Origin of the sequence: Staphylococcus sp. HMSC14C01 (assembly GCF_001808085.1) — a bacterium.
In the GTDB taxonomy this organism is placed as follows: Bacteria; Bacillota; Bacilli; order Staphylococcales; family Staphylococcaceae; genus Staphylococcus; species Staphylococcus hominis.
The window spans coordinates 1-42746 of sequence record NZ_KV792010.1; the positions used below are offsets into that span (position 1 = coordinate 1).

Sequence of the window (42746 nt, forward strand, 5' to 3'; positions counted from 1 at the left end):
TCACTTATCTAGATACTTTATGTCCCGGACTCGAAATATAATATAAGTGTCATTATTTAAGTTATTCAATATATTTAAAAGTCTAAAAGTTTCTTTTTAAGCGCATATTCTACAAGCTCTGGTTTAGATTTTAAATTTAATTTAGTCATAATATACGTTTTATGTGCCTCAACTGTTTTAACGGATACAAACAATTTTTCAGCAATTTCTTTATTTCCATATCCCTTTGCAATTAATGGTAATATTTCTAATTCTCTTTTAGAAAGTATTTTGAAAGGATCATTGGTTGCTTTTTCATCTTGATTAGAAACATTTACAAATTCATTTACTAATGACGTCGTTAGTTTCATATCAATATACGTTTCACCTTTATACACTGTTCGTACTGCTAAAATCAGTTGTTCATCTGGTGAATTTTTTAAAATATATCCTTTAGCACCATTTCTTAAAACATGAAATAGATATTCTTCATCATCATACATTGTTAAAATTAATATTTTTGTTTCAGGAAAACTTTCAGAAATTTTGCTAGTAGCAATTAAGCCAGACTCACCAGGTGGCATACTTAAATCCATAATTAATACATCCGGTTTGTATTCCATCACTTTTTGATATGCTTCTACTCCATCAGCAGCCGTAGCTACAACTTCCATATCTTCTTGAAAGTTTAATATCATAGAAAAACCTGTTCTTACTACTGCATGATCATCTGCAATTACTATTTTCAATTATAAGTCAGTCCCTTTACATTCTCTAGAGTGGTACTTCTAAAGTGATAATAGTTCCTTTTCCTAAATGTGTTTCTACATTCACTTTTCCGTTTACAAGCTCTGCTCTTTCATTCATACCATACAATCCTAGTCCTGTACCTTGTGGTTGAGAATTCGGATCAAAACCTTGACCATGATCAATCACTTCAGCTATTAATAAACGTCCAACCTCCTGGACAAAGACATCTACCGAACTTACGCCTGCATATTTTAATGCATTAAATACCGCTTCCTGTACCACACGGTAAACAACCGTTTCTACTTCACTATCATATCTTTTATCTTTAATGTTAGATTGATATACAATTTGCATACCATAATTATTTTCAAATTGTTTAAAATATGATTTAAAAGCCGCTTCCAAGCCTAAATCATCTAGAGATGAGGGTCTTAATTCAACTGATAAATGTCTTATATCATCAATCAATTTAGACATTAATCCCTCAATACGTTGCGATTGTTGGACAAGTTCTGAGGATTCTTTTTGATATTTCAGCAATCTGAGTTCAACATCAATATTTAGCATTTCTTGTACAACACTATCGTGTAGTTCTCTAGAAATACGTTTTCTTTCATTTTCTTGCGCGGAAATTGTTTTTCTCATCATCTGACGTTGATACATTTTTTCTTGTCTTTCAATTTGCGGCGAAATATCTTGAAGTGTAAATGCATATATCTCATTATCTTCATCAATCGCTTGATAAGAAGCTGTAAATGGTCGAACTTTATGATCTACTGTTTTCATAAACACTTGAAAATTGATATCGTTTGGTTTAGATGTGTCTAAATAACAATTTTTGCAACTTTGAAGTTCAAATTCATTTGAATACCCTTCACAACGATCACAAATCGCATTTGTCATCGCACTATAATTATTATCTTTTGAAATAATTTCTTCAGCGGCGTCATTCATTGCAATGATTTTTCCTTCTTTGTTTACAAAAACAATTTTTTCATTTGTAGTTTCATAATATTTTTTTAGTAAGTCTTCCATTTGCAGATTATATAACTCTAACACATATATCACCTAGATTTCTTCATTAAATTCCCACAAACGGCCTTTAATATTTAATTGATTAATCACTTTAGGCAATGTTTTACTACCTCTTTGTCCTAATAATAACACGCCTGCAACATGCTGTTCATGCCATAATGGTATAGCAACGAGCGCGTTTAAGTTTTCACTCATCAAAATAGGGTACTTAATTTTTTCTTCTGGTGTTATTGTTTTGGAAACATTTTCTATAACCATTCGCTTTCCTGTTTTCATGACTGTCCCAGCTAAGCCTCTGCCTTTTCTCAAAACAATCAATTTATAACGACTGTTTAAATTACCTGAAACATATTGCCATTTAATAGGTCCAGAAGGTTCGTGGTTTTCATATAGTGCAACAGCAGCAAAATCACAGTTTACTTTTTTTCTAAGTGTGTCAAGTTCCTGCTGAAAATGTACCGGTTCAAACAAAGGTTCCGGAATCATATATCGTACTCCTTTTATATTTAATGTGCACGAGGTGCTTTATGTTTTCTATATACAATATAACGTCTATTTGTATATGCTAATGGAATACTCCATACATGTACAAGACGTGTAAATGGCCAACAAGCTAATATTGTAAATCCTAATAAGATATGAATTTTAAATGATAATGGAACGCCTGTCATTAGTGCTGCATTGGGTGAGAATGTAAATAAGTGTCTAAACCATATAGAAATCGTTTGACGGTAATCAAAGTCAGTTACCATTGCATTAGTAACTAAAGTTGAGAAACATCCCATAAATATAATCAATATTAATAAGAAATTTACGAAAATATCAGAAGCTGAACTTAACTTTCTCACATTACTAATCGTTAAACGTCTTGCTGTTAAAAGTAACATTCCAATTAGAGTCATTATACCAAAAATACTACCAATATAAACAGCTCCAAAGTGATATGTACTTTCGCTTATGCCAAGTCCATCTATCCATTTTGCTGGAATAGCTAACCCCACCACATGACCAAAAAATACTGGAATAATTCCTAAGTGAAATAACAGACTGCCCCATTTAAGTTGTTTTTTTTCTAAAAACTCACTCGATTTTGCAGTCCATGAAAACTGATCATATTTATATCGAGCAATATGACCAACGATAAAAATTGCCACACATAAATATGGGTAAATAATCCAAAGAAATTGATTAAGCATGATGTGTCACCTCTTTTGGAATGTCTAAACAAGCTTTTAATGTTTCTCGTAATGCACGAATCACATAAGCGTAAGGATTATTCTCCTTAGCTAATTGATTTGCCATTTCATATGTACCATCTTCAATAATCATAATCACTAACTCAATATTGCCTTCTGCACGAGGATCATTATGCCAACTTGCTACATGTAAAAACTGCAACATCAATGGTAGATAATCTGATAATTCATTATCTACCATTTTTAATCCAAACATTTCATAAAGTACTTTTAGTTTTGCGAGCATTTGACCTCTTTCTTTTTGAGTATCAAATTTATTGTAAGTCATATAAAGTGGTGATGTTTTATTGAAATCAAATGTATCCGTATAAATTGCTTTAATTTCAGATAAAGTAAATTGGTACATAATTTCACGATATTTCATTAAATCTGCATATCCTGGATGCGAAGGATGAATCGTTTCTTCAAATGTATTAGGATGAAATGTTAATTTTTCTGGAAAATTAAGTTGTTGTGCAAGATATCCAAAACTTTCTTGATAGTATTTAAATTGTGTTAGATTAATCACGGAAAATACCTCCATAGAAATTCTCATTATAAATCTCTTGACCAGATTTTCCTGACGTTGAACCTACTGGAACACCGCAGCCTTCACAATTATCTCCGAAATATTCACCGCCATATCCTTGGCTACCTTGAGCGTGATACGTATCTAAATAGGTTTCTTTATGTGAAGATGGTACAACAAATCGATCTTCATATTTAGCTAAACCTAATAGACGATACATTTCTTTTGTTTGAATTTCTGATAAACCTAAACGTTCTAATCTAGAAGTATCAAATGGTTTGTTTGTGACTTGAGCACGCATATAACTTCTCATCATTGCCATTTTTTGTAACGCTTCTTTTACTGGCTCTACTTTACCTGCTGTAAATAAGTTTGCTAAATATTCAATAGGTAAACGCATTTCTTCGATGGCCGGGAAAATCATATCTGGATTTTGACCTGAATTTTTACCTTCAAAATAACTCATAATTGGACTTAAAGGCGGGCAGTACCATACCATTGGCATTGTTCTAAATTCAGGATGTAATGGAAATGCCAATTTATATTCAATCGCTAATTTATACACAGGTGAATTTTGAGCAGCTTGGATCCATTCATAACTGATACCATCTTTTTCTGCTTGTTCAATCACTTCTTCATCAAATGGGTTTAAGAAGATATCAAGTTGTTTTTCATATAAATCTTGTTCATTTTCAGCTGAAGCCGCTTCGTGTACACGATCAGCGTCATATAATAAAACGCCTAAATATCTCATTCTTCCTGTACATGTTTCTGAACATACAGTTGGCATTCCTGCTTCAATTCTTGGGAAGCAGAATGTACATTTTTCAGCTTTATTTGTTTTCCAGTTGAAATATACTTTTTTGTAAGGACAACCTGTCATACAGTAGCGCCACCCACGACATGCATCCTGATCGACTAAAACAATACCATCTTCATCTCTTTTATACATAGCCCCTGAAGGACATGAAGCAACACAACTAGGATTTAAGCAATGCTCGCATAGACGAGGTAAATACATCATAAATGTTTCATCAAATTGGAATTTGATATCTTCTTCAATTCTTTGAATATTTGGATCTTCTGGTCCTGTTACATGTCCGCCAGCTAAATCATCTTCCCAGTTTGGTCCCCATTCAAGATTTAGTCTATCTCCTGAAATCAATGAATGTGCTTTTGCCACTGGTGAATGTTTACCTTCTTTAGCTGTGGTTAAATGTTCATAATTATAAGTCCATGGTTCATAATAATCTTTGATTAACGGCATATCTGGATTATAGAAGATTTTACCTAAGGCAATTTTAGACCACTTACTACCTGATTTAAGCTCAAGTTTACCTTTTTTATTTAATACCCAACCACCTTTATAGTGCTCTTGATCTTCCCAACGTTTTGGATAACCTACACCTGGTTTGGTTTCTACATTATTAAACCACATGTATTCTGCACCCGGTCTATTTGTCCAAGTATTTTTACATGTCACACTACATGTATGACACCCAATACATTTATCTAAATTCAATACCATTGCAACTTGCGCTTTAATCTTCAAGCCAATTTACCTCCTTCATTTTTCTAACTGCGACGTACACATCACGTTGGTTTCCAATTGGTCCATAGTAATTGAAGTGATAACTAATTTGTGCATATCCTCCAACTAATTGCGTAGGTTTTAGGTGAATTCTTGTAGGTGCATTATGTGATCCCCCACGAGTATCAGTAATCTCAGAACCTGGTGTTTCAATGTGCTTATCTTGAGCGTGATACATAAACATTGTACCTTTCGGCATGCGGTGTGACGTTACCGCTCTTGCAGTTACAACACCATTTCTGTTATAAACTTCAAGCCAATCATTATCATTGATACCATGTTGCTCAGCATCTTCATTAGATAGCCAAACCACTGGACCTCCTCTGAATAGAGTCAACATACGTTCATTATCTTGATATGTTGAATGAATATTCCATTTTCCATGAGGTGTTAAATAACGTAGAACAAGTGCATCTTGTCCACCTTTTATCTTTTTATCTCTTGCGCCAAATACCATTGGTGGAAGTGTTGGTTTATATACTGGTAAGCTTTCACCAAATTGCTGGAATACTTCGTGATCGATATAGTAACTTTGTCTTCCAGTGAGCGTTCTAAAAGGTACAAGTCTTTCAATATTTGTTGTAAATGGAGAATAACGACGATTATTTTTATTAGAGCCTGGGAATACTGCTGTTGGGATAACTTCTCTTGGTTGAGCTGTAATATTTAAGAACGAAATTTTTTCAGATGCACGTTCTTTTGAAATATCCTTCAATTCCATTCCAGTTTGATTTTCTAAATCTTCATATGATTTTTGAGATAATTTACCATTCGTTGCCGAAGAGATATTTAAAATTGCATCAGCTACTTTACGTGCAGTATCAATACGTGGTCTATCGTTTCTAACAGAATGTTCATCGTCATCATTCCACGTACCAATCATACTTTTTAGCTCTTCGTATTCTTCTTTAACGCTAAAACTAACGCCGTGTGCCCCTACTTTACCTTTCTCAAGTAAAGGTCCTAATGTAACGTATTTATCATAAATTTTAGTATAGTCACGTTCTACAATAGAGAAGTTAGGCATAGTTTTACCTGGAATACCTTCTACTTCACCTTTAGACCAATCTTTAACGATACCGTATTCAGAACCTAGTTCTTGTTTAGAGTCATGTGCAAGTGGTGTAGTTACCACATCTTTAAATGTACCTGGTAAATAATCTTTAGCCATTTCTGAAATTGCTTTACTCAATGTTTTGTAAATGTCCCAGTCAGAACGTGACTCCCATAATGGATCAATTGCTGGATTAAATGGATGAATAAATGGATGCATGTCGGTTGAAGATAAGTCATGTTTTTCATACCAAGTTGCTGCTGGCAGCACAATATCAGAATATAAAGGCGTTGCAGTCATTCTAAAATCTAATGATACAAGTAAATCTAATTTACCTACTGTATCTTCTCTCCATTTAATTTCCTCTGGTTTATCATCTTCATTCGGTTCAGCCATTAATCCTGAACGTGTACCAAGTAAATGTTTCATAAAGTACTCTTGACCTTTAGCTGAACTTGAAATTAAGTTAGATCTCCAAACAAATAATGTTTTAGGATGATTTTTTCTTAAATCTGGGTCTTCAATAGCAAATTCTGTTTCTTTATTTTTCACTGATTCAATCGCACGTTTTAAAATAGCTTCATTTGAATCATCGCCCGCATCTTTTGCCTCTTCACCAAATAACAAACTGTTTTTATTAAATTGTGGATATGAAGGTAACCAACCTAAACGTGCTGCTGTCACATTATAATCTGCTGGATGCTGATGTTTAATGTTGTTAGCAAGTGGTGATTTCAATTTATCTACATTAGATTCTTCATATTTCCATTGATCAGTTGCAAAATAGAACCAACTTGTACCATTTTGTAAACGTGGTGGACCTTGCCAATCTTTAGCGAAAGCTACAGTATTCCATCCTTCAATTGGACGACATTTTTCTTGCCCAACATAGTGAGCCCAACCTCCACCATTAACACCTTGGCATCCACATAATAGAACTAAATTCAATACAGCACGGTAAATGGTGTCAGAGTTGAACCAGTGGTTAATCCCCGCACCCATAATAATCATCGAACGTCCTTTAGTATCAATAGCATTTTGTGCAAATTCTCTTGCTACTTGTGTCACTAATTCTTGTTTAATACCTGTGACGTTTTCTTGCCATGCAGGTGTATATTTAGATTCACTATCTTCATAAGATTTAGCTTCTAACTCATGACCAAATCGTTTAATACCATATTGACTAGCCATTAAATCATATACTGTAGCAATACGTACTTCTTTACCATCTGCTAATTTAACTTTTTTAGTTGGGATAGGTCGTTCGAAAATACCGTCTCCTTGACTATCAAAGTAAGGGAATTGAATGGTTTGTAACTCATATTCTTCTTCTGCAACAGATAAAGCTGGATCAATTTTACTTCCATCTTCTGTTTCAAGTTTTAAATTCCATTGTTTGCCTTCTTCCCAACGTTGACCCATTGTACCGTTTGGAACCACAAGTTTGTGGCTAATCGCATCGTGAATAACTGGTTTCCACTCACCATTTTCACTTTTTATACCTAAATCGCTTGCACGTAAAAATCGTCCTGCCTTATAACCATTCTCATCTTCATCCAGCATCAATACAAATGGCATATCTGTATATTGCTTTGCATAATTAACAAACATATCACTTGGTTTATCTTCATAAAATTCTTGTAAGATGACATGTGTCATAGCTTGAGCAACTGCGGCATCTGTTCCTGGATTAGGTGCTAACCAATTATCAGCAAATTTAACATTTTCTGCATAATCTGGTGCTACAGAAACCACTTTTGCACCTTTATAACGTACTTCAGTCATAAAATGGGCATCAGGCGTACGAGTAAGTGGAACGTTAGAGCCCCACATAATGATGTAAGAAGCATTGTACCAATCACTTGATTCAGGTACATCAGTTTGTTCACCCCAAATTTGAGGAGATGCAGGTGGTAAATCAGCATACCAATCATAAAAACTTAACATTTCCCCGCCTAATAAATTAATAAAACGCGCACCAGATGCATAACTAATCATCGACATTGCTGGAATAGGTGTAAAACCAGCGATTCTATCCGGACCATCTTTTTTAATGGTATAAAGAATTTGTGCTGCGATAATATCTGTTACATCTTTCCAACTTGCACGTACATGTCCACCTTTACCACGTGCTTCTTTATATAATTTAGCTTTCTTTTCATCTTCAACGATAGATGCCCATGCGGCGATACGATTTCCATTATTGTCTTCAAGTGCTTCTGTCCATAGATCTAATAGTTTACCTCTAATGTAAGGGTATTTTACACGAAGTGGGCTGTATTCATACCATGAAAATGACGCGCCACGTGGACATCCACGAGGTTCAAATTCAGGCATATCTGGACCACAACTTGGATAGTCAATTTGTTGATTCTCCCACGTAATCACACCATTTTTAACGAAAACTTTCCACGAACATGATCCTGTACAGTTTACGCCATGTGTGGTTCTTACTACTTTATCGTGACTCCATCTTTCACGATACATTTTTTCCCATTCTCTACTTTTACTTTCTAAAACTGACCAATTTCCATTAAACGTTTCAGTTGTTTTGAAAAAGTTTAATCCGAATTTTCCCATTTATATAAATCCTCCTACCTGCAAAGGTAATACGTTACTTATGTCCAATGTTATTTAAAGAAATTTCATTTAAATTGTACATTTTTTCACATGGTTTTTATATTAGGGAATTACCTATTTCATATAAAAGAATCCCTAAAAAAAGTGAGATAACACACGTTTTAAATATCGTGTTATCTCACTTATGACATTCGAAGCGTAAAGAACTACACTTCAATATATTTAATATTTTGGTGCTGCGTTATGATCGATTCATATAAATACTTTTGTGAAGAATGATAAGTTTCATCATATTGAATTAAGCATTTTAAATACTGTTGAGATAAGTCTTCTGCTTTTGAAAGGGCTAAGTCTTTATTCCCTTTAATAACGTACAATGTTTCATCTATTGTTTGTTTTGAGTGTATAATCTTTTCGTCATCCATATAGTTAATGATATGGCCTAATATACAAATTCCTGGATCATGTTTCATATTAAGCTTAGATAATTGATATTCAATAGTGCTTAGTTTACCAACCACTATGGTTTCGTTATAACACGTAGCATTAAAAATGATAGCAATATCATAATCTTCTTTAGTATATCTTCTAATTTGATTAATAATATCATTTAATCGTTTAATTCCCATATAAATTGCCAAAGTCCCACCATTAGCTAAATTACGTATATCCATGTCTTGATCAATATCATCTTTAAAATGACCTGTAGAAAATGTAACACTTGGTGCTACTGAACGCATCGTTAAACCTAAGTCTAATGAAGCTACCGCTGCACTCGCAGAAGTTACCCCAGGTACAATATCGTAGGCAATCTGATGTTCTTTTAAAATGTCTATTTCTTCAGTTACTCGGCCAAATACTGCTGGGTCTCCACCTTTTAAACGTACAACAACTTTATACTTTTTCGCTGCTGCTACTATTTTTAAATTAATATCTTCTTGTTGAATATGTTTAGTATAAGGTTTTTTTCCAACATCTATGATTTCAGCAGTTGGCTTTGCATATTGTAATATCAATGGATTGACAAGACGATCATATAAAATAACATCTGCTTGACGAATTAATCGTTCTGCTTGTTTAGTTAGCAAATTAGGATTGCCAGGACCAGCCCCAATTAAATATACTTTTCCAAATTCACTTTTAGTGACTAGAGACATATAAATACGTCTCCATCTTCAATTTCAACTTGATATGTTTCAACACAACCTGTATCAGGTTCTTGCACTTTACCCGTATTCAAATCAATTTTTTGATCGTGGAGTGGACAATAAACATATTCTCCACTTACAGTACCTTCAGATAACGGTCCTTCTTTATGTGGACACACATTATTAATAGCATGCACTTGTCCATTTTCTGTTAAAAATATACCGATTTGTTTATCTTTAACGATAACCTTTTTACCAATTAATGGTGTTAATTCATCCATAGTTGTTACTTTAACTTTTTCCATTACACTCATCCTCACACTTTCTCGACTTCAAATATTTTTTGTGCTTCTTTATTTTCAACAATAGCTTCCCAAGGTTCTTCTTCAAGTGCTTGTTTTGCATCCATAATTCTATCAAAAAGTTCTTTTTGACGTTGTTCATCTAAAAGCACTTCTTTAACATGATCAAATCCTAGTCGTTTAAGCCATGGTGCTGTTCGTTCAGCATATATTCCAGTCTCTCTGTAATATTGCATAAGCGCACCACAAAGTTGTACCACTTGATCTTCTGTTTCAACAGTAGTAAGTAATTGACCTACAGTGACCTCTGTGCCACCGTTACCGCCAATATAAATTTGATAGCCATTTTCTACTGAAATGACACCAAAGTCTTTAACGCCTGATTCTACACAGCTTCTTGGACAACCAGAAACACCCATTTTAAATTTATGAGGTGTGTCTATGTATTCAAATGTTTTTTCTAATCGAATACCTAAACGTGTAGTATATTGTGTACCAAATCGACAGAATTCTTTACCAACACAACTTTTCACAGAACGCGTTTTCTTACCATATGCAGAGGCAGAGCGCATACCTAAATCTTCCCAAACTTTTGGTAACTCATCTTTTTTAAGACCATATAACCCTACACGCTGAGACCCTGTTACTTTAACAAGAGGCACGTTATATTTTTTCGCTACTTCACCTAAACGAATTAATTGGTCAGCATCTGTGACACCACCACGCATTTGTGGAATCACTGAGAAAGTACCATCATTTTGAATATTTGCATGATAACGTTCGTTCGCAAATCTTGATGCTTTTTCATCTTGGTGTTCATGAGGATATACCATATTTAGATAGTAGTTAATAGCTGGGCGACATTTTGGACAACCATTTTTATCTTTAAAATCAAGTACATGACGAACTTCTTTTGATGTTTTTAAACCTTTAGCTCTAATTTGGGTAACAATTTCATCACGTGTTAAATCAGTACATGCACAAATACCCGTTGGTTTAGCAGCTACAAATTCATCACCTAATGTACATTTTAGTATTTCTCCAATTTGTCCTTTACATTTACCACAAGAATTTCCTGCTTTGGTTGTTTTTGTAACCTCATCTACAGTAGTCAACCCATTTGTTGTAATTGCATTGACAATCGTACCTTTATCTACACCATTACAACCACAAATTGTTTCATCATCAGGCATATCTGCTATTGAAGTTCCACTTTCTTCTCCGCCTTTATGTAGAAGTGACACTAGTGTGTAGTCCTCTAGTGATTCATGTTTTTTCATCATATTATAAAATCTTGAACCATCATCTGTATCGCCATATAAAACGGCACCTACCACTCGACCATCACTTAGGTAGACTTTTTTGTAAATATTATCTACACTGTTAAAGATTTCGATACCGTGTACAGTTTCATCTTCAACGATTTGTCCTGCACTATATAAATCACAACCTGATACTTTTAAAGACGTAAATGTTGTAGAACCTTTATATCCTTCAGTCTCTTTACCTGTTAAATAATCAGCAAGCACTTTACCTTGTTCATAAAGAGGTGCAACTAAACCATATACTTTACCGTTGTGTTCCGCGCATTCACCCACGGCATAGATATGTTCATCAGATGTTTGCAAGTAATCATTAACAACGATACCTCGATTCACTTCTAATCCCGCTTCACGAGCTACTTCGGTAAATGGACGTATACCAACAGCCATAACGACTAAATCCGTTTCTATTACTCTACCATCAGCTAGCTTAATAGCTTCTACATCATCTGTTCCTATAATTTCTTTAGAATTTGCTTGTAGTTCAATATGCATGCCTTGACGTTCTAAATCAGCTTTTAACATATCTCCAGCTTTACGGTCTAATTGCATTTCCATCAACCATTCTGCTAAGTGAAGAACTGTTACATCCATACCTTGATCCATTAATCCTCTTGCACATTCTAATCCAAGAAGACCTCCACCAATAACAATGGCACGTTTTTTTGTTTTAGCAATTTCAATCATACGCTCAGTATCTTCAATTGTGCGCCAACCGATGACACTTGGTAATTCTGATCCAGGTATAGGTAAAACAAATGCCTTTGAACCCGTCGCAAAGATACAGATATCATAAGCTACAGTGATACCTTTAGATGTAGTGACAGTTTTGGATTGTCTATCTACTTTTTCAACTGGATCATCTACAATTAGTTCAATATGATGTTCTTTATACCAGTCATAATCGTTCATAATCGTTTCTTCAACTGTCATTTTCTTTTGTAAAATGTTGGATAACATGATTCGATTATAATTAGGATAAGGTTCTTTACCAATAATTGTAATGTCAAATTGAGAATCTGAACGTTCTAAAATTTCTTCAATTGTTCTTAAACCAGCCATACCATTACCAATCATTACGAGTTTTTGTTTAGCCATATCAATGCCCCTTTTATTACATTTAATTATGATTAACTTCAAATATTTTTGAACTCACTATTCTTTACAAGGCTATTTTATACCATATTCTTTTAAAAATGTGATTATTTTCACATTTAAATGTAAAATCGGGGATTTCCCTAATAAAAAACACCTTCCATTACATGAGTAAGGATTTAGCACTCATATAATGAAAGATGTATGTAGTTACTATACTGTTAATTCTTTTAATCGCTCTCGAATAATCGATTTTAAAATAGGGTCAAAATTAATAGACGGAGTCATGTGCAATTCATTAGCAATATCCATCTCTGATATAAGACCCTTTACTTTATTAACTAAACGTCCATCATATAAAAACATTGGAACCACAATAAGATGACGATATTGTCTTGAAAGTTGATCTAAATCATTTTTAAACGTAATATCTCCATATAACGTACGGCAATATATAGGTTTGTCTTGCTTTAACTTAGTACTAAATTCTTTTAGTTCATCATGTGCTTTAGTATAAGAAAAGCTACCATGTGCAATCAATACAACTGCCACATCTGACTCTTTATTCATATCCACATCATTAATACGTTGTTCTACTAAATCCACCATATATGGATGCGTACCAAGAGGCGCACTAATTTCATATATTATATTTGGATGTGCTTGTTTAATGTTTCTTAACATCTCTGGAATGTCTACAATGTAATGCATGGCTGAAAATATAAGTAAAGGTACAACTTTAAATTGCGTTTCCCCTTTTTCTATTAAATTAGTAATCGTATTTTCAACGCTTTTTTCTTCACTTTCAATAAAAGCAAGCTCATAAGCGTAAGTTTCATCTTGTAATAAACTATCTATAAATTCACCGAGTGCTTTATTTTGATCTCCTTTTCTCATGCCATGAGCTACTAGAATATTCGCAACCAAATGGTTTCCCCCTTATTATTTTAATGTTGATTAAAATAATAAGATTTTCTGAATATTAAGTCAATATGTTGGGGATTAAAAGAGCGGAAATGTCTCTCGATATTTCCGCTCTTTGATCGTCTTACTATGCTTTTATACTGTCTCTTTTTCCGTTTAAATAGGCATAAACAAGCCCTACAAAAATACCTCCACCAATATAGTTACCTACAAAAGCAAATACGATATTTTTTAGCACATCTATCCATGATAATGCATCACTATTATAAAAAATCATTCCTGCATATAATCCAGCATTAAATACAACGTGTTCATATCCCATAAATACAAATACTATCACACCAACAGCAATGAAAAATGCGCGCGCTAAACCTTCTTTAAAAAGCATTGAAACATAAATACCAATATTAATAAAGAAGTTACAGAATATCCCTTTGATAAGAATATTTAACCAAGTTGATTCTACCGTTTTTAAATGTACTGTTTTACTTAGACTTGCAACCATTTCAGGTGTCATCACATGTGTACCCTTCATTAATAAGAATAAAATAAACCCACCTATAATATTTCCAATAAAACAAAATAAGAATATGTATAACATTTTTTTAACTGCAATGACTTTGTAGTACCATCCGACAGTTAAATACATAAAATTACTAGTAAGTAATTCTGAATTAGTTAGAACAATAAGAACTAAAGCTAAACTAAATGAGATTGCTCCTAATAAATTAACAAGTCCATCATTTGTTCCTGCAAACTGTGTTTTGATTGCTAACATAAATACTGTAACAATAGCTAATAAAAATCCTGACATCATTGACTTTAGTAAATATCGTCCAGGTGTTTGAGTTGCCATAACTTCTTTCATTTGTACCTGTCTTACAGCCGCTTTAATAAGATCTTTTGTAGTATATGTATCTTCAATTGTTGTATGGTTACTTGTCATATTCCCTCTCCTTAATTCATTTATAATTTTATATTATATATAGTGAAGTGCATTTTGAATAGAGAAGATTAAAAAAGAGCAACATATGGAGGTTTATTTTCCATATCTTGCTCTTGTCATGATATTAATGTGCTTTTTTTAATTTTGAAAAATAACGTAATCCTGAAGCAAAAATACCATAGCCTAATGCCGTTCTTAAAATATATTTTATGACGCCATTATTTAAACACTTTGAATTAATTAATAATGTTGGAATTAAAGTACTAATTGAAAATAATCCCAGCACTTTTAAATATCTTTCTTTCATACTATATCATCCTCTTTTCAATATTATTATAACTTAAAAGTTCAATTTAATTTTGACATCCTCGTGACGATTTATTCATTAAGTAAGACTTCTAGTTGATCTAATGTTGAATTCATACCTGCTTCTATTCCCATACCTACTGCTTGTTGAGCTGCTTCTTTAGTTGGAAACACTGACGTAGACGTAATAGTAGTCATTTGTTTATTATCTGAGTTAAAATTGATTGAAATATGCATACCAGGTAAACGCGTATCTTTTTTTCCCTCAGGTGTAGCAAAGTAATCAAAGTATTCAAGATACTTCGGACGATCCACTTTTCGATATTCTGTTAATGTATAGCTTGTCTGTTCTGAGGTTTCTATTGCAAAGAAGGCTTCCCCGCCTTCTTCAGTATTAAAACGATATACTTTTGTCTTAGCGCCTTGAGGATGAAACCATTGCTCAAATAACGATGGATTTGTATAGGCATCAAATACATCATTGATAGGAGCTTTAAATGTTCTTTTAAAAATTATTTTATTTTCTTTTACATCGATTGACATCGTTATCTCTCCTAATTTCTAAAATGGTGATTTCTATAATTTAACAACTATTATATTTTAAGACAATAAAAAAACAGGCAAAGTTAGAACTCTGCCTGTTTTTTAACTTTATTATTCTTCAATAGGAAATTCTAAATCGAATTCCACATTTAATGTTTTACCTAATAAGAAACCACCAGTTTCTAATGGTTGGTTAAATGTAACACCATATTTTTCACGATCAAGTTCGCCAGTAATAACTAAACCTGCTGTATTTTTATTATTAAGTGGGTTTAAGCTAATACCTTTATAATCTAAATCGAATGTTTCTTTTTGTGTTTGATCTTTAATTGTTACATTACCAGTAACTGAATGGTCATCAACACTAATAATTTCAAATTTAATTTCAGGATATTGTTCAACGTTTAAGAAATCTTCACTTTTAAGATGATTATCACGATCTTCTACTTTAGTATCAATAGAATTAGCTTGAACAGTAAAAGTGCCTTTTAAAGAACTTAAATCATGAAAGTCACCTGTAATATCTGCATCAAAATCGTTAAAACGTCCTTTTACATTACTAATTACAAGGTGTTGTATTGAGAAATTCACACCTGAATGAACTGGATCTAAATTAAAGTTAGCCATTTATTTTCCCTCCAATAGTGAAATGATAAAACTAATAGTATTCATTTTATCTATCTTCTACTTTAATATAATTATTATACTCAGTATATTAAATAAATCTAATGAAAATGACAAACTAAACGACTTAATTAAAGTAAATTAATTGTTCTAACTTTATTTCTTTTGTCTCTATTCCCTTTTTTTATAAAAATAATGATTTTAAATGTAAGATTTTTAAATATTTCATAAACTATATAAAAACATAATTAAAAGACCTAATTTAATATTTAAACAACACTAAGTTAGGTCTTTTGTATTATGCTATAAATATTTTTCCCATTCTTTAACTTTATAAGGGTCTTCTACTTTTTTACCATTGATAAAAACTGTTGGAACAGATTGAATATGATTTTCTTTTGTTAACTTTTTCTGTTTTTCTGCTTCCTTCCAAGCATCGCTATTTTTAGTTTTATATTCTTTTTTTATGCGATCTTTTTGTTTTTGAGAAATATTTAATTGGTCAATTTCTTTATCTAGTAATGTTTCAGTAATCCAATGTTTTTTTTCTTCTTGTTGATGAGCATATATATTTTTTTGGAATGTAAGATATTCTTTTGGTGCAATAGATTGAATAGCATTCCCTGCTCTAGAGCCCATTAATGAATCTTTTCCAAGAAAACTTGCATTAATAAATTGATATTCCACTCTATTTGTATCAATATAATCTTTTTTTATGATAGGCATGACGTTATCTTCAATTTTCTTGCAATAAGGACATTTATAGTCTCCATATTCTACAATTAAAATTTTTCCATTTTTCGTATGAGCTGGGATTGTTTCTTTTTTATTTCGAGAGCAAGCGACAACGATAATGATTAAACATATGATCCCAGCTCCAATAAAAATCAATTTTTTCATATATACTCCTTAAGATTGTTTCAATTAGTTAAGATTTTCTTCCTTATAATCCGAATCATGTGTACTAATATATTGTTTCGTATCAAAGTGCTCTAAATAGGTTGCCTTCTTGTCTTTAAATTGATATGTATAATAATGCATTTCATCGTTGTTGCTTAATGGTCTATATGCTAATACAACATACTTACCTTTTTCATACACATATATATTAGCGTCTTTTTTATCAAAGTGTTTTACCACATCGCCTTGTTCATTCCTAGCAAGTCGTTCTTGTTTTTTATCTTGTAGTTTTACAGCTTTATCTATTTTATTAGCATATTCATCATTACCGCAACCCGCTAGCAATATGACACATACACTTAATGATAAAATCAATCTTTTCAAATATGTTCACTCCTACTTTTTCTAATCTAACCTAATATAACTCTTACTATTATACTATGCTTATACTGATTATCATACAGTGGTTTTGCAATATAAACTAGACTATTAAAAAATATTATATTTTAAATTTTATAGTTATATATTTTAAAAAATAATTATTATCTAATACTAAAGCATGAGCAAATTAATTTACTAAATGTGTGTAATAATAGAACTAATTTGATAAAATAGTTTAGAATTCTTAAAAACACAGAGGAGTAGATAATCATGAAATTCGTAAGTTTAACACCTGAAGAATTTGAAAAATTCACATCCGAACATTTTTCTCACTATACACAATCTCGAATACACTTGGATAATAGAAATGAGATGAAACATGATGTACATGTTGTAGGTGTTAAAGATGATAGTGGAGATGTCATTGCAGCAACATTAATGACTGAAGCACGCGCATTAAAATTTTATAAATATTTTTACACACATCGTGGTCCAGTAATGGATTATAGCAATATCAAACTGGTTCACTTCTTTTTCAAATCACTAACAGAATATTTAAAAAAACAAAATTGTCTATTTGTTTTAGTAGATCCATATATTTTAGAAAACCTACGTAATGCAGATGGAGAAATTTTAAAAAGCTACGATAATCGTGCAGTGATTAAAACACTTGAAGACTTAGGATATAAACATCAAGGTTGGTCTGTAGGTTATAGTACAATGAGTCAAATTCGTTGGTTGTCTGTACTTGATCTTAAAGATAAAACTGAAGACCAATTATTAAAAGAAATGGACTATCAAACACGTCGTAATATTAAAAAGACGTATGAAATGGGCGTAAAAGTTAAAACATTACCTATGGAAGACACACATACTTTCTTCGAACTGTTCCAAATGGCTGAAGAAAAACATGGCTTTAAATTTAGAGATGAGCCTTATTTCTATGAAATGCAAAAAACATATAAAGATCATGCCATGCTAAAATTAGCTTATATCGATTTAAAAGATTATTTGTCTACTCTACAACATAAACATGAGGATTTAACAAAACAACTTACTGAAATTGAAGAAGTTTTAAAAGAAAGCCCTAACTCTAAAAAGAACAAAAATAAACGCAATCAACTTCAACAACAATTTGATAGCAATGAACGTAAAATAAACCAAACAAAAGATAAAATTGCAGCAGAAGGTGAAGTATTAAATCTAGCAGCTGCATTATATATCTACAATGAACATGAAGTATATTATTTATCTAGTGGTTCTAACCCAAAATATAATGAATATATGGGGGCCTATCGTTTACAGTGGGAAATGATTAAATTTGCTAAAGAGCATAACATTGACCGTTACAACTTCTATGGTATTACTGGAGACTTTAGTGAAAATGCTGAAGATTATGGTGTCCAACAGTTCAAAAAAGGCTTTAATGCTGGTGTTTATGAATATATTGGTGACTTCATTAAGCCAATTAAACCTGTTCTTTATCATACTCAACAATGGATCAAAAATAGAAGATAATCATTGCATTATAAGTATACTTTAAGGTAGGCATATAACTATGAAATACAGTATGTTTTCTATAGGAGATACATTCATTAGTAAACATTACAAAATAACTGAGAAAGAAATATTAGAGTTTGCTCATCAATTTGACCCTCAATATATGCATCTAGATAAGAAAAAAGCAGGTCAAGGAATGTATAAAGGGATTATAGCATCAGGTATGCATACCCTTTCTCTCTCCTTTAAACTTTGGATTGAAGAAAATAAATATGAAGAAGACATCATAGCAAGGACTCATTTAAATAATGTAACATTTATTAAACCTGTTTATCCAAATGATAACTTATATGTAAAAGTTAAAGTTTTAGATAAAAAATTAAAAAAACAATTTGGTAGTTTAACCGTTGAAGTTATGACATTTAATCAATATGAGAATAAAGTACTTCAATTTGAGCTTACTGTTTTACTATCAGTTTAAAATAATAAACATTTCTAAAGTCTATTTATGTGAAGAAAGAAAGCATTATTCAATAAAAAGAATCGTCGTTCAAGATGAAATATCTCAAACGACGATTCTTTTTTAATTTTTATTAATTACATTTAAAAAACGTCTTAATTCATCAGTTTTAGGATGATTAAATAATTCTTCAGGAGACCCTTCTTCACCAATTTCTCCGTCGTGAATAAATACAACTTTATTAGATACTTCTTTTGCAAAACGCATTGCATGAGTAACTATCACCATCGTCATGCCTTCATTTGCTAATTCTTTAATAACCTTCAACACATCATTCACAAGTTCAGGGTCAAGTGCTGATGTAGGTTCATCAAATAACATCACTTTAGGATTCATCGCTAACGCTCTCGCAATCGCCACACGTTGTTGCTGACCACCAGAGAGTGCATGAGGACGTTGATCTTTAACATGTGTTAAACCTACTTTTTCAAGTAAGCCTAATGCTCTATCTCTAGCTTCTGATTTACTCATTTTCTTTACAGTTACTAAACCTTCCATCACATTTTCTAAAGCTGTTTTATGTGGAAAAAGATTATAACTTTGGAATACCATACCTGATTGTTTCCGTACTTCAATTTGAGATTTCTTATCTTTAGCAGTATAAGTTTTATCATTCACAGTAACGTTGCCTTCAGTCGGAATCTCTAACGCATTAATCATACGCAATAATGTAGTCTTACCCGAACCGGAACGACCAATTAATGTGACAACTTCGCCTTTTTTTACATTCAAATCAATACCTTTAATTACTTCTTTATCATTAAAAGATTTATGAATATTGGATAACTCAATCATGCCTTATACCCTCTTTCAATATATGATTCATAGAAGCCTTGGATGACTGAAATAATAAAACAAACAACCCAATACATCACAGCTACGAGAATATAAATTGTAAAGTACTCGTATGTTGTAGAAGCAACTTCTTGCGCTTTACGGAACATTTCAGCTACTAAGATAAATCCTAATAATGAAGTGTCTTTAATTAATCCTAAGAATGTGTTACCTAAAGCTGGAACTGAAACACGAATCGCTTGAGGTAAAATAATACGTTGAATCGTTTGACGATAATTCATTCCAATAGAGTATGCCGCTTCTGTCTGGCCTTTTGGAATAGAAATAATACCGCCACGGATAATTTCAGATGCATATGCACCTACATTTAAAGACAATCCAATAATCGCTGAAACAACAGAAGACAATGTCCATTGTTCCTCCGCATTTCCAGTAATTAGACGTCCAAGTTCTGGAATACCATAAAAGATAATAAAGAGTTGTACAATCATTGGTGTCCCACGAATAATAGATACATATACACGTGCAATTCCTCTTAATACTTTACTAGACGAAATACGCATTAACGCCGTAAACAAAGCGATAATCAAACCTAAAATAAATGTCACAATTGTAATTGGAATAGAGTATTTTACTAAACCTTCCAACATGGGTCCAAATGCTTGAGTTGCTGCATCTAATGCGTGTTGTTGTTGACTATTTAGGCTCAGAAACATTTTCACCGAACCATTTCTCACCAATTTTTGCTAGTTCACCATTCTCTTTAAGTTTTTTCAAACCATCGTTGAAATCAGAAACAACTTTATCATCAACACTTTTAGAGAATGCAAATGCTGATTTATTTTGTTCTGCATCACCTTTGATTGCTTTAATTTTAGCATTAGGTTTTTGTTTTTTATAATCTAAATAAGATAAGCTATCATTAAAAGTACCATCCACACGTTTAGATAATAATAAATCAATAGACTGGTTGAAACCATCTACTTTAGTGATGTTAGCACCTTTATCTTTAGCAAGTTTTCCGTAGTTAGAAGTAAATGTTTGCGCTAATTTTTCACCTTTAACATCATCAAATGATTTAATATTCTTCTCATCATCACGAACAACTAAGACACCACTTGAATAAGTGTAAGGGTTAGAGAATTTATATTTTTCTTTTCTTTCTTTATTAATACCCACTTGGTTTGCAATGACATCAAAACGTTTTGCATCTAAACCAGCAAACATTGAATCCCAAGATGTTTCATTAAATTTAAGTTTATATCCTTCTTCTTTCGCAACAGCTTTAATTACATCAATATCATAACCAGTTAACTGATCTTTTTTGTTGTGAAAAGTAAAAGGTGCATAAGTCCCTTCAGTTCCTACACGTAATGTTTTTTTATCACTATTACTGCTACTTGATTTTGAATCACTATTTTTGTCAGATGAATCACTATTACCACATGCGGCTAATACAAAAATAAGTGTCAAAGCTACAAATAAAAGTCTTTTCATTAATAACTCCTCCATATTCCTATTAAATTAGTCAGAATAAATTAATTCTAATCTCATCACTATGAATAGTCAATAACTATTTAAACTATTAAATAAAATAGAATGTTTAGATATGAGGTTAATAACTTTCTTCATTTATATCTTTTTTTCGTTTAAGTAAAAAAGTTAATAATAAACTAACGACTGTGATAATCACTGCAAATAAAAAGCCAGAATGATAACCATGTATCATTGCGTCTGTTTGAATATGTTTCATCATCTCTGTTTTAGCCATTCCTTGATAATCACTTGGTGTCGGTTTAAAATGCTGACTTGCTACACTTAAAATTGTTACTAAACCAGCTGTACCAATAGAACCCGCTACTTGTTGAATCGTATTTGTCATTGAAGATCCATGAGCATTTAATTCTGGAGTGAGTTGGTTCATTGTATGCGTCATTACAGGCATTAACCCTAAAGCAATACCAATCATACGAATCGCATAAATAGTTGCTAAAACAATTGTTGACGTATGCTCATCCATCACTACAAAGTAGGACGTCGTAATCGTTACAATAATCATACCTATCATTGAAAGTACTCGTGCTCCAAACGTTTCATATAAACGCCCAGATATGATGGACATGATTGCCATTACAATTGCTCCGGGTAACAATATCAAACCAGAATCAACAGGCGTACGTTGCAACACATTTTGTACAAACATAGGTAAGACCGTTTCAGATCCAATCATTGAAATCATCGTTACAGCCATAATAGCAATACCCACTGCGAATTGACTATTTTTAAATACTTTAAAACTTAATAGAGGGGTTTCAAGTCGTTCTTGTCTCCAAATAAATAAAACTACAAAAATAATGCCTAAAATAATAGTGCTCAGAACGACTGGGTCATTCCAACCTTTCTGAGAAATAGAACTTACCCCATATAACATACCACCGAATCCGATAATAGATAAGATAATGGATAGCATGTCAATGGGCGCTTTTACTTTTACTCCAACGTTTTTAATAAAAATTAAAGCAAGTATAAAAGTCACTGCTGAAATTGGAGCTACAACATAAAACAATGCTCTCCAATTAATGTATTCAACCAAATATCCAGATAATGTAGGTCCAATCGCTGGTGCTAAACCAATCACTAATCCAAACATCCCCATATATTTTCCACGTTCGTGCGGTTCAAATATATCTAATATAGTCGTCATCATTAGTGGCATCATAATACCAGAACCTAATGCTTGGATAATTCTTGCAATTAATAAAGTAGTGAAATTAGGGCTAAATCCTCCTAGTAAAGTGCCTAGAAAGAATATAATAATTCCAGTTAAGAAGACCTGTCTTGTTGTATAACGTTGAATAATAAATGCAGATAATGGAATAACTACTCCATTTGTTAGTAAGAAGGCTGTTGTGAGCCATTGTACTTGAGAATATGCAATATGAAAATCTTTCATTATTCTCGGTAATGCTGTGGTCAACAAGGTTTCATTTAATAAACCAAAAAAACCACCTAATAGCATAGTGAAAATCATAATTAACTTTTTACTATGCGACATGGTATCATCTCCTTATTTTTATTTTATAAATCGTAATAATTACTATTTACATAAACCATCTTTTCCTTTATTCTTTATAAAAAGGAGGACTATTTATGAAACAAGATTTACAAACTGCACGTCGCAACTTAAAAAGTTCTAATATTAAAACACGCAAACGTGCATTAAAGATGATTAAGCAATATCGACGTTAGTTAAAACCGTTTAACTATTTTTACAAACAATCTTACTCCACTACATTAATAAAAGACTAAAGCACTTCTTTAATGCTTTAGCCTTTTATTGTATCTACTATATTACAATAAATAAAAATTCTTGCTCACACTTTTATAAATAATAATGATTAGTTACTTTTAAATCATCATCTAATTCATAAATTAACGGTGCGCCAGTTTTAATTTCATAGCCTATAATGTCTTCATCTGATACGTTTTCTAAATATTTAATTAATGCTCGAATAGAGTTACCATGTGCTGCTACAAGTACAGTATCCCCATCTAATAAATGTTGTGAAATATGATCAGTCCAAATTGGAATGACACGCTCTAATGTTGTTTTTAAACTTTCAGAGTAAGGCATCATACGATGATCTAAATGACGATAACGACGATCATTTAAATAAGATTGACGTTGTTCTTCAGTTTGTGCTGGCGGTAATACATCATAAGAACGTCTCCATTGATGAACTTGTTCTTCACCAAATTCCTTACGGGCATCATCTTTATTTAACCCTTGTAATTTTCCATAGTGTCGTTCGTTCAAGCGCCAACTTTTATGAACGGGAATCCATTCTTGGTCAGATTCAGCTAATAAATATTGAGTCGTTTCCAATGCTCTTGTTAATAAAGAAGTATAAGCAACATCAATTTCAATTTTGTTTTCTTTTAATTTTTTACCTGAAGTGATGGCTTCATTTCTCCCTTGTTCTGACAGTTGAACATCTTCCCAACCGGTAAATAAATTTTTCGCATTCCATTCACTTTGTCCATGGCGACATAAAATTAATTTTGGCATAATATAACACTCCTTAGGTTAATAGAAAGTTAATGAGTATAACGATTGAATTATAAATACTTTCCTCATTATTTAATTTAATATCTATTTATCTTTACACCATTATTATAGAACTATTTCACTTTTTTTCATAATAGGACTACTTATAATTTAATTCGGAATATATGATAAACGTTTGAGATATTTGTTACTTCGTGTTCATATTTGATAATGATTCTTGATATGACAGTAACCTATGTCATTAAATTAACTGTTATAGTGAACATACCGTAGTCAACATCTAGATTTATTGGGATGCAATGTTTTAATTCGAACATTAATATCCAAATCACAAAGGAGTTTTTTATCATGAAAAAATCAATTTTTGCATTAATGACCATGCTCTCATTAGGTGCCGCTGGATTAGAAAGTGGCCAGGCACACGCAGAAGAGGTATCAACATCCCCTTCTCAACAACATCAATACCAATATCATCAAAGTCATACATCTAATTTAAATATATCAAGTTCAAACGCGACAACTTCTAGTACTTCAAGTCGTACACAATCAGTATATCAACGTTTCTTAGCTGCTGGAGGCACAGAAGAAATGTGGGAGAAAATTGTACTTCCTGAATCCGGCGGTAACCCTAATGCATCAAATGGTCAATACCATGGATTAGGCCAAACTAACCAATCATGGGGGTATGGATCAGTGGAAACCCAAACTAAAGGCATGATTCAATATGCAAAAGAACGTTATGGATCAATTGGAGCAGCGATACGTTTTAGAGAATCAAATGGTTGGTGGTAAATTGAATCAAAAAAGAGCAGGAGTATACTCCCGCTCTTTTTTATTTCTCATTTAATGTATTTGGTTCTGGATGAACATATACAGACGATATACCATTATGTTCTAAATGTGTTTCTACTCTATCGCAAATATCATGCGCTTCTTGTAATGATAAATTTGCATCAACTACAATCGTTACATCTAAAAAAATGCTACTGCCGTGATAACGTCCTTTTACATTTTTTACTTCTCTTACATCTGTAACTTCTTGAACAAGACTTCGATATTCTTCTAAATCTTGTTCCTTAAATCCATCACTCAATGCAAAAATTGAATCTTTAAATATCCCAAACCCAGTATAAATAATTAAACATCCTAATACAGTAGCAAGTATCACATCAATAATAGGTAGACCAAATTGTGTAAATAATAATCCAATAGCAGTACCAATACTGACTAAACCGTCAGATAAATTATCTTTTGAGGCCGAGTCTAATGAGCTACTTTTAGTTTGTTTTGCAAGTCTATGATTAATAGCATAAACACCAATCATAATGACACCACTCATCATACTAATAATAATCGTAATAAAATTTGGAATATGGTGTTCATTTGTCAACATTCGAGGTGCATTTTCAATCACTACTTGGATACCTACAAACATAATAATGAATGATACGAAAAGCGTTGAAATATTTTCAGATTTCAAATGACCATAAGGATGATTTTTATCAGCTGGCTTAATTGAAATCTTTAACCCCACAATAACAGCGATAGATACAACAATATCAGTCATATTGTTCAATGCATCTGCTCTTACAGCTGCCGAATCGTACACATATCCAGTAATATATTTTGCAACAGATAAAACGATATAAACAACTAAACTTAAATAAGCGCCTCTTTGCGCCAATTTAAGATTTTCGTTTTGGGTCATATCTAGTTAACCACCTTAAACACTTAGTATTACTAGTATGTACTATCAAAATTTGAATTACAATATTTTTTTATTTCTATCATTTTTATAAAAATAAGCTAATTAATTTTTTAGTCAAACCTAATTTCCTATTTATAAAAAAAAGAGCTAGAAGTACACAATTCTAGCTCTTTTTTAAATTTTAGTCTTTTAAAATCCATTTAGATAATATAAAAGTAATCGGAATTGTAACGATAAGTCCTACAAACGGTGCAATTTCAGAAGGGAAATTAAACCATCTTACAAAGATATATAAAAACAAAGATTGCATTCCCATATTTACTACTTGTGTTAATGGAAAACTTAAAAATTTCTTAAGGGTTGGTTTAACTCTATAAACGAAATAACAATTTAAATAATAAGAAATAATAAAACTTACTATAAATCCAATAATATGACTCACCATATAGTGAATGTGTAATAATTTTAGTAAAATGAGATACACTAAATAATAATCAAGTGTATTAATCCCACCCACTATGACGAATTTAATTATTTCATAGTGCGTTTGTTTTAACTTCATAGTTAATCTCCTCTGTCTTCTATTACATTAATATCAAACGGCAATATTTTAAGTTGTTTATTATTTGAAATTTGATAGTACTCTTTGAAATTTTCCTTTTCGATTTCTTCAGTTGGAGTCATTTCATAGAAATATGTCTCAAATGGCAAATGTTTTACAATAATTTCATTTCTATGTTGTTGAATTTGAGTTTGAATATTATTTAATCTAGCTTCATATTTAAAATGCACAATCGTAAAAATAGCAATAAATACGAATAATAAACATCCTACACAAATTTTAAGAATATTATCATAGCTTTGTTTTAAAGTATGTAATTCAGTAACTAAAGTAATCAATATCACACACCACATTATATATACAATAAAGAACTGTTGAGACGTTACCTCTGAAATGAAAAAGATAGGTATAGCACTTAAAATAATAGAAATAAAAGCAACTATTAAAATAATACGATAGTAGCTATCTGTAACTATAATAAAACTAGCCATACTTATACTGACGAAAAAGCTAAAACATAATAAGAAATTAATTAGACCATAACTTGTAATCAAAGTTGTTTGATTAAAATTAAAGGGTTCAAAAATAAATATCTTGTATATAGGCAATACAAGTATACCAATCATTAATATCATTTGTCTGATTTTAGAAAACGTTTGAAAGCGAGTATTTTTTATAAGTAACCCAATTATAACAATCGCAATCATAGACACTATGATAATATGATTAAAAAACATATAACGTGGAAGGTCATTTAATATTGTAACTCTTAATTTATGAACATAACCTAAGCCATCAATGTGTGCTCTCATTGCTTGAATGTCACTTAGATAATTAATGTACGTCTGGTTAATCAACATGATTAATGTACCACATAATGATAATAGAAACCCTATTAATAAATTAAAGTTAATTTTACGTTTTAACACAAAATAAGCAATTAATGTCGTGAATAAAGCCAAATTAACGAAAAAAGTTAATGATTCAGCAAATAATTGCCCACTGAAACAACTGATCCAAAATAAAATGACATTGTACATTTTTAGTTCATCTTTTATAAATAAAATTTGACTTATAAAATACAAATTATAGAGAACACATATCATTCCAAAAGCATAACTAAAAAAGTAGCCAAAGCTTCCATAACTCTCTGAAAAAACTGAATTAGGTATAATAAGCAATAACATAGTTGCAAGCATGAGATGACGGATTGAAAATGTTTGGCGTATCAATTTGAGTATTAATAAAATAATGCTTACTGATATTATTGAATACATAATCATACGTAATATTACCGAACGCACTGCTACAAGTTCAATTAAATTACTAATATAACGTCCATTCAAATTATCAAAATGATGATAAAAGGTACTTATGCCTTGATGACTTCCAAAAAACCAATCGATTCCATGTAAAGGAATAATTAAACCTAAGTAACCGTAAAATAATAATAACCCTATGACCCAGATGTAAAATTCGTGTTGTTTAAAGTTAGACATTTACACTACTCCTCCACTACAATAATGTTACATTATAGTGTTTAATCAATTCTATTTAATTAAATACCATTATATACTTTTTTTATATTTTAAACATTAAATCATTTTAATTTAGTTTTTTATTTATAATTTTAATCAGAAGTGATCTCGTTGAACATAAACAAAATGGTTATTGCGCCAGATTCATTTAAAGAGAGTATGTCTGCTAAACAAGCTGGATTAGCTATAGAACAGGGTTTTAAAAATATATTCGGTGATGCGCTTAAAACAGAGGTTATCCCTATGGCAGATGGTGGCGAAGGTACAACCGAAGCTTTAATAGAAGCATTAGATGCGACAATTCATAGCATTAAAGTACATGATCCACTTTTTAGAGAAGTGACTGCATCTTATGCTCGTTCGAGAGATAATCATGTGGCTATTATTGAAATGGCAGCAGCTTCAGGATTAGATTTAATTCGTACAGATGAACGTAATCCTTTAATTACTACAACATTTGGCGTTGGCGAATTAATTAAAGATGCTCTAAACCATAATGTGACTAAAATTATATTAGGCATAGGGGGGAGTGCAACAAATGATGGTGGTAGTGGTATGCTGACCGCTCTTGGCGTAAAATTTCTAAACTCTGATAATGAAGAAATTGAACTTGGTGGTGGCGCTCTTGCTCATTTAACTCATATAGATGCGTCAAAATTAGATTATAGATTAAACGACGTTACCTTTGAAGTGGCATGTGATGTTACAAATCCTTTATTAGGTTCTAATGGTGCAACATATATTTACGGACCACAAAAGGGAGCAACTGAAAAGATGATACCAAAGTTGGATTCCGCACTCGCAAATTATCATGATATGATAGAGAAAGCATATCATATCAGTGTTAAAGATATACCTGGTGCTGGAGCTGCCGGTGGATTAGGAGCTGGTATTCTCACTTTCTTCAATGCGTCATTATCTAATGGCATCGATATTGTCTTAAAAGAAACGCAATTTCTTCAAAGCATTAAAGATGCCGATTTAGTTATTACAGGAGAAGGAAAAATAGATGTACAAACGATTTATGGTAAAACACCTATCGGAGTGGCAAAAGCAGCCAAACAATTCGACTTACCTGTTATTGGTATATGCGGTAGTTTAGGAAAAAATTATCAAGCCGTATATCAACATGGAATTGATACTGTGTTTAGCATTATAGAAACGCCATCAGAACTCCCCTATTTATTAGAAAATGGAGAACGATTCTTAACACAAACTGCTGAAAATATTGCTCGATTAATTAAGTTAAATGATTAAAAAGAGGTGAAATCTATGAAACGTACTGAAAAATACAAAGATTCATATCAATACGATGATCAATATCAACAACGTAATCAAAAAAGTCGCGAGTATCAACAACGTCAACAGAGACGTCAAAGTGAAGAAAATTACAGAAGAAATGAACCTCGTCAAGAGTATCATCATCAAAATCAGGGCGATTATGATGAAAATGCTAACCGTTACTATAACGATCGTGACTTTAGACGTGAACAATTACTAGAAGAAGAGAATGAAAAAAATAAAAAATCAAAACGTTGGTTAATCGCTATTATTGCAATTCTTCTTTTAATTATTGGCATTTTTGCGACTAAATCTTATATTGATCATAAAAAGGAATCGGACAATAAACAACATACGTATAATGCAACAAATGATGTATCTAAAAATTATCAACAAGAAGTTCAAAATCAAAGCGATAATATCAAGAAACAAGTTGAAGATGCAAAAAATGATATTAAAGATAAAATAGACACTGAATCACGTCTTAGACAAATACAATCTCAAATTGATAAATTAAAAAATAATGAGATTACTAAAGAAGACTCTAAATTAACTCAATTTTATCAAGACCAAGTTAATAAGTTAAAAGAAGCAAATAATGCACAACAAAACAACGCAAATGAAAACAAAGTGAATGCGCTATTAGATGATGTCAATAATAAAGTAGATGATATCAAGAAAAAACTAAACAGTATTCTTGGTAATAATAATTAATATTCTTATGTATTGTGACAAATTTCAGCTCTAAAAAGATTGATTAAATCAATCTTTTTAGAGTTTTTTATATTTGAAATTACATATTTTCTCAAAAACCTATATAATGTACATTGCAAATCTTTTCAAGGAGTACAATTATGCATAACTCAACACATACTAAATTGCCGATGCTATTACTCATTGTTCTAGGAACAATGACAGCATTTGGTCCAATGATTATAGATATGTATTTACCCGCTTTACCAGCAGTTCAGCAACAATTTAATACATCAACGTCAAGCATACAACTTACCCTATCCTTTGCAATGATTGGCCTAGCACTTGGACAGTTTATATTCGGACCTTTATCAGATGTATTCGGTCGAAAAAAAATTGCACTAATAATTCTTAGTGTATTCGTTTTAGCTTCATGTGGTGCGATATTTATTACAACATTTCCACTATTTTTATTGATACGTTTGGTACAAGGATTAACTGCCGGAGGTATTATTGTTATCGCTAAAGCTTTCGCAGGAGATTATTACCAAGGAAATACTCTAGCTAAATTTCTTGCTTCTCTTATGGTTGTAAATGGTATAGTAACTATTTTAATGCCATTACTTGGAGGTTTATCGCTTTCTCTTGGCTCATGGAGAATTATCTTTGTTATTTTAACAGCTATTAGCATAATCATGTTATGTGGCGTTACTTTCAATATGCCGACCACACATCATTCTGAGCATGTTACTGCCAATTTCAAACATATATTTTCTGACTTTGGACGTTTGCTTAAACGACCAAGATTTATTATTCCAATGTTTTTACAAGGATTAACTTATGTTATGTTATTTAGTTTTTCATCTGCTTCTCCGTTTATCACTCAGAAAATATACCATATGACGCCTCAACAATTTAGCGTAATGATTGCAATCAATGGCATTGGTTTAATTGTTGTGAGTCAAATCGTTGCTTTGCTTGTTGAACGTATACATCGTTTTAAAATCTTAATTTATTTGACTTTCATTCAACTTATTGGTGTACTTCTCGTTGTATTTACTTTGATATTACAAGGTCCATTGTGGCTCTTATTAGTCGCTTTCTTTTTAAATGTTTGTCCTGTCACTTCAATCGGCCCCTTAGGATTTTCAATGGCTATGGAAGAACGTACTGGTGGAAGTGGAAATGCTTCTAGTTTACTAGGTTTATTCCAATTTATCCTTGGTGGTCTAGTGTCTCCTTTAGTTGGTCTTAAAGGACAGTATAATGTAATGCCTTATCTCACAGTAATTGTTATCACAGCAATTCTCATAGTTTTACTTCAATTTTTATATTTTAAAAAATATCAACGTATCTAATATATTCTTATATTAATAAACGTAATCTAGCATCCATTTTTAATATAAACATCGACTGCTAATATGTTAAAAAATATTTGAGACAATTATTATATCTCAAGTATTTTTTAACATTCACAAATTTGTAATGACTTTTCAACAAATACATGACAACTTATTCTTCTCTAATTGAAAATGATTATTATTTACTATAATAAACTATAGTTAAATAAGGAGGATTTATTTATGGTCACTAAAGATTCAATTGTTGCTAATGTCGTTACTGATTTTCCATTAAGTTCGGATGTTTTCAGAAAATACGGAATAGATTTTTGTTGTGGTGGAAATATCTCAATTAAAAATGCAGTAAAAAATAAAAAAGTAAATGTCGATACAATTATAGAAGAAATTAATCATTTACCTGTACATTCAACAGGAAATATCAACGTTAAATATTTAGATGTCCCTTCCTTAATTCAATATATTCAATCACGTTACCATGAAACAATGCATGAAGAATTTAAAAACCTTTCACCTTATGTCACTAAAATTGCAAAAGTTCATGGACCAAACCATCCATATTTACTTCAATTACAAGAGTTATATCGCCAGTATCGTGATGGTATGCTTGAACATATGGATAAAGAAGATAATCATGATTTTCCATTACTCATTAAAATTGCACGTGGTGAACAAGTTAAGAATGCGCATCAGGTTATTGAAAGTTTAGTTGAAGATCATACTCAAACTGGACATCTATTAGAAGAAATGAGCGATTTAACAAATCAGTATCAGCCACCTAGTGAAGCATGTAATACTTGGCGTTTAGTCTACACACGCCTTGAACATTTAGAACGTGAAACACATGAACATGTACATCTTGAAAATCACGTATTATTTAATAAATTTTAATTTGTATTAACGATAACATGCATCCTAGAAAAATAAGATTGACTTACTTTTTTAACACAATCAGATTAAATAAGAAGCTATGACATCTTAAGGACTAAACCCATATCTACAGAATCAAAAGAAAGCAGGTCCTTTAATGTTATCTATCGGTATAATGTGCAATAAAGATTTTTGACGCAATAAACATAACATAAATGATATTGTTCATGCCGCAAAATAAAATAATACTTGGGAGTTTGCATATATTCATTTTTAAATGCATAACTCCCAATTTTATTTTATATTAACTGTTCAATCTTTCTGTTGCATATTAAAAATTAGTATATGAATAAGATACATTTTAAGCATGATATCTTTAATCACTTTTGGGTTTGAATTTTTAACATCAATTACTATATCAACATTCTTCTTATTGTCTTAAATATGTTGACCCACATTTTGTTAATACAAAGAATTCAAATGATTATACGCTACTCTAATCAAGGTATATAATAAATTTACTTTAAAACAATGTTTTACTGACATAAAGGAGAACGTTAATGAATAAAAAATTATTATCAGTTACGCCTAAAAGTCAACTTTTTCCAATCCCTATGATTATGGGTTGTGAAGGCGTTTCTGCAGCTATGTTATTACAATATAATCATCATAATATTAAAGCTACTGATATTATGAAACATTGGCCTACGCATCCAAATAATCCCTATAAAGGCTATGTTGGTCACCATTTACTTGTTAAGTTTGGTCATCACCAAACGATTTTCCCTTCTGCTTATGTTCCATATTTACAAACATTTGATTCACGTATCGTAGATGGCACTGGTACGAATTTAGAAGAATTAGAAACTGTGATTGATCAAGGACAACCGATTCTTATGTATCATACAAGCTTAGGTCAAAAACCTTCACGTAAAACGTTTAAATTTGATAACCACACGCGTCAGCTTGTGTCTAACATTCACGTTACATTACTTATTGGATATGACGACACACATTACTATTATATTGATCCTTTATGGAGTCACTTTTTAAGAAAAATAATTGTGCCTGCATTAGTACCTAATCGCTTCCAGATTATAAAAATTAAAAAAGAATTCATGGAGCGTAGCTTTAACGCCCCTGGTAAAAAATGTATCTATGTAAAACCATAAATTAAAAGAGCAAAAAGCGACTGTCTTCTGAACGTCGTTTCTTGCTCTTTTTTATTCTATTACAAAGTCTATTAATGCATGATTCATTTCTGAATATATATCTGCTGTTCGCCATTCTCTTTTATAACCTAAACAAGGACATAAAAAGGTTATATTATTTTCTACTAAAGATTTACGAAAATGAACATGCCCCATAATACTGTATTTAATCGGAAACTGTTGATATAATCGGTCGAAATCTGATGTACCTATAAATGCATTGAAAAAATCAAAAATACGATGAGGGGTAGGTACTACAAATTTAGAATGTGTCACAATATGTGTCATTAAAATAATTTGTTTATCTTGAAGTTGCTCCAATTCTTGTTTAACATGCTTAGCCGCCTTTTTGGATAAAATCGTATCATCTTCATCCCAATCGATTTTCACTTTATCTTGCCAAGTGGCCCCATAATATTTCCCTTTTTTTAATCGAGTTTCTTCAAACTTTTTATCAGCGTAACTGTAATCATACCAAGCAGTATGGCCTACAATAGCCCAATTATCATTAATTACATATGGATGATCCAACAAACACTCTGGCTTTGTTCTATAAAAATCATAAATATCTTGAGATGTCGTTCCATCCTCTACTTTCCAATAATCATGATTTCCTGGAACAAATAATACGGGAATATGTAAAGCAGTTTTTAAATCTTTAATAAATTGATAGCTATCTCTAAAATAATTTGAAATATCTCCTGCAATTAATAGTAAGTCAATCTCTCTATGTTGAACTACTTTAATCAATGTTTCTAGATATACATTTGATTTTAGTTTAGGATGTCTGTCTATATGTAGATCAGAAATCGCTCCAATTCTCATTCCTCTACTCCTCTAATACATTTTTAAATTTTATCTATTATGCCATAGATTATTATAAATATAAATTATTCTGTTTTTCATAGTTGTATACACACATTTGTTTTTTTGAAAATTAAGAGTATAATAAAATTAACTTTTAACAAAGTTACATATTTAACAAAATTTAAAAAAGTAAACTTTTAAAAATCTGAATATTCTAATTAATTACAAATTGATCTTCACTCTTTTCCACTTTGTTAAACAAGTTTTTAAAATTTAAAGAAAGCGCTTACGTAATTATCGTGTGGCTTTCTGAGGGGGAAGTCTATGGCAAGACAGTTAGAAAGAGAATTAAGTAATAGACACATTCAATTAATTGCAATTGGTGGCGCTATTGGCACAGGATTATTTTTAGGTTCTGGACAAACGATTTCGTTAACAGGGCCATCCCTACTAATCACCTATCTAATTATTGGTATAGTGTTATTTGCTTTCATGAGAGCACTTGGAGAATTATTACTTAGTAATACACGTTTCAATTCATTTGTAGATATTGCCAACGAATATTTGGGACCATTCGGTGGTTTTGTCATTGGTTGGACATATTGGTTATCTTGGATTGTTTCAAGTATGTCTGATTTAACGGCAATGGGACAATATTTTAGTTTTTGGTTTCCAAACGTTCCTCACTGGCTAACTGTATTATTTATCGTACTCTTACTTATTTCATTTAATATGCTTGGTGCAAAATTATTTGGAGAGTTAGAATTTTGGTTCTCTATTATAAAAATTATTACTATTATTGCTATGATTATCGTTGGCTTAGTTATGATTTTCTTTTCATTTAAAACGTCATATGGACATGCGTCTTTTAGTAATCTTGTAAATCATGGTGGTATTTTTCCAAATGGACCAGCTGGATTTTTAATGTCATTCCAAATTGCTGTCTACTCATTTATTGGTATTGAACTAATAGGTGTTACAGCTGGAGAGACTAAAGACCCTCGCACAGTGATTCCAAAAGCAATTAATAATGTACCTGTTAGAATTTTATTATTCTATGTGGGAGGCTTACTTGTGATCATGTCAGTGATTCCTTGGAATAAGATTAACCCTGATGCAAGTCCATTTGTGATGTTATTTAGTATGATTGGTTTACCTTTTGCAGCAGGACTTGTTAACTTTGTCGTGTTAACAGCAGCCGCTTCTGCAACGAATAGTGGTATTTATTCTAATAGTCGTATTTTATTTGGTTTATCTAAACAAGGATTAGGACCTAAGATGTTAAGTAAGACAAATCATCATAGTGTGCCTTACTTATCAATGTTTGTATCTTCTGGGACATTACTTTTAGCCGCATTATTAAACTTTATCTTTCCAGATGCAATTCAATTATTTATTTATGTCACTACACTCTCAACTGTATTATTTATAGTTGTTTGGGCAATGATTATTATTTCTTATATTATATATGTACGAAAAAATCCTGAAGAACATAAACACAATAAATTTAAACTTCTAGGCGGTAAAGCACTGGCTTATGTTATTCTTGCATTTTTCTTGTTTGTATTTGTGTTATTGTTCTTTAGTGCTGATACGAGAGTAGCCATATTTATTTCACCAGTTTGGTTTATATTCTTATTCTTGTTCTATAAAAAGTATAAGAAAAATGCTGAATATTTAGCTGAAAAAACACGTCAGCAACCTCGAGAATCAATCAATCATTAGATATTTTATTAAGCGGAACTGAATTCAGTTTCGCTTTTTTATGTCTTAATAATGACATATACTAAAATATCTCATTATTTTTTTAATCATGATAAAATATTAAGTATTTAAAAAAGAAAGGAGTCATAATACATATGGAATTGTTAGAAGCTTTTTTATTATTTATACTTGCCGTTATCATTAGTTCTATTATTTATCATCGTTTCCCCAACATTCCAACAGCTTTCATTCAAATTGCCTTAGGTGTAGCGCTATTCATCTTCCCCATTCCACTACATTTTAAATTTGAACCAGAAGTTTTTATGATGGCTGTCATTGCCCCACTCTTATTTGTGGAAGGGACACATGTTTCTAGAGAAAAGCTTTTAGAATACCGAAAACCTGTCGTGCTTATGGCCATGGGATTAGTATTTACAACTGTGATTGGAGTTGGCTTTTTCATTCATTGGATTTGGCCTAATTTACCGATGCCAGCTGCTTTTGCTATTGCAGCTATTTTATGTCCGACAGATGCAGTTGCTGTATCAGCCATTACTAAAGGTAAAGTATTACCCAAGGGGTCTATGGCAATTTTAGAAGGAGAGTCTCTATTAAATGATGCTGCAGGTATTATTTCTTTTAAAATTGCAGTCACTGCTCTGGTAACAGGTAGTTTTTCAGCTATGAATGCAATTGGTCAGTTTTTACTCTCAACATTTCTTGGTATTTTAGTAGGTGCAATAATTGGTGCTTTAGTCGTCAGTTTACGTGTTTACCTCACGTCTAATAAAGGTTTAAAAGATAGTAATACATTGACTTTCATCCAATTGCTTACTCCTTTTGTCATTTATTTTATTGCAGAAGAAGTCCATGCTTCTGGGATTATTGCAGTTGTGGTAGCTGGGTTAATTCATGGTTTAGAACGAGATCGTCTCATTCGTGCCCAAACTGAATTACAAATGAACTACAATCAAATTTGGAATACATTAAGTTATGCATTAAATGGCTTTGTCTTCGTCGTTTTAGGATATATTGTGCCAGAAGTTATTTTAGAAATTGTACGTAATGAACCACAAAATTTAGTTTTTCTAATTGTGGTGGCATTCCTCATAGCATTTGCCATCTATATCTTTAGATTTATTTGGGTCTATGTTTGGTTTAAAGATTTTTACTATCCAAAAAACGTTGAAGCATATCTCGATGAAGAAGAAGAAACACAACCACCAAAACGGAGACGTTATGCATTTATTATGACCTTGTGTGGTATTCATGGAACGATTTCATTGTCAATGGCGTTAACGTTACCATTCATTATTAACGGCAATCAAAACTTTGATCATAGAAATGATTTACTCTTTATTGCTTCAATGATGGTACTTATCAGTTTAATTTTTGCACAAATGATCCTTCCATTCATTACGCCATCCGAACAACAATCACACTTCAAAGGTATGAGTTATCAATCAGCTAAAATTTTCATGATTCAACATGTTATTCGCACATTAAAAGAAAAAGCAGATACACACAAAGATATTGATTATCGACCTATTCTGAATCAATATTTTAATGAATTATCATTTTTAATCGACATGGAAAGTGATGATAAAAATACGAAAGAATTACATCGATTAAGAGACATTGCAGAAGATGTTGAAACTGAGACGCTTCAACAGTTAATTAAACAGGAGCGTATTACTAAAAAAGATTTAAGTGATTATCGCAAAGTAATGGAATTGACACAATCATTTAGAGAAATGTCTTTTATTGAGAAATTGAATCGTTTTAGTAAGTTAATCATACTTAGATTTAAAGCGCGAAAAGATTCACGTAAAAGTGTGAATCAATCATCATTTGAACAACAACGCTATACTGACAGAAAAGAATTAAGACATAACTTTAAAAAAGTACAACACATCATACGTATTGTTAATCGTCAGGTGACTTTAAGACTTCAAGAAGAACAAAATAGCACAAATGTTCTCGAAGTCAGTTTAATTATCAACCAATATTATGCATTATCACGTAAGTTAAGACAACATCATAATCGAAAACGTCAACGTGAGGAAAATAAATTCATGTATGAATTAAATACTCAACAACAATATGATGCCAAATTAGATGCATTGTATACTCAACGTCAAATTTTAGATGAATTGATTTCTAGAAATAAAGTTACAAATGAAATTGCCGCACAATTACGTGAAAATATTAACTATAATGAAATTGTACTTGCCAAGGAATTAAATCATTAATATATAGAAAGAACTCAAGAGACCTGTATCTCTCGAGTTCTTTTTATTTTCTTCTACTTTTGTAATTTATAAGGAACCGTCGCTAAAATAACATTTTTTTGATAGAATAAATGCATTTTTAATCGCAAACTCGTTTGATTGTGTAAAAAGTTATGCCATGGTTTTTTAGGAATAAATTCAGTGACAACCACTGTGATGACATAGTTTTGATCATTCGCTTTTTTATTAATTTTATCGATAAATCGAGAAATCGGACGAATGACACTGCGATATTCTGAGTGTAACGTCACTAGTCTAATATCTGGATATTGTTTATTCCATTTTTCAATAAATAAATTATCAGTTTGATCTCCGAAAGATACATGTACAGCAATCACATCATCTGCAATCATATGTGCATAATAAATAGATTTATTTAATGCTGTAGTGATCGTATTAACGGGTACAATCGCTAGATTTTTATCGACCACTGGCATATCTTGAACAATTTTAGTTGTGCTAAGTTGCTCAGCAATATCCTTGTAATGTCTATTAATACGCGTAAATATATATACAACAATCGGTAAAAAAATTAAGATTGGCCATACTTGGTTAAATTTCGTAATTAAGAAAATCATAAATACGATAAAAGTAATAGTACCCCCTATAGCATTTGCAATAAGTTTAGTAGACCATCCTTTTTCACGACCACGAATCCATTTTAAAACCATTCCATATTGAGCTAGTGTAAATGGAATAAACACACCTACTGCATATAAAGGAATAAGATTTTCAGTTTTACCATGGAAAAAGATAATAAGCAACATTGCACAAATGCCTAATGTAATAATTGAATTTGAATAACCTAAACGGTCTCCTCTTACGTTAAACATACGTGGCATATATTTATCTTTTGACATACTTGCAGCTAACATTGGAAAAGCTGTGAATCCAGTATTAGCTGCAAGGACAAGAATCATGACAGTCGTTACTTGTACAAAATAATATCCTACATTATGCCCTAAAATATTCATTGCAAGTTGAGATAATACAGTTGTTTCAGTCTGTGGCATAATACCATACCAATATGCTAATCCCACAATACCTACAAGTAAGAAAGCTAATATCATTCCCATAGTAATTAACGTTTTAACTGCATTTTTAGATCCAGGATCTTTAAAGTTTGTTACTGCATTCGAAATGGCTTCTACACCTGTTAGAGATGATGCACCTGAAGAAAATGCTTTAAGTAATAAAAATAATGTGACACCTGGCACTGCGGTTCCTACTGTCGCCTGCATATGAGGTTCTGCTTGTCCGGTTGCCACTTGCCATGTTCCAATAACAATCATGACTATTAATCCAATTATAAATAAATAAACTGGATAAGAGAGCACAGTTGCTGACTCTGTTAAACCACGTAAATTCATTATTAGAATAAATAGTACCAATAAACATGCAATGAATACTTTATAGTGATATAACCCTGGAAATGCTGCAACAAAAGCATCGGCACCTGATGAAATGCTTACTGCGACGGTTAAAATATAATCAACTAATAAAGAGCCACCTGCAAGCAATCCCCATTTTTCTCCTAAATTTGTTTTAGAAACCATATACGCTCCTCCGCCTTTAGGATAAGCATATATAATTTGACGATATGATAGAATCAATGCTGCAAGTAGCACTAAAACAGCAGCCGCAATAGGTAATGTATACCAAGATGCAATAGCGCCAACCATAGATAAAGTAATTAAAATCTGTTCTGGACCATAAGCTACTGAAGATAATGCGTCAGAAGATAAAATTGCTAAAGCCTTAAAGTTACTTATTTTTTCATTTTTTAAGTCTCTATTTTTTTTTGGCTTACCAATAATAAGTATTTTAAATTGAGTGAACATAATCCATCCTTACCTCTTTTTATATTCATTTTTAATGGATAAAATATACTCCTATTTAGTGAAAAAGTATACATTTACGTGGAAATAATATAGTATAAATTACATTTTAAGTAACTTTTTACAATTATATTTTTAGAGTATATCTTTTTTTAATAGTTATAAAGAGGTATCAACAGTATTTAATATTTGTATAGAGCGGTTTAAGTTTAAACTTGCTATACTATTTTTAGAGGTTTAATTTTAAGGAGTATTAAGTAAGGAAGTAAGGGAAAATGAGAAAAAATTTTATCATGATTGGGATGATTTTATTAGTAGGAATCATTATTCTTTCCATAGCTATTAAATTAAAACCTAGTTATTCAATGTTTAGTCCATCGTCACAAAGTTATATCGATAACATGATTGTTAATAAAATGAAAGACGATCATATTCCAGGAATGTCCATTCTTATTGTAAAAAATAATAAGACGATTCTTAATAAAGGCTATGGTTTTTCAAATATTAAAAAGAAATCCAAAGTCACACCAAATACGCGTTTTGAAATTGCTTCAAATACCAAAGCATTTACGGGTTATGCAATAATGAAACTTGTTGAGGCACATAAAATCAATCTCAATGATAAAGTCAGTCATTATATTCCAGGTTTCTATATGAAATATAATCATAAAAAAGTAGATATCACAGTAGATCAATTGATTGCTCAAACAAGTGGTATTTCAGGAGACATCACAAATGATGACAAAATCACAAAAGACACAAACAGTCTAGAAGGCCTTGTTCATAGTATCAAAGGACGTAACTTAGATGCTAAACCTGGCAAGCAATTTGAATATTCCAATATGAATTATGATATTTTAGGTTTGATTGTTCAAAAGGCTTCACATCAATCATATGCGACTTACTTAAACACACATCTTTTCACTCCATTACATATGACACAATCAACTGTAAAGGAAAGTAATATGAAAAAGAACAATGATGCTCAAGGGTATGTAATCAAAAAAGGAAAAGCTTATGCTGATAGTCCTGAATTTAATTTAGGAGATAATCCAGCTGCCTATATGATGACGAACACGAAAGATTTAGCCTCTTGGTTGAAGTTTCAACTTAATCCGCCAAAAAAGGTAGCATCATTAGTTCAACTAACACATCAACCTAAAGTTAAAGCAATAGATAATTCTCAAGACGTTCACTATGCAACAGGTTGGTTTATTGATGATAATCATTCAGAAACAATTGTATATCATCCTGGCACACTTGAAAACTATTCTTCATATATTATTTTAAATCCAAAAAAAGATTATGGCATTGTAGTCCTTGCTAATAGCTATTCAAAAAATGTAGCCGAACTTGCACAGCATCTCAATACACAAATGAGTAATGGTCAACATATTAAAACGTTACAATATCTTATTAATCAGTGGAATATCCTATTTATCATCATCACTATTATTTTGCTAATAGCTGTAGCAAGTGTTTTTCTAATAATCTATCGTTTAATTTTTAAATTTAAGTCTATTCATTTTAAAACGATGTCTCGTGGATTACTCATCAAAATAAGTATGATGCTGTTAACTTTTACACTTATTTTAGCGATTCTCCACTTACTTCCAACACTCTTATTATCAAATTCTGATTGGCGTTTTATGATGTCATGGTTACCATTACAAGCGAAAATAACATTATTTAGCTTCGTCTTATTACTGACAAGTCTATGGAGTTATTTTATCCTAAACATCATAACGCGATCCAAACGACCAATATAATCTATTAAAACATGTATTTCTTCTTTTCTTCATTATTATGTTAAGCTTATATCACTAAGACTAAGATTATTAAAGACCAGTGTATAGGAGTTTAAATATGAAAAAGAAATGGTTCTTATTACCGATGGCCTTAATAATGCTTGCAGGTTGTGACTATTCTCATAAAGAAGAACAACACGGCCTATTTTATACTGTATTTGTAAAACCGATGGATGCTTTACTTCATGTCTTAGGACATACATTCAATGAAAACTATGGTTTAGCTATTATCGTCATTGTATTTATATTGCGTTTAATACTGATGCCACTCATGTGTATTCAAGTAAAAAATATTCATGTTATTCGTGGCAAAACAGATGTCGTAAAACCAGAAATTAATAAAATCCAAGAAAAAATTAAAGAAGCTCAATCGCCTGAAGAACGACGTGCAGCAAATAAATTATTAATGAAAAAATATAATGAGTATGGAATCAATCCTTTTAAAAATTTAATTGGCACATTTCCAATTTTAATTCAAATTCCAATTCTTCTCGGACTATATACGTCAATTAAATATCCAACAAGTGGTGGTATTACTCAGCATCCTCATTTTTTATGGTTTAATTTAATGCATACTGACATAATCATGACCATCATTGCAGCTGTGATGTATTTTATACAACCTCTTGTCAACTCAATTCATTATCCTAAAAATGAACGTCGATCTTATTATGTCATGATGGTCTTATCCCCTTTATTTATTACTTATGCATCATTACATTCAGCATCAGCGTTAAGTGTATATTGGGCTATAAGTGCAACTTTTTTAATTATTCAAATGCATTTTGCTCATAGCCATTATGCGAAAGTGGGTAAAATTGAGGGAGAAAAATTAAGACAACGCATAGAAACAAAGCGTCAAACTACTTCAGAAACATCCTCAAGCACTTCTAACCATTGATAAGATCAATTATATCAAAAGAGTCCGGGACATAAAGTATCTAGATAA

At 31.5% G+C, this 42746-nt stretch carries 40 protein-coding genes; 13 read left to right on the forward strand and 27 right to left on the reverse strand.

The genetic code is table 11. The features are described from left to right. Positions 1–74: 74 nt before the first annotated feature. From nreC to HMPREF3131_RS00335, 17 genes are all read right to left on the reverse strand, one after another. Positions 75–728, reverse strand: coding sequence for a nitrate respiration regulation response regulator NreC (gene nreC, locus HMPREF3131_RS00255; RefSeq protein ID WP_070436305.1), 654 nt, complete (start codon positions 726–728; stop codon positions 75–77). 25 nt (positions 729–753) lie between these two features. After that, entirely contained in the window at positions 754–1764 is a 1011-nt protein-coding gene (gene nreB, locus HMPREF3131_RS00260) for a nitrate respiration regulation sensor histidine kinase NreB (RefSeq protein WP_202596555.1), read from the reverse strand. A 33-nt stretch (positions 1765–1797) separates the two neighbouring features. Continuing rightward, the gene (gene nreA / locus HMPREF3131_RS00265) at positions 1798–2250 is read right to left on the reverse strand and encodes a nitrate respiration regulation accessory nitrate sensor NreA (RefSeq protein WP_017174957.1); all 453 of its coding nucleotides are present in this window, start codon (positions 2248–2250) and stop codon (positions 1798–1800) included. A 20-nt stretch (positions 2251–2270) separates the two neighbouring features. After that, a complete protein-coding gene (narI, locus tag HMPREF3131_RS00270) occupies positions 2271–2960 on the reverse strand; it encodes a respiratory nitrate reductase subunit gamma (RefSeq protein WP_017174958.1) in 690 nt (229 codons plus the stop codon). Then, positions 2953–3528 carry a nitrate reductase molybdenum cofactor assembly chaperone gene (gene narJ / locus HMPREF3131_RS00275; protein ID WP_002448445.1) on the reverse strand — a complete coding sequence of 192 codons (576 nt, stop codon included), beginning with the start codon at positions 3526–3528 and terminating at the stop codon, positions 2953–2955. The genes narI and narJ overlap by 8 nt, the downstream gene beginning before the upstream one ends. Continuing rightward, entirely contained in the window at positions 3521–5080 is a 1560-nt protein-coding gene (gene narH, locus HMPREF3131_RS00280; RefSeq protein WP_002488804.1) for a nitrate reductase subunit beta, read from the reverse strand. Before narH ends, narJ begins: the two co-directional genes overlap by 8 nt. Continuing rightward, positions 5070–8753: a nitrate reductase subunit alpha gene (locus HMPREF3131_RS00285; protein WP_070436306.1), complete on the reverse strand. Its 3684-nt coding sequence runs from the start codon at positions 8751–8753 to the stop codon at positions 5070–5072. The genes narH and HMPREF3131_RS00285 overlap by 11 nt, the downstream gene beginning before the upstream one ends. A 206-nt stretch (positions 8754–8959) precedes the next feature. Continuing rightward, on the reverse strand, positions 8960–9910 hold the full coding sequence (gene cobA / locus HMPREF3131_RS00290; RefSeq protein WP_048762163.1) for a uroporphyrinogen-III C-methyltransferase: 951 nt from the start codon (positions 9908–9910) through the stop codon (positions 8960–8962). Continuing rightward, positions 9901–10215, reverse strand: coding sequence for a nitrite reductase small subunit NirD (nirD, locus tag HMPREF3131_RS00295; protein ID WP_049382393.1), 315 nt, complete (start codon positions 10213–10215; stop codon positions 9901–9903). Before nirD ends, cobA begins: the two co-directional genes overlap by 10 nt. A 2-nt stretch (positions 10216–10217) precedes the next feature. After that, entirely contained in the window at positions 10218–12623 is a 2406-nt protein-coding gene (gene nirB / locus HMPREF3131_RS00300; RefSeq protein WP_070436307.1) for a nitrite reductase large subunit NirB, read from the reverse strand. A gap of 210 nt (positions 12624–12833) precedes the next feature. Further along, complete coding sequence (locus HMPREF3131_RS00305) at positions 12834–13547, reverse strand: sirohydrochlorin chelatase (protein ID WP_049379318.1); 714 nt, start codon at positions 13545–13547, stop codon at positions 12834–12836. Between the two features lie 124 nt (positions 13548–13671). Next, the gene (locus HMPREF3131_RS00310) at positions 13672–14490 is read right to left on the reverse strand and encodes a formate/nitrite transporter family protein (protein ID WP_002448547.1); all 819 of its coding nucleotides are present in this window, start codon (positions 14488–14490) and stop codon (positions 13672–13674) included. Between the two features lie 124 nt (positions 14491–14614). Further along, positions 14615–14797: a hypothetical protein gene (locus tag HMPREF3131_RS00315; protein ID WP_002448340.1), complete on the reverse strand. Its 183-nt coding sequence runs from the start codon at positions 14795–14797 to the stop codon at positions 14615–14617. Positions 14798–14868: 71 nt separating this feature from the next. Beyond that, the gene (locus HMPREF3131_RS00320) at positions 14869–15339 is read right to left on the reverse strand and encodes an SRPBCC family protein (RefSeq protein ID WP_019834821.1); all 471 of its coding nucleotides are present in this window, start codon (positions 15337–15339) and stop codon (positions 14869–14871) included. Positions 15340–15450: 111 nt separating this feature from the next. Then, the gene (locus HMPREF3131_RS00325; RefSeq protein WP_019834820.1) at positions 15451–15966 is read right to left on the reverse strand and encodes a YceI family protein; all 516 of its coding nucleotides are present in this window, start codon (positions 15964–15966) and stop codon (positions 15451–15453) included. 300 nt (positions 15967–16266) lie between these two features. After that, positions 16267–16863, reverse strand: coding sequence for a thioredoxin domain-containing protein (locus HMPREF3131_RS00330; protein ID WP_070436308.1), 597 nt, complete (start codon positions 16861–16863; stop codon positions 16267–16269). 24 nt (positions 16864–16887) lie between these two features. Then, positions 16888–17247 (reverse strand): DUF4467 domain-containing protein, encoded by a 360-nt coding sequence (locus tag HMPREF3131_RS00335; RefSeq protein WP_017174967.1) that lies wholly within the window; start codon positions 17245–17247, stop codon positions 16888–16890. Between the two features lie 267 nt (positions 17248–17514). Between HMPREF3131_RS00335 and HMPREF3131_RS00340 the strand changes: the two genes are divergently transcribed. Both HMPREF3131_RS00340 and HMPREF3131_RS00345 read left to right on the forward strand, forming a co-directional pair. Continuing rightward, complete coding sequence (locus HMPREF3131_RS00340) at positions 17515–18762, forward strand: aminoacyltransferase (protein WP_070436309.1); 1248 nt, start codon at positions 17515–17517, stop codon at positions 18760–18762. A 40-nt stretch (positions 18763–18802) separates the two neighbouring features. Continuing rightward, positions 18803–19225 (forward strand): MaoC/PaaZ C-terminal domain-containing protein, encoded by a 423-nt coding sequence (locus HMPREF3131_RS00345; RefSeq protein WP_017174969.1) that lies wholly within the window; start codon positions 18803–18805, stop codon positions 19223–19225. 102 nt (positions 19226–19327) lie between these two features. Here HMPREF3131_RS00345 and HMPREF3131_RS00350 read toward each other — a convergent pair whose 3' ends face one another. The 4 genes from HMPREF3131_RS00350 to HMPREF3131_RS00365 all read right to left on the reverse strand — a co-directional run bounded on the left by HMPREF3131_RS00350 (position 19328) and on the right by HMPREF3131_RS00365 (position 23114). Then, complete coding sequence (locus HMPREF3131_RS00350) at positions 19328–20059, reverse strand: amino acid ABC transporter ATP-binding protein (RefSeq protein ID WP_070436310.1); 732 nt, start codon at positions 20057–20059, stop codon at positions 19328–19330. Further along, positions 20056–20775, reverse strand: coding sequence for an amino acid ABC transporter permease (locus HMPREF3131_RS00355; protein ID WP_049434406.1), 720 nt, complete (start codon positions 20773–20775; stop codon positions 20056–20058). Before HMPREF3131_RS00355 ends, HMPREF3131_RS00350 begins: the two co-directional genes overlap by 4 nt. Next, positions 20756–21556, reverse strand: a complete 801-nt coding sequence (locus HMPREF3131_RS00360; protein ID WP_070436311.1) for a transporter substrate-binding domain-containing protein — start codon at positions 21554–21556, stop codon at positions 20756–20758. The genes HMPREF3131_RS00355 and HMPREF3131_RS00360 overlap by 20 nt, the downstream gene beginning before the upstream one ends. A gap of 118 nt (positions 21557–21674) precedes the next feature. Continuing rightward, the gene (locus tag HMPREF3131_RS00365; protein ID WP_070436312.1) at positions 21675–23114 is read right to left on the reverse strand and encodes an MDR family MFS transporter; all 1440 of its coding nucleotides are present in this window, start codon (positions 23112–23114) and stop codon (positions 21675–21677) included. 95 nt (positions 23115–23209) lie between these two features. On the opposite strand from HMPREF3131_RS00365, the gene HMPREF3131_RS11110 reads away from it, so the two are divergent. Further along, positions 23210–23308, forward strand: a complete 99-nt coding sequence (locus HMPREF3131_RS11110) for a putative metal homeostasis protein (RefSeq protein ID WP_017174973.1) — start codon at positions 23210–23212, stop codon at positions 23306–23308. A gap of 133 nt (positions 23309–23441) precedes the next feature. On the opposite strand, the gene HMPREF3131_RS00370 is transcribed toward HMPREF3131_RS11110, so the two are convergent. Then, positions 23442–24128, reverse strand: coding sequence for a 2,3-diphosphoglycerate-dependent phosphoglycerate mutase (locus tag HMPREF3131_RS00370; RefSeq protein WP_017174974.1), 687 nt, complete (start codon positions 24126–24128; stop codon positions 23442–23444). A 348-nt stretch (positions 24129–24476) separates the two neighbouring features. Between HMPREF3131_RS00370 and HMPREF3131_RS00375 the strand changes: the two genes are divergently transcribed. Then, positions 24477–24920: an aggregation-promoting factor C-terminal-like domain-containing protein gene (locus HMPREF3131_RS00375; RefSeq protein ID WP_017174975.1), complete on the forward strand. Its 444-nt coding sequence runs from the start codon at positions 24477–24479 to the stop codon at positions 24918–24920. 40 nt (positions 24921–24960) lie between these two features. Here the strand turns inward: HMPREF3131_RS00375 and HMPREF3131_RS00380 are convergent, their stop codons facing one another. The 3 genes from HMPREF3131_RS00380 to HMPREF3131_RS00390 all read right to left on the reverse strand — a co-directional run bounded on the left by HMPREF3131_RS00380 (position 24961) and on the right by HMPREF3131_RS00390 (position 27897). Continuing rightward, the gene (locus HMPREF3131_RS00380; RefSeq protein WP_017174976.1) at positions 24961–25836 is read right to left on the reverse strand and encodes a cation diffusion facilitator family transporter; all 876 of its coding nucleotides are present in this window, start codon (positions 25834–25836) and stop codon (positions 24961–24963) included. A 181-nt stretch (positions 25837–26017) separates the two neighbouring features. Next, entirely contained in the window at positions 26018–26398 is a 381-nt protein-coding gene (locus tag HMPREF3131_RS00385; RefSeq protein WP_017174977.1) for a GtrA family protein, read from the reverse strand. A gap of 2 nt (positions 26399–26400) precedes the next feature. Beyond that, positions 26401–27897, reverse strand: coding sequence for a hypothetical protein (locus HMPREF3131_RS00390; protein WP_017174978.1), 1497 nt, complete (start codon positions 27895–27897; stop codon positions 26401–26403). A 150-nt stretch (positions 27898–28047) separates the two neighbouring features. On the opposite strand from HMPREF3131_RS00390, the gene HMPREF3131_RS00395 reads away from it, so the two are divergent. The 5 genes from HMPREF3131_RS00395 (at position 28048) to HMPREF3131_RS00415 (ending at position 33310) form a co-directional block, all read left to right on the forward strand. Next, positions 28048–29193: a glycerate kinase gene (locus HMPREF3131_RS00395; protein WP_019834816.1), complete on the forward strand. Its 1146-nt coding sequence runs from the start codon at positions 28048–28050 to the stop codon at positions 29191–29193. Between the two features lie 15 nt (positions 29194–29208). Continuing rightward, positions 29209–29931 carry a hypothetical protein gene (locus tag HMPREF3131_RS00400; RefSeq protein ID WP_002488783.1) on the forward strand — a complete coding sequence of 241 codons (723 nt, stop codon included), beginning with the start codon at positions 29209–29211 and terminating at the stop codon, positions 29929–29931. Between the two features lie 140 nt (positions 29932–30071). After that, positions 30072–31268 (forward strand): putative multidrug effflux MFS transporter TcaB, encoded by a 1197-nt coding sequence (locus HMPREF3131_RS00405; protein ID WP_002488760.1) that lies wholly within the window; start codon positions 30072–30074, stop codon positions 31266–31268. A 225-nt stretch (positions 31269–31493) separates the two neighbouring features. Further along, entirely contained in the window at positions 31494–32159 is a 666-nt protein-coding gene (gene scdA / locus HMPREF3131_RS00410; RefSeq protein ID WP_070436313.1) for an iron-sulfur cluster repair di-iron protein ScdA, read from the forward strand. Between the two features lie 539 nt (positions 32160–32698). After that, on the forward strand, positions 32699–33310 hold the full coding sequence (locus tag HMPREF3131_RS00415) for a C39 family peptidase (protein WP_017174981.1): 612 nt from the start codon (positions 32699–32701) through the stop codon (positions 33308–33310). Positions 33311–33361: 51 nt separating this feature from the next. Here HMPREF3131_RS00415 and HMPREF3131_RS00420 read toward each other — a convergent pair whose 3' ends face one another. Then, positions 33362–34174 carry a metallophosphoesterase gene (locus tag HMPREF3131_RS00420; protein ID WP_019834814.1) on the reverse strand — a complete coding sequence of 271 codons (813 nt, stop codon included), beginning with the start codon at positions 34172–34174 and terminating at the stop codon, positions 33362–33364. A 306-nt stretch (positions 34175–34480) separates the two neighbouring features. Between HMPREF3131_RS00420 and HMPREF3131_RS00425 the strand changes: the two genes are divergently transcribed. Then, positions 34481–35881, forward strand: a complete 1401-nt coding sequence (locus HMPREF3131_RS00425) for an amino acid permease (protein ID WP_048762174.1) — start codon at positions 34481–34483, stop codon at positions 35879–35881. A gap of 134 nt (positions 35882–36015) precedes the next feature. Further along, positions 36016–38112, forward strand: a complete 2097-nt coding sequence (locus HMPREF3131_RS00430; protein WP_070436314.1) for a cation:proton antiporter — start codon at positions 36016–36018, stop codon at positions 38110–38112. Positions 38113–38165: 53 nt separating this feature from the next. On the opposite strand, the gene HMPREF3131_RS00435 is transcribed toward HMPREF3131_RS00430, so the two are convergent. After that, positions 38166–39992: an APC family permease gene (locus HMPREF3131_RS00435; RefSeq protein ID WP_070436315.1), complete on the reverse strand. Its 1827-nt coding sequence runs from the start codon at positions 39990–39992 to the stop codon at positions 38166–38168. Positions 39993–40264: 272 nt separating this feature from the next. On the opposite strand from HMPREF3131_RS00435, the gene HMPREF3131_RS00440 reads away from it, so the two are divergent. Both HMPREF3131_RS00440 and yidC read left to right on the forward strand, forming a co-directional pair. Next, positions 40265–41758 carry a serine hydrolase domain-containing protein gene (locus tag HMPREF3131_RS00440; RefSeq protein ID WP_049379312.1) on the forward strand — a complete coding sequence of 498 codons (1494 nt, stop codon included), beginning with the start codon at positions 40265–40267 and terminating at the stop codon, positions 41756–41758. Between the two features lie 97 nt (positions 41759–41855). Next, complete coding sequence (yidC, locus tag HMPREF3131_RS00445) at positions 41856–42698, forward strand: membrane protein insertase YidC (RefSeq protein WP_049382401.1); 843 nt, start codon at positions 41856–41858, stop codon at positions 42696–42698. The last annotated feature ends 48 nt before the right edge of the window (positions 42699–42746 follow it).

Excerpts from the sequence above, each read along its gene's own strand:
- nreB (WP_202596555.1), bottom strand. The coding sequence starts at position 1,764 with ATGGAAGACTTACTAAAAAAATATTATGAAACTACAAATGAAAAAATT.
- nreA (WP_017174957.1), bottom strand. The coding sequence starts at position 2,250 with ATGATTCCGGAACCTTTGTTTGAACCGGTACATTTTCAGCAGGAACTT.
- narI (WP_017174958.1), bottom strand. The coding sequence starts at position 2,960 with ATGCTTAATCAATTTCTTTGGATTATTTACCCATATTTATGTGTGGCA.
- HMPREF3131_RS00285 (WP_070436306.1), bottom strand. The coding sequence starts at position 8,753 with ATGGGAAAATTCGGATTAAACTTTTTCAAAACAACTGAAACGTTTAAT.
- cobA (WP_048762163.1), bottom strand. The coding sequence starts at position 9,910 with ATGTCTCTAGTCACTAAAAGTGAATTTGGAAAAGTATATTTAATTGGG.
- nirD (WP_049382393.1), bottom strand. The coding sequence starts at position 10,215 with ATGAGTGTAATGGAAAAAGTTAAAGTAACAACTATGGATGAATTAACA.
- nirB (WP_070436307.1), bottom strand. The coding sequence starts at position 12,623 with ATGGCTAAACAAAAACTCGTAATGATTGGTAATGGTATGGCTGGTTTA.
- HMPREF3131_RS00310 (WP_002448547.1), bottom strand. The coding sequence starts at position 14,490 with ATGACAAGTAACCATACAACAATTGAAGATACATATACTACAAAAGAT.
- HMPREF3131_RS00315 (WP_002448340.1), bottom strand. The coding sequence starts at position 14,797 with ATGAAAGAAAGATATTTAAAAGTGCTGGGATTATTTTCAATTAGTACT.
- HMPREF3131_RS00320 (WP_019834821.1), bottom strand. The coding sequence starts at position 15,339 with ATGTCAATCGATGTAAAAGAAAATAAAATAATTTTTAAAAGAACATTT.
- HMPREF3131_RS00325 (WP_019834820.1), bottom strand. The coding sequence starts at position 15,966 with ATGGCTAACTTTAATTTAGATCCAGTTCATTCAGGTGTGAATTTCTCA.
- HMPREF3131_RS00330 (WP_070436308.1), bottom strand. The coding sequence starts at position 16,863 with ATGAAAAAATTGATTTTTATTGGAGCTGGGATCATATGTTTAATCATT.
- HMPREF3131_RS00340 (WP_070436309.1), top strand. The coding sequence starts at position 17,515 with ATGAAATTCGTAAGTTTAACACCTGAAGAATTTGAAAAATTCACATCC.
- HMPREF3131_RS00345 (WP_017174969.1), top strand. The coding sequence starts at position 18,803 with ATGAAATACAGTATGTTTTCTATAGGAGATACATTCATTAGTAAACAT.
- HMPREF3131_RS00350 (WP_070436310.1), bottom strand. The coding sequence starts at position 20,059 with ATGATTGAGTTATCCAATATTCATAAATCTTTTAATGATAAAGAAGTA.
- HMPREF3131_RS00355 (WP_049434406.1), bottom strand. The coding sequence starts at position 20,775 with ATGTTTCTGAGCCTAAATAGTCAACAACAACACGCATTAGATGCAGCA.
- HMPREF3131_RS00360 (WP_070436311.1), bottom strand. The coding sequence starts at position 21,556 with ATGAAAAGACTTTTATTTGTAGCTTTGACACTTATTTTTGTATTAGCC.
- HMPREF3131_RS00365 (WP_070436312.1), bottom strand. The coding sequence starts at position 23,114 with ATGTCGCATAGTAAAAAGTTAATTATGATTTTCACTATGCTATTAGGT.
- HMPREF3131_RS11110 (WP_017174973.1), top strand. The coding sequence starts at position 23,210 with ATGAAACAAGATTTACAAACTGCACGTCGCAACTTAAAAAGTTCTAAT.
- HMPREF3131_RS00370 (WP_017174974.1), bottom strand. The coding sequence starts at position 24,128 with ATGCCAAAATTAATTTTATGTCGCCATGGACAAAGTGAATGGAATGCG.
- HMPREF3131_RS00375 (WP_017174975.1), top strand. The coding sequence starts at position 24,477 with ATGAAAAAATCAATTTTTGCATTAATGACCATGCTCTCATTAGGTGCC.
- HMPREF3131_RS00380 (WP_017174976.1), bottom strand. The coding sequence starts at position 25,836 with ATGACCCAAAACGAAAATCTTAAATTGGCGCAAAGAGGCGCTTATTTA.
- HMPREF3131_RS00385 (WP_017174977.1), bottom strand. The coding sequence starts at position 26,398 with ATGAAGTTAAAACAAACGCACTATGAAATAATTAAATTCGTCATAGTG.
- HMPREF3131_RS00390 (WP_017174978.1), bottom strand. The coding sequence starts at position 27,897 with ATGTCTAACTTTAAACAACACGAATTTTACATCTGGGTCATAGGGTTA.
- HMPREF3131_RS00400 (WP_002488783.1), top strand. The coding sequence starts at position 29,209 with ATGAAACGTACTGAAAAATACAAAGATTCATATCAATACGATGATCAA.
- HMPREF3131_RS00405 (WP_002488760.1), top strand. The coding sequence starts at position 30,072 with ATGCATAACTCAACACATACTAAATTGCCGATGCTATTACTCATTGTT.
- scdA (WP_070436313.1), top strand. The coding sequence starts at position 31,494 with ATGGTCACTAAAGATTCAATTGTTGCTAATGTCGTTACTGATTTTCCA.
- HMPREF3131_RS00415 (WP_017174981.1), top strand. The coding sequence starts at position 32,699 with ATGAATAAAAAATTATTATCAGTTACGCCTAAAAGTCAACTTTTTCCA.
- HMPREF3131_RS00420 (WP_019834814.1), bottom strand. The coding sequence starts at position 34,174 with ATGAGAATTGGAGCGATTTCTGATCTACATATAGACAGACATCCTAAA.
- HMPREF3131_RS00425 (WP_048762174.1), top strand. The coding sequence starts at position 34,481 with ATGGCAAGACAGTTAGAAAGAGAATTAAGTAATAGACACATTCAATTA.
- HMPREF3131_RS00430 (WP_070436314.1), top strand. The coding sequence starts at position 36,016 with ATGGAATTGTTAGAAGCTTTTTTATTATTTATACTTGCCGTTATCATT.
- HMPREF3131_RS00435 (WP_070436315.1), bottom strand. The coding sequence starts at position 39,992 with ATGTTCACTCAATTTAAAATACTTATTATTGGTAAGCCAAAAAAAAAT.
- HMPREF3131_RS00440 (WP_049379312.1), top strand. The coding sequence starts at position 40,265 with ATGAGAAAAAATTTTATCATGATTGGGATGATTTTATTAGTAGGAATC.
- yidC (WP_049382401.1), top strand. The coding sequence starts at position 41,856 with ATGAAAAAGAAATGGTTCTTATTACCGATGGCCTTAATAATGCTTGCA.